A 56570-nucleotide genomic window follows, 5' to 3' on the forward strand; every position below is an offset into this window, starting at 1 on the left:
GTGGCGGGCGCCGGCGGCCTGCAGGGCGTTGGCGAAGAGCTTGGAACGGTAGGCCGAGCCGTTGTCGGTCATCACCCGCTCGACGCGGACGCCGCAACGGCCGAGCCAGGCCAGGGCGCGTTCGAGGAAGCCGGTGGTGTCGAGTTGGCCTTCCGAAGACAGGATCTCGGTGTAGGCCAGGCGCGAAGCGTCATCGACGCAGACGTGCAGGAAGTCCCAGCCAGCGCGGCGCGAGCGGCCGAGCTGGCGGTCGCCGGTGACGCGGTGGCCGGCGACGTCGAAGCGGCCGAGCTTCTTGATATCCAGATGGATCATCGCGCCCGGTCGGCTGTGCTCGTAGCGGATCACCGGCGGCTTCGGATCGAGCGCGGCCAGCTTGCCCAGCCCCTGCCGGCGCAGGATAGCCCCCACCGTCGAGCGGGCCATGCCCAGCGTCCGGGCGATCGCCGGACCGGTCATCCGCTGACGCCGCAGTTGCTCGATCTCAGCCACACGAGCCGCAGCCACCTTGCGCGGACATCGTCGCGGCGCCGAGCTGCGGTCGTGATGCCTTCGCTCGCCGCCGCGACGATGCCGGGCGATCCATTTGCGCGCTGTCCGCAGCGACACCCCTGCCGCCTCCGCCGCCGCCTTCGCCGTCCAGCCTTGCGACACGCGCCGCGCCAGCAGCGCTCGACCCCCAGGCGTCAGACGGGCATTCTGGTGGACGTTCATCCGGGACCTTCCGGGTTAGGAGTTGGAGCTTTGCAACCCCAGCCTCTCAGCCCTGTCCCGGGTGAACAACCTTCATAGCTTCGACAGCTAGGCCATGTCCGACCGACCGATCCTGATCGTACCCGGCCTGTTCGATTCGCCAGCCGACCACTGGCAAAGCCTCTGGCTCGAAAGCATGCCCGACGCCCGGCGCGTCGAGCAGGAGAACTGGGAGCAGCCGACTCTGGCCGAATGGACAGCCGGCCTGGTCGAGGCGCTGCGATCGGCGCCGGACGCGGTCTTGGTCGGCCATAGTCTCGGCTGCGCCCTGATCGCCCATGTGGCGAAGATCCGCGGCGCGCGGGGCATCGCCGGCGCCATGTTGGTGGCCCCCGCGGAGGTCAATCGCGAAGGGCCGGTCGGGCGGCTGCTCGAGCCCTTTGGGCCCATGCCGATGGAGCCGCTGCCATTTCCGAGCACGGTTGTGGCCAGCCGCAACGACCCGTTCGTCAGCTTCCCGGAGGCGGCGCGATGCGCCGTGAGCTGGGGCTCGCGCTTTGTCGACCTGGGCGACGCTGGCCACATCAATGTCGAGTCCGGTTTCGGACCTTGGCCGGAGGGTCGCGTGATCCTGGATGAGTTGCTGGCGCGGATCGAAATGCGGGCATGAGCGTCCTCAACGACGTCATCGCAGCGACGGGCCTGACGCCGACGACCCTGGCTGTGGCGGCGACGATCATCCTCCTGGCGGCCTTCATGCGCGGCGTGACGGGCTTTGGCTTCGCGATCGCTGCGGTGCCCCTGATGTCGCTGGTGATGGAGCCGAGGCTGGCCATCGGCGTCTCCATCCTTCTGCCCCTGCCTTCAGGCCTGATGGACTTGGGTAAGGCCTGGCCGGCGTCGCACCGGCGCGTGATGCCGCGCCTGATCGGTGGGGCGGTGATCGGCACCCCGATCGGTATGCTCCTGCTGGGCGTCATCGCGCCCGATCTGCAGCGGGTGATCGTCGCGGCTGCGGCCTTCTACGCCCTGGCGGCGGTCTATCTCTTCAAGGATCCGGACAAGCTCGGCCTGCTCGGTCGCCCGACGGCTGCGGGCCTCGGCGCTGGTCTGCTCAATGGCCTGGCGGGCATGCCCGGGCCGCCAGTGGTGGCCTACATCCTGACACAGCCGCTCCCCGCGGCCATGGCCCGCGCCTCAATGATCGTCTTCTTCCTGGCGACCGGCGTTGTCGGCGGCCTGTCCGGCGTGGCGACCGGGGTCATCACGCCGGGATCAGCTCTCGCCTCTCTGCTCTGCCTGCCGCTCTTCATCCTCGGCAACGGCGCGGGCCGCCGCCTGTTCGAGGCCTCGCAAGCCGGCGTCTACCGAAAGGCGGGTCTGGTTCTTCTGGTGATCGGCGCCACGTCGGCGGGCTGGAAGGGCGTCGCCGGCTTTCTATAGAGCCTGGCTCGTGGGCGTAGCCCAGACCGGCCGCCACGCCAGGGCGGCGAACAACCCCGCGCCGCAGGCGAACAGCACGGCCGCGCCCCAGAGCGCCGGCTGATAGCTCAATCGGTCGTAGATCGCGCCCACCAGAGGCGCGCCGACGCCGTTGCCGATGCTGAACATGGCGAAGAGCCAGCCATAGATCCGCCCGTAGGCGCGAAGACCGAAATGCCGGACGGTGAAGAACGACAGGAAGTCGATCTCCGCGCCGGCGCCCAGGCCCAGAAGGATCACCGCCGCCAGCAGTCCAAGCCGATCCGCGCCGCAGACGGCCAGGATCACGGCTGCGCCGACCGGGGCGAGCAGCGACACACCCGCCACCAGCGGCGGCGAGAAGCGGTCCAGCATCGCTCCGATGACGCCGCGGCTGATGAAGATCGCCGCCCCCATGACCCCCGCCAACCCCGCGGCCTCCACGCGCGGCAGGCCGCGATCGGTGAGCAGGGGCACAAGGTGGACGATCACGCCGCTTTGGGCGGTGATCAGCAGCAAGATGGCGCCGCCGATCATCCAGAAGGTGGGCGTGCGCAGGGCCTCGGGCAGGGTCATGCCAGCGCGGGCCGTTGGATTGTCCGCGCTGGTCCGCGTGGCGCCGCGGCCGAGCAACAGGGCGACCACGGGAAAGGCCGCCAACACAGCGAAGCCGGCGACCGCCATGTAGCCGGCGCGCCAGCCGTGGTCGACGATCACCATCTGCACGGCGGGCGCCCCGACCACGCCGGCCGTGGCGCTGCCCAGCAGGGTCAGGCCAAGCGCCAGACCCCGTCCGCGGGAGAACTGCAAATTCACCGCGCGTGTCCAACTGATCGGCGACGTGGCGCAGCCCAATAGCGCGATGCCCATGCAGGCGGCGTAGAAGGTCCAGAGCGCCGGGCCCACCTGCGCGGTCAGGGCGTAGGCCAGGCCCAGGCCCAGCAGCGACGGGGCCGCGATCCGGCGAACGCCATAGCGGTCGATCAACCAGCCTGCCAGCGGCGCGGAGATCACCGTGCCTAGCGTAATGAAGCTCATCCCCAGCGTGATCTGTCCGCGGCTCCAGCCGAACGCCTCGGAGAGCGGCTTAACGAAAAGGCCGAAGGTATAGAACGCCAGGCCGGTCAGGCCGGAGCAGGCGCCAACCGCGGCGGCGAGCACCGTCGGCCATCCAGCCTTGAATTCACCCGCCGTCGAGTCGGCCATAGTTCATCTCCGTACGGTTTGCAGACCTCGCGGCGCGGAAGCCTCAAGAACATCTATAATGGTATAAGTCTATACCAACTTCGTCGCAGCGAAGTCGGAAGCCTTTCGTGCGTCGTCGCGATCCCACGCGTCATGACCGTGGCGTCCTTCAGGTGCAGGTTTGGGCGAACAGATCACGCGTTGCTTCACACAGTCCGGTCACAAATCTGGCGACGCTTGCCTTCAGTCCACCAAAAATTAGGCAAACTGCGGCCTTCGCACCTGCGAAGGCGCAGCCGTGGTTAAAGTGCCGCTTGGTATATCTTTATAGCTATTCTCCAGCGGACAACACCTGGGGGATTTCTATGCGACAGTCACCATCGGCAGGTAAGCGTAATCTTTTCAAAAGCTTGATGATCAGCGGCTGCAGTGCGTCAGTTCTCGCTATGGCGGGGGCCGCATCGGCTCAAGCGGTGGCGGCGGACGGCGCAGCGGACGGCGTTGAGGAATTGGTCGTTACAGCGCGGAGCCGAGGCGAACGTCTTGCCGACATCCCGCTGACCATCAACGTCATCGGCGCTGATGCGATTCAGAAGGCGAACCTGAAGGGCGTCATGGACCTTTCCCGGGTCGCGCCAAGCTTCAACTACATCGCCAACCTGCGCGGCCAGGCCTTCATCAGCATGCGCGGCCTGAACCCCAACACCTACAACACCCAGAAGCAGGGCGTGTCGTTCTTCATTGACGGCGTCTACATCGCCGGTGAAGCGACCTCCTTCAACCTGCAGGATCTCGACCACGTTGAAGTGCTTAAGGGTCCGCAATCGACCCACTTCGGACGATCGACCTACGCCGGCGCGATCAACTACATCACGCGCATCCCGGAATCGCCGACGATCTCGGGCCGCGTCACGGGTGAAGTTCAAACCCGTAGCAGTTACGACGTTAACGGCGTGATCAACGTCCCGATCGTCGAGGACAAGCTCTACGCCAGCTTCTCGGCCCGCAAGTTCCACCGCGGCGGCGTGTTCGAAGAGCGCAACTTCGGCGGCAAGCTCGGCGAGCAAGACTCGATCAACCTGGCCGCCGCCTTTGTCGTCCATCCGCTGGATGGCACGACCATCCGCTCGCGCTTCATGTACGACGAGGATGACGACGGTCACCAAATCTCCTGGACGGCCTATCGCCAGGATATGGCCGACTTCGACGTCACCTATCCGACCGGTGTGAAGTATCCGACCTTCACCATTCCCGACAGCTTCTACCGCGAGGACAAGTTCGGCAACTCGCTGGGCATCATTCCAAACCACGGCGGCGACCGCGACCGCCGCCGCTTCATGACCTACTTGATCATCGACCAGGAACTGGGCGGCGGCTACACAGCCAACTATTCCGGCGAGTACTTCAGCGAATACAACCGCTGGTGGGCTGACGTGACCAACCGTTGGCTCGCCGATCCGTTGCTTTCCAACGCGAAGCTGGTACTGAATCCGACGCAGAACCAGACGCGGACGGTCGCGCATCAGTTCCGTGTTTCGTCGCCATCGGACCAGAGGCTGAAGTGGACCCTGGGCGCCTTCCACTTCAAGGACTCCTACGGGAGCTTCGCCCAGTATGGCCGGGTGGTTTTCGCGCCGTTCACCCTGGTGCAAGGTGTTCCCCGGCGTACGGCTGGCGCGTCGCGCACGCTCAACAAAGCCCTCTACGGCAGCGTCAACTATGAGCTGATTGATAACCTCAATCTGACGATCGAAGCGCGATACCAGTCCGAAAAGCTGTTCACCAACGACTGCAATCTGACGGCTTGCCAAAACTATACGGCGGCGTTCTCGCGCACTGAGAAAGATTTCCTGCCGCGCTTCACCCTCGACTACAAGCTCACGCCGAATCTGCTCGCTTACGCCCTCTATTCAGAAGGCACCAAGAGCGGCGTGATCAACACCCAGTCGGGCGCCACGACCGCCGACGGGGCGCTCGCCTACCAGACAAAAAACTATCAGCGCCCGGAATATGTCGAAAACTACGAAGTCGGCCTGAAGGGTACGCTGTTCGACAGGCGCGTGAGCTTCGAAGCCGCGGTCTATAAGATGAAGGTGACCAACCAGCAGGTGTCGACCTTCGGCCTCGGCCCCAGCGGCCAGATCGAATCCTTCACCGGCAACGGCGGGGCCTCGGACATTAAGGGCGCCGAATTCTCCGGCACCTTCTACGTCACGCCGCAGTGGGACGTCTTCTACGGTGTCGGCTATGCGCACCACGAATACGTCGGCACGGGTGCGACCAACGCCACCCTGATCAGTCTCTTCGGCATCACCAGCCCGAATGCGACCCTGCAGGGCCTGACCTCGCAGCAGACGCCGCGCTGGACCATGAGCGGTTCATCGGAATACCGCATCCCCATCGGCGCCAACCAACTCGCCTTCCGCGGCGACTGGACCTACACGGGCGAGCGCTTCGTCGACATCCCGAACCTGATCAAGATGAAGCCTTACCATCGCCTGCAGGCGTCGATGACCTACAGCCTCGTCGACCAGGAGATCGATGTGACGGCTTTCGTCATGAACCTCCTCGACGAGCATACGATCTTTGACGCGGGTCTCGGCTACGGCAACCTCGCCGAACAGCCGCCCAGCCCGCGGCTCGGCCAATCGCCGTCGATCCTGATCAACATGCCCTATCCTCGGACGTTCGGCCTGCGGGTCGTGAAAAAGTTCTGATCTGGCCCACGCTAGGGAAAGGGCCCCGCAGCCTTGGCTGCGGGGCCCTTTCTTTATGGGCGTGAAGAGCCTGCCGCGAATCCCTGTCGCGCCGACGTCGCCGTCGACCTTCCTCGGACCAGGCGTCTGGTAGGATCGGAAGGGTTAGGCCCCCGGGGGCCTGGCTAAACCAGGGCGGCCAGGGTCGGCTCCGGCGCCTTGGCGGCCTTCGCCGCGCCCGGCTTCTTCGCCCGCGTACGGATGTGATAACGGTATCGATCGGGGTGGTAGAAGGCGAAGAGGATCTGCACAGGCCGGCCGCCGGCCGAACGCATCACACGCTCGATCGACAGCAGGGGCGCGCCGACGTCGGTTTCGAGCGCCAGGGCGACCACCGGTTCAGCTGCGGTCGCCGAGATCCATTGCTCGACATCCTGCACCCGCATGCCGGCCTGCTCCAGCAGGACCATCATGGGGATCTTGCCGAGATCCTGCGCATTGTAGAGCGCGGCGACGTCGAGGGGCACAAAGGTGCGCAGGTAGGAGAAGGGCGAACCCGCCAGGCGACGACGACGGGTGACCCGCTGAACCTCCGCATCGACCGGAATCTCCAGCGCCTGCGCCACTTCGGGCGGCGCGCGGACTGTGGTCACCTCCAGCAACTCGACGTCGGTCTCCAGACCCATGACGTAGAGGCTCTCGATCAGATTATCGAAGTTGGCGTTGACGACAGGCAGGGCGACTCCGCCCGCGACAATGGTGCCGCGGCCGCGGTGGCGCGTCACCAGGCCATCATCGCCCAGCTCTTTGAGCGCCCGCTTGACGGTGATGCGCGAGACGCCGAACAGGCGTGAGAGTTCCTGCTCGCCTGGCAGAACGGAATGAGCGCCGATGTCGCCGCGCTTAATGCGGTCGCGCAGGATCAGATAAATCTGATGATAGAGGGGCGTCGGCAGATTTTCGTCCAAAACGGACGGCTGCATCTGCCCGATCCAAGTGTTTCCATCCATGGGTCATAGAATGCGTGAGACTCAATGCAGCGTCACGCGAAAACAGCGCTCCGCGAAGAAGAAAGCAATGTTCCTCAGCTTCTAAGCAGAGCCGATCTATGGCTGGCGCCAGAAGAAATAATGGGCCCCGCGAACGGGGCCCATTTGTAACACTATAAGCGGCCAAGCTGACGCGTCGTCAGGATCTACCTTGGCAGAACATTTCACCGTTTAGCGGCGTCTGATCATTTGGTCGCGCCGATGACCTGGCCGCCCGGCCAGTTGGCCCACGCCTTCGGCGGACGGCCCTGGCCGCCCTGGGGCGGGAAGCCGGCGACGTAGGAGGTCGGCAGGCCGTGGAAGAAGCCTTCCGGCTTAAACCCGGCGCGTTCGTAATAGGCGTAGACGTCAACGTCGCGCAGCGTGCTCTCGAAGGGTTCGGCGTTATAGAACGCCATCCAGTCGCGGATCACCTGATCCTCGATCGGCACGGTGTCGTTATAGCCGCCTTGCTCGATGTGGAAGACGATGCCGCCCGGCTTCAGGACGCGGTGGTTCTCCTTGAAGATCGCCTGCATCGACGGGAACGAGATCTCGTGCAGGACGCCGAGCGACCAGGTCATGTCGATGCTCTCATCCTCGATATGCTTGCGCAGATCGGTGCCGTCGGCCTGGATGAAGCGGATGTTGTCCACGCCCAGCGACTTGGCGCGGGCGAGGCCGTAACGCAGCATCGGCGCGCCGACGTCGACGCAGATCACTTCAGCGTCCGGATAGGCCATGGCGATCGGCAGGGCGTTGTGGCCGCTGGTGGCGCCGACATCCAAGATGCGCTTCGGTTTGAAGTCGGGGCGGAAGGCTTTCAGCCATTCGACCACGCCTTCGCCGCCGGTGGACAGCCACTTGTTGCCGCCGCCGCCGACCGTGACGAAGAAGCCGACGTCATAGTTCGCGCCGTTGGCCACGTCGCCCGGGAACGATTCGGTGTAGTAGCTGCCCGGCATGCAGTGGTGATCGATCTCGGTCAGGTAGCGCGGAAACTTCAACTCGGGATCGAGCAGCAGGCGCGGATCATTATCGGTCAGCGCGGCGGCCCGGGCGGCGAGTTCCTCAGCCTGGCTGATGGTGACCCAACGGCCGGCTTGCTGGCGCGACTCCATGTTGTTGCGCCACAGGGCCGAGTAGTACTTGTAGAGTGGGTCCTGCAGCATGGCCTTGCGGGCCTCGTGCCGGTTCTTCGGCTTGCGGCCGTGCTCTTGGACGAACTTGGGCACGACGCGGGCGGCGTAGGAATCCTTGATCGTCGGGCGGAGCACGCCGAGGTACTTATTGACGTTCGCCAGGAAGTTGAAGCGCTCGACGTCGTCGTGGCGCAGGTCCGGGGTCATGCCATGGCGACCCTGGGTGCGATAGTCGCGCAGGCCGCTGTAGACCGGCGCCGGCGTGGGGGGCAGTTGATTTCCGTCCATGAGTGTCTCCTTGCTTGGTGGAGCGCGGGCGGTTTCCCGACCGCGCGGGATTATTTAGTCGCGCCGAAGACGGGCAGGCCTTGCCTGTTGCTCCACGACGAGGGTGGGCGGCCTTCGCCGCCTTCCGGCGCACGGCCATCGTCGAAACAGTCGGGCATGCCGTGGAAAAGGCCGTTGCTGCTGAAGCCGGCCTTCTCGAGGTAGGCGTAGACGTCGACGTCCTTGAGCGTGCTCTCGAAGGGTTCGGCGTTGTAGAAGGCCATCCAGTCGCGGATGGCGGCGTCCTCGATGGCGACCTCTGCGTTGTAGCCGCCCTTGTCGAGGTGGATGACCACGCCGCCCTCCTTCAGGACGCGGTGGTTCTCCTTGAAGATCGCCCGCATCGCCGGAAATGAGATTTCGTGCAGGAGCAGCGCCGAGAACACGAGGTCGATGCTTTCGTCGTCCACGATCTGCGACAGGTCGGTGACGTCAGCCTGGATGAAGCGGATATTGTCGACGCCAAGCGATTTGGCGCGGCCCAGGCCATAGCGCAGCATCGGCGCGCCGAGGTCCACGCAAAGCACTTCGGCGTCGGGGAAGGCCTGGGCCAGGGGCAGGGTGTTGTGGCCCACGGTCCCACCAAGATCGAGGATCCGCCTGGGCTGGAAGTCGGGGCGGAACGTTTTCAGCCAGCCGACGAAGGCGACGCCATAGCTCGACAGCCAGGGGTTGCCCGTGCCGCCGATGGTGACGAAGAAGCCGACGTCATAGTTGGCCGCATTGGCCACGTCGCCAGGGAAGTACTCTGTGTAGTAACTGCCCGGCATGCAGTGGTGGTCGATCTCGGTGATGTACCGCGGGATCGCGAGGGTCGGATCGAGCTGAAGGCGCGGGTCGTTGTCGGTGAATTCGGCCGCCTTGGCGGCCAGCGCCTCGGCCTGGCTGAGCGTGATCCAGCGGCCGGCTTGCTGGCGCTGTTCCATGTTCGCGCGCTTCAACGCCGACCAGGATTGGTAAAGGGGGTCCTGCAGCAGCGCCTTGCGCGCCTCGTGCCGGTTCTTCGGCTTGCGGCCAGCCGCCTGGATGAACCTGGCTTCGGCGCGGGCGCCGTAGGCCGTCTTCATCATCGGCGTCAGGGCGCCGAGGTAGCGGTTCACCTGCGCCAGGTAGTTGAAGCGTTCGCAGTCGTCGTGCCGAAGCTCCGGCGTCATGCCGTGGCGGCCTTGGGTGCGGAAGTCGCGCGGGCCAGCGTAGGCTACTGGCGTACGATCGGAAATCTGAGAACCGTCCATGATGAGTTCTGGCCCGAAGGAAGCGCGCCGCCCGGGAAGCCCGGGCGGCGCGAGGATCACTTGGTTCCGCCGAAGATGCGCAGACCTTGCTTGTTGCCCCACGACGACGGCGGACGGCCTTCGCCGCCTTCCGGCGCGTAGCCGCCGCAGAAGCAGTCAGGCATGCCGTAGAAGAAGCCGTCGGACTTGAAGCCCGCCTTCTCGTAGTAGGCGTAGATATCGACGTCCTTCAGCGTGCTCTCGAAGGGCTCGGCGTTGTAGAAGGCGCCCCAGTCACGGATGGCCTGGTCCTCGATCGCGACTTCCGAGTTGTAGCCGCCCTGTTCAAGGTGGATCACCATTCCGCCCTTCTTCAGGACGCGATGGTTCTCCTTGAAGATCGCCTGCATCGACGGGAACGAGATCTCGTGCAGGAACATCGCCGAGAACACGAGGTCGATGCTCTCGTCCTCGATGATCTTCGACAGATCTGTGACGTCGGCCTGGATGAAGCGCACGTTGTCAACGCCCATCGACTTGGCGCGGGCCAGGCCGTAGCGCAACATGGGGACGCCAAGATCGACGCAGATGACTTCGCAGTCAGGGAAGGCTTGCGCGAAGGGCAAGGTGTTGTGGCCCATGGTGGCGCCGACATCGAGGATCCGCTTGGGCTTGAAGTCCGGGCGGAACGCCTTCAGCCAGTCGACCATGCCGTCGCCGCAGCTCGAGAGCCACGGGCTGCCCGTGCCGCCGATCGTGACGAAGAAGCCGACGTCATAGTTGATCGCGTTGGTCACATCGCCAGGGAAGTATTCGGTGTGATAGCTGCCCGGCATGCAATGGTGATCGATCTCGGTCAGGTAGCGCGGCGTCGGCAGGCTGCGGTTGAGCTCAAGCCGCGGATCGTTGTCGACGGCTTCAGCCACCTTTGCGGCGATATCCTCGGCCTGGCTCAGCGCGATCCAGCGTCCGGCCTGTTGGCGCAGTTCCATGTTCGAGCGCTTCAGGGCCGACCAGGACTGGTAGATCGGGTCCTGTAGAAGGGCCTTGCGGGCCTCGTGGCGGTTCTTTGGCTTGCGACCCGCTTCCTGGACGAACTTCGCTTCGGCGCGAGCTGCGTAAGCGGTCTTCATCACCGGCGTGAGGCCGCCCAGATAGCGGTTGACCTGGGCCAGGTAGTTGAACCGCTCGACGTCGTCGTGGTGCAGTTCCGGCGTCACGCCGTGGCGGCCCTGGGTGCGATAGTCGCGAGGGCCCGTGTAGGTCAGCGGTGCGCCGCCGATGGGGGATGAACCATCCATGGTGTACTCCAAATCGCAAAAGAAAAGCGCCGCCCAAGAGGCTCGGGCGGCGCGTTGGCAGTCCTAGGTCCGGGCGCCGATGGGTCTTGACGCTCTGGGCATGGTCGTCAGGCCTTCTCGGTCTCAAGCTCGAGGTGGTATTCCTCGGAGGTGAGTTCGCCGCTCTTGGCGGCTTCGACGGCTTCGGCTTCCTGCTGGACGATGCGCAGGATGCGGACGACGTATTCCTGGTTCCAGAGGCCGCGCTCTTCGTGGTCGGCGGTGGAGGGTACGAAGTTGTCGATGTCTTCCTTGGTCATCACGCCCTTGGCGGCCAGCAGGCGCTCGACGGTGTCGAGGCGCTGACGGGTCACAGCCAGTTCCTGGCTGACGGCCATGGTGATGGCCAGGACGCGTTCGACTTCGGGGGTGAAGAAGTAAGGCCGCTTGCCGGCCGGCTTGGCCGAAGATTTTGCGAGGGCGTCGGCAATGCTCATTTCGTCGCTCCAATGGCCTGCAGGCCAAGCTTGTTGGTCCAGGATTTCGGCGAGGGGCCGTCTCCGCCTTCCGGCATGTGGCCGGCGCAGAAGCAGTCGGGGAAGCCGTGGAAGAAGCCTTCCGGCTTGAAGCCCGCCTTTTCGTAGAACGAATAGACGTCGACGTCCTTCAAGGTGCTCATGAACGGCTCGGCGTTGTAGAAGGCGTCCCAGTCGCGGACCACCTGGTCTTGAATGCTGACTTCGTCGCTAAAGCCGGGCTGTTCGAGGTGGATCACCATGCCGCCCTTCTTCAGGACGCGGTTGTTCTCCGTGAAGATCGCCTGCATCGACGGGAACGAGATCTCGTGCAGGAACATCGCCGACATGACGAGATCGACGCTCTCGTCTTCGATGTACTTGCTAAGGTCCGTGGCGTCGGCCTGGATGAAGCGGATGTTGTCCACGCCCATCGACTTGGCGCGGGCGGCGCCGTAGCGCAGCACCGGAGCGCCCACGTCGATGCAGATCACTTCGGCGTCGGGGTAGGCCTGGGCCAGGGGCAAGGTGTTGTGGCCCATGGTGGCGCCGACATCGAGGATGCGCTTGGGCTTGAAGTCCGGGCGGTGGGCCTTCAGCCAGTCGGCGAGGCCTTCGCCGCAGCTCGACAGCCAGGGGCTGCCGCCGCCGCCGATGGTGACGAAGAAGCCGACGTCATAGTTGGCCGCATTGGTCACGTCGCCGGCGAAATATTCCGTGTGATAGCTGCCCGGCATGCAGTGGTGATCGACCTCGGCGATGTAGCGCGGGATCTTCAGGGTGGGATCGAGCGTCAGGTTGCCGCTGTCGCCGATGAAGTCAGCGGCCTTGGCGGCCAGGGCTTCGGCCTGGCTGATCGCGATCCAGCGGCCGGCCTGCTGGCGCTGCTCCATGTTGGTGCGGCGGAGCGCCGAGTAATACTGGTAGATCGGATCATCCAGCATCGCCTTGCGGGCTTCGTGCCGGTTCTTCGGCTTGCGGCCGGTTTCCTGGACGAATTTCGGCTCGACGCGGGCCACATAGGCCGACTTCATCACCGGCACGAGGCTGCCGACGAAGCGGCTGATATTGGCCATGTAGTTGAAGCGCTCGACGTCGTCGTGCAGCAGTTCCGGCGTCATGCCGTGGCGGCCTTGGGTGCGGTAATCGCGGGGGCCCGTATATTGAATCGGGGTTCCCTTGGTGAGGTCGGCGGAGCCGTCCATAGCTATCCTCCTGTTACTGGCAGAGACTGAAGCGCGGCCCGGCGGATCCGGTTGACGCTGATTGTTGTGCTCATTTGATCGCGCCGACCATCATCACGCCGCCCAAGGCGGATTCCTCGGGCGTACTGCGGCCGTCGAGGGCTGTGTGACCAAAGGAGGCCGATGAGGCGCGGAAGAAGCCGTCTTCGCTGAAGCCTGACTGCAAGAAGAAGTCATGCTGGTCGAGCTCGCGCAGAAGGGCGTGGAACGGTTCGTTGTTGTAGTGGGTGTCCCAGTCGCGGATCGCTTGCTCGCAGACGCTGACCTGGTCGCTATTCTTGACGATGTCGGAGTGAACCACGACACCGCCCTTCTTCACGAGGCGGTAGCACTCGTTGAAGATGGCCTTCATGGCCGGGAACGAGATCTCGTGCAGCAAAATGTACGAGGTCACCAGGTCGAAGCTCTCGTCTCCGAACTCCTTGGTGAGATCCGCCACGTCGCCCTGGACGAAGGTGACATTGTCCACGCCCAGCGACTTGGCGCGAGCCAGGCCGTAGCGCAGCATCGGGGCGCCGGCGTCGACGGCGACGATTTCCGCATCCGGATACATCTTGGCCAGCGAGACCGCGTTGTGGCCAAGGCTCGCGCCCAGGTCGAGAATGCGCTTGGGCTTCAGGTCGGGGAATTTGGCCTGCAGGGTCTCGGCGATGGCCGTGCCCACGGTGTCCAGCCATTCCTGGCCTTCAGCGCCGCCGTTGGTGACGAAGAAGCCGCAGTCGTAGTTGGCGGCGTTTACGACGTCGCCCGGGAAGTTTTCTTCGTAGTAGCTGCCTGGCATGCAGTGGTGGTGCACGTCGACCAGGTATTTGGGGATCTTCAGGTCTGGATTCAGTTGCAGACGCGGGTCGCCATCTGTGAGGGCGGCGGCCTTGGCGGCGAGCGCTTCGGCCTGGCGCAGCGCGACCCAACGGCCGGCTTGCTGGCGCTGTTCCATGTTCGCGCGACGGAAGGCCGAGTAATATTGGAACATCGGCTCGGTCAGCAGCAACTTGCGCGCTTCCGTTCGGTCCTTCGGCTTGCGGCCTTTCTCGGCAACGAATTTCGGCTCGACGCGGGCGTTATAGGCGTCTTCGATCCGGGGCTGGATGCGCTCGCGGATGTAGCGGTTGACGTGGGCGAGGTAGTTGAAGCGCTCGCAGTCGTCATGATCCGTTTCCGGGAAAACGGCGTGGCGACCTTGGGTGCGGTAATCGCGCGGGCCCGCATACTTAACGGATGTTCCCTCGGGGAAATCAGCGGATCCGTCCATTGTCGCTTCCTGTTTGAGTGAAAAGGAAAACGCCGCCCGGGATGACCGGGCGGCGCTTTGGCGAGGGTCTTACTTAACGGCGCCGTACATCATCTGGCCGCCCGACTTGGATTCCTCAGGCGTGAAGCGGCCGTCGGTCGGCTTCGAACCCGGGGTGGTCGGCTGGGCGTGGAAGAAGCCTTCCTCGCTGAAGCCCGACTTCAGGTAGTAGTCGTGCTGGTCGATCTCGCGCAGCGAGCTCCAGAAGGGCTCGTTGTTGTAGTAGGCGTCCCAGTCGCGGATCGCCTGTTCGCAGATCGAGACCTGGTCGCTGTTCTTGGCGATGTCGGTGTGAGCCACGACGCCGCCCTTCTTCAGCAGGCGGTAGGACTCGTTGAAGATCTGCGTCATGGCCGGGTAGGAGATCTCGTGCAGCAGGATGCACGAGGTCACCATGTCGAAGCTCTCGTCTTCGAATTGGCTCAGGTCCCGCACGTCGCCTTGGACGAAGGTGACATTGTCCACGCCCAGCGACTTGGCGCGAGCCAGGCCGTAGCGGAGCATCGGGGCGCCGGCGTCAACCGCGACAATTTCCGCGTCGGGGAAGGCCTTGGCGAGCGAGACGGCGTTGTGGCCAAGGGTCGAACCCATGTCCAGGATCCGCTTCGGCTTCGCATCGGGGAACTTGGCCTTCAGGGTCTCGCCGATGGCGGTGCCCATGGTGTCCAGCCACTCCTGGCCGTCAGCGCCGCCGATGGTGACGAAGAACCCGCAGTCGTAGTTGGCCGCGTTTACGACGTCGCCCGGGAAGTTTTCTTCATAGTAGCTGCCCGGCATGCAGTGGTGGTGCACGTCGACCAGGTACTTGGGGATTTCCAGTTCCGGGTTCAGTTGCAGGCGCGAGTCACCGTCGGTCAGAGCGGCGGCCTTGGCGGCCAGTTCTTCGGCCTGGCGAAGCGCGACCCAACGGCCGGCTTGCTGGCGCTGTTCCATGTTCGCGCGACGGAAGGCCGAGTAATATTGGAACATCGGCTCGGACTGCAGGAGCTTGCGGGCTTCCTTGCGGTCCTTCGGCTTGCGGCCATTTTCGGCCACGAACTTCGGCTCGACGCGCGCGTCATAGGCGTCTTCGATCCGGGGCTGAATGCGCTCGCGGATATAGCGGTTGACGTGGGCGAGGTAGTTGAAACGCTCGCATTCGTCATGGTCCGTTTCCGGGAACATGGCGTGGCGGCCCTGGGTGCGATAGTCGCGGGGACCGGTGTAGTCGATCGGCTTGGAGTTCTTGAGATCCGTAGAGCCGTCCATTTTCAGTACCTCCTGTTCGGGCGTTTGTGTGGGGGGTGCGCGCTACTTGCGCGAACCGAAGAGATTAAGGCCGGGCAGAGCCGCAAGCTTGGGGGGAAGGCGGCCTTCGCCCATCTGGGCCTTGCCGGGGCCGTAGCCGAGCGGAGAGGCGTGGAAGAATTCGTCTTCCTTGAAGCCGGCGTCGGCGAAGAAGTCGAATACGTCGATGTCCTTCAAGGTGCTCATGAAGGGCTCGTTGTTGTAGAAGGCGTCCCAGTCGCGCATGGCCTTTTCGAAGAGTGATTGCTCATCTGAATAGCCGCCGACATCGGCGTGGTAGACGAGGGCGCCGGGGGCTGCGAGGCGGTAGGTTTCTTTGAAGATCGCCCGCATCGCCGGATACGAAATCTCGTGCAGCAGCAGGCAGCTTTGGATGATGTCGAAGCTCTCGTCCTCGAACATCGACAGGTCCGCGCCGTCCGCCTGGACGCAGCGGATGTTATTGATGCCCATCGAGCGGGCGCGGGCCAGGTGGTAACGCAGCACCGGGGCGCCGACGTCGACAGCGACCACTTCGGCGTCCGGGAAGGCCATGGCCATCGGGGCCAGGTTGTGGCCCACGGTCGAGCCGATATCGAGGATGCGCTTGGGCTTGAAGTCCGGACGATAGGCCTTGAGCCAGGCCACCATGCCTTCGCCAGGACCGCTCATGGTCGGCGCGCCGCCGAAGCTGGAGAAGAAGCCGACATCATAGTTGGCGCCGTTGACGACGTCGTCTTCCATGTACTCGGTGTAGTAGCTGCCCGGCATGCAGTGGTGATCGACCTCGGTCACATAGCGCGGGGTGGTCAGGGCCGGGTTCAACTGCAGCGCATCATCGTCGGCGTAGGCCGCGGCGCGTTCGCGCAGCTCTTCGGCTTGGCTGAGCGCGACCCAACGGCCGGCTTGCTGGCGCTGCTCCATCGAGGCGCGGCGCAGGGACGAATAGAATTGGAACATCGGCTCGGTGAGCATCGCCTTGCGCGCTTCGTGCCGATTCTTGGGCTTGCGGCCCTTTTCCTTTTCGAAGGCCGGCTCGACGCGGTTTTCGTAGGCGTTGCGGCAGGCGGCCATCACCGGGCCGCGGACGTGACGGTTGAGATGGTAGAGGAAGTTGAAACGTTCCGCGTCATCGTGCGACGTGCGCGGCATGATGCCGTGTTTCAGCACCTGGCGGTAATCCTGCATCGGCTCGCCGGCCATCGGCGCCGAGGTCTTCACAGCGATCGAAACGTCTCCATCCATCGTATTCTTCCCATCGTCCCGGTTGGCTTTCAGGGCCGCGCCCTGCTGGGTTGAAACCTTCGCCCGGATCGGCGCGTCGTCAAGGCGAATAATATAAACTTATAACCTTTGGTGTCTGGGCTGACCCGCGCTTGCCTATTTGCGCGGCGTCAGCCCAGAGTCTGATCAGGCGCTCTGGCGAGCGGCCGGATCAGGCCGCGTCGCTGAGGTAATTGGCCGCGAGGCCCTGCGTGCCGAGGGATTGGCCCAGCAGTCGGCCGAAGGTCATCGCCGGAGTGACGCTCATGCCGCCGCAGAAGGAGTTGCCGGTCAGCGAACCGCCGCCGATGACTTCGCCCGCCGCGTATAGGTTCTGGATCGGCGTGCCGGTCCGATCCGTGACACGGAGTTGGTCGTCGATACCCAGGCCGGCGTAGGTCTTCACCGAAGTGCCGTAGTTGCGCACCGCGTAGAAGGGGCCTTGCGCGATCGGCAGGGGCATGTGCTCGCGGCCGAAGGAATCTTCGCCCTTGGCCTGGCCGTCATTGAAAGCCGCGATGGTGGCTTCGAACGTCCCGACATCGACGCCCATCATGGTGGCGAGTTCAGCGATGGTGTCGGCCTTCAGGTAGTCTTCGAGGGTGTCGAAGCGCTTCAGGAAGGTCGGCTTGTCCTCGGCCATCGTCATCGCCGGCGAGGCGTCGTAGATCGCCTGATCGAAGACGACATAGAAGCCGAGTCCAGGCGCGGCGAGGAGCGAGCGCTCGCGTTCGTCGACCGAGGGCGTGTCTTCGCGGACGTAACGCTCACCGCGGTAATTGACGTAGATTTCCCATGGCATCCGGTGTTGCGGCGTCATGATGATGCCGCCGATCCCGAAGAAGCCGGGACGGTTCGGATCCTTGTTGCCGCCGAAGCTCGGCAGGAACATGTCGCCGCCGCGCAGATAGCCGCCGGCGCCGAGCCCGATCATCACGCCGTCGCCTTGGCTGTAGTTGGCGCCCAGCGGATAGAGCGGACGGCCGGCGTGCAGTTGGGAGAACAGTTTGCCGTTGGCCGTGTAGCCGCCGCTGGCCAGCACGAAGTGATCGGCTTCGATCTCTTCGACAACGCCGTCAGGTCCTTGGACGACCGCGGCGAGGATGGCGCCGCCGGCGCCCTGCTTCAGGCCGAGCAGCTTGGTGCTGAGCTTCAGGTCGATCTGGCCGGCGTCGACCTTCTCTTGGAACCAGGGGCCAATGACGCCCAGGATCGTGCGGCCGCCGTCGGGACCCCAGTAGGTGCGGGCCGTCGAGTAGGGCTCGTGGCCGTACATGATGACGGGCATGCCCGGCTCCATTTCGAAGCCAAGGTCCAGCAGCCAGTGGATGGTGTCAGCGGCGTTCGACACGGCAAGGCCGACCACAGTCGGCTCGGCGGTGCCGCGGCTGATCCGCATGATGTCGTCGAAGTGCGCCTGAGGCGTGTCCTCGATGCCCTTCTCGGCCTGCAGGCGCGTCCCGGCCGCGCTCATCTGGCCGCTGGACAGGTGCAAGGTGCCGCCGATGCGGTTGTCCGCCTCGACGACGCAAACCTTCAGGCCGCGCTCGGCGGCGAAACCAGCCGCGGGCATGCCGGACGTGCCGGCCCCGACGACAAAAACGTCATAACGCGCCATAGTTCTATCTCCCCCGCGTGCGGTTCAGGATTTTTCGGTTTCGAGTTCGAGGTGGTATTCCTCGGAGGTGAGTTCGCCGCTCTTGGCGGCTTCGACGGCTTCGGCTTCCTGCTGGACGATGCGCAGGATGCGGACGACGTATTCCTGGTTCCAGAGGCCGCGCTCTTCGTGGTCGGCGGTGGAGGGTACGAAGTTGTCGATGTCTTCCTTGGTCATCACGCCCTTGGCGGCCAGCAGGCGCTCGACAGTGTCGAGGCGCTGACGGGTCACAGCCAGTTCCTGGCTGACGGCCATGGTGATAGCAAGGACGCGTTCGACATCGGGGGTGAAGAAGTAAGGCCGCTTGCCGGCCGGCTTGGCCGAGGACTTGGCCAGGGCGTCTGCGATGCTCATTATAGTGCTCCCAATCTGCGTGTGCGCGGATTGAGCGGCCGGTGTTCGCTGGCTGTCAATGCAAAATGGTATATGAGTATACCAATATGCAGCGCCGCCGGTCTTTTTGGCGCCATCGGCGCCTAAGCGGCGGGCATGCGGGCGGGGCCTGCCGAAGCTGAAAAGATATAAGTTTATATCTTCATCCCGTCAGCCTATGGCGCTATTGCAGCCTCAAGAAAGGTGACCGCCTCATGGCTTCAGAACGTCCGATCAACGCAGGAGCGACCCTCGCGCAGAAGGTGATCGCACGCGCCGCTGGCTTGGCGCATGTTCTGCCTGGCGATCTGGCGACGGTGTCTGTCGACCTGGCGTTCGCCCATGACTCTTCCGGACCGCGGCGTTGGGCGCCGGCGCTGGCGGAACTGGGCGCGAAGCCCTGGGACGTGGACAAGATCGCGATCGTCTCGGACCACTACGTCCCGGCTGTCGACGCCGAATCCGCCGCCATTCTCCAGCTCACGCGCAATTTCGCGGCGGAGCAGGGCATTACCCGCTTCTTCGACATGGTCGGCATCTGCCACCTGGTGCTGCCTGAGCACGGCCTGATCCGGCCGGGCGCCTTTGTCGCCGGCGGCGACAGCCACACCCCCACCGCCGGCGCCTTCGGGGCCGTCGCCATGGGGTTCGGCGCCACCGACATGCTGGCCGTCGTCGTCACCGGCAAGACCTGGGTCGTCGTGCCTGAAACCGTGCAGGTGAACATTTCGGGCGCCTTCGCCGACGGCGTGGCGGCCAAGGACGTCATGCTGGCGCTCTGCCGCCTGCTGGGGCTGGAGAACGGCGGCAAGGTCGTCGAGTTCTGCGGCGAGACGGTGCGCGCCATGCCGATGGGCGAGCGCATGGTCCTGTGCAACATGGCCGCCGAGCTGGGCTTCGACACCGGCGTCATCGCGCCCGACCAGACCACCTTCGACTATCTCGCCGCGCGGGGCGCGCCGGTCGCCGACGCCGCCGCCGCCCTGTCGCTGGCCACCGACGCCGATGCGGTGGTGGCCGCGGTTCACCATCTCGACGCCTCGGCGCTGCAGCCGCAGATCGCCGCGCCCCATTCGCCGGGCAACAGCGGCGACGTCGCCGACTACAGCGGCGTCAAGGTCGACCAGGCCTACATCGGCGCCTGTGTCGGCGCGAAGATCGAGGACTTGCGGATGGCCGCCGAGGTGCTGCGCGGCCGCCGGGTCGCGCCGGGCGTGCGCCTGCTGATCGCGCCGGCCTCTCAGGCGACCCTGACGCAAGCGACCAAGGAGGGGGTGATGACCCATCTCCTGGAGGCGGGCGCGACCATGATGGCCTCGGGCTGCGGCGCCTGCGCCGGCATGGGCGCAGGCATCCTGGCGCCCGGCGAGACCTGCATCTCGTCCACCAACCGCAATTTCAAGGGCCGCATGGGCGCTGACGAGGCCTTCGTCTACCTGGGCTCGCCCTATTCGGTCGCGGCCGCCGCCGTGGCCGGTCATATCGTCGATCCCCGCTCCATGCTGGCGGAAAGGATCGCAGCATGATCCCCAACGCCGGCCGGGCCTTCGTCTTCGGCGACAATATCGACACCGACGTGCTCGCGCCTGGCCGGCTGATGAAGCTGCCCGCCGCGGAACTCGCCAAGCACTGCCTTGAGGCGGTCGACCCGACCTTCGCCAGCACCGTGGCGCAGGGCGACATCGTCGTCGGCGGCGCCAACTTCGGCCTGGGCTCCTCGCGCGAGCAGGCGGCGATCTCGCTCAGGCTCCTGGGCGTGCAGGCCGTGGTCGCCCAGTCCTTCGCGCGGATCTTCTTCCGCAACGCCATCAACGCCGGCCTCACGCCGATCACGCTGCGTGAGCCGGCCGACATCAAGCCGGGCGATCGCCTGGCCATCGATCCGGCCGCCGGCCGGGTGGAAAATCTCACGCAGGGCCGCACCTACGAGGCGCAAGCCCTGCCCCAGCATTTGCTCGACATTATAGAGGGAGGGGGTCTCATGCAGTACCTCAAGCGGCGCGGACAGCACGAGGCCGCCGAGTGACCGCGCCGATCACCATGACCCCGCAGTCCGTCCCGGTTCCGTTGAAGGCCCGGCTTTCCCATGACACCGCGCTGCTCGCGGTCGGCGCCTTTGACGCCCTGTCGGCGCTGCTGATCGAACAGGCCGGCATGGAGGCGGCCTACGTCTCCGGCGCCTCTCTCGCCTACACCCAGCTGGGCCGGCCGGACATCGGCCTGCTCAGCCTGGAGCAGGTGGCCGATGTGGTCACCCGCATGCGCGACCGTGTCTCGATCCCGCTGATCGTCGACGCCGACACCGGCTTCGGCAATGCGCTGAACGCCGCGCGCACCGTGCGCGTGCTCGAGCGCGCCGGCGCCAATGTCGTCCAGATCGAAGACCAGGACTTCCCCAAGCGCTGCGGCCACCTCGACGGCAAGGGCCTGATCCCGGCCGATGAGATGGTGGGCAAGCTCAAGGCCGCCCTCGACGCGCGCAAGAGCGAAGACACCCTGATCATGGCGCGCACCGACGCCATCGGCGTCGAAGGCGTCGATCGCGCGCTGGAGCGGGCGCACATGTATGTCGAGGCCGGCGTCGACGCCCTGTTCGTCGAGGCCCCCGGCGACGAGGACGGCATGCGCCGCGTCGTCCAGGAGCTGGGCCACAAGGCCCCGCTGCTGGCCAATATGGTCGAGGGCGGCAAGACGCCCTTGATGTCCGTCGACCAGCTGTCGGACATCGGCTTCAAGATCGTGATCCTGCCCGGCGCCATGGTGCGCATGCTGATCCCGGCGATCGAGGACTTCCTGGCCTCGATCCGCGCCAACGGCGGCACGCGCGCCTTCAGCGGCCGGATGACCGACCTGAAGGGCGTCAACGCCCGCGTCGGCCTTTCCGAAATGCTGGCCCTGGGCGAGCTTTACCAATCGATGCCGAGCGCGGCGGAGTAGGCGATGGTCTCCGATCCGAACGTCTATGATTACTGGCCCTACGCCGACCGCCCCAAGGTGGTCTGGCCGGGCGGCAAAAAGCTGGCGTTCTGGATCGCGCCGAACATCGAGTTCTACGAGTTCGCCCCGCCGGTGAACGCGCAGCGTCCGGGCTGGCCCAAGCCGTCCCCGGACGTGGTGGGCTATTCCCAGCGTGACTGGGGCAACCGGGTCGGCCACTGGCGGCTGATGGAGCTGTTCGACAAGTACGGCCTCAGGGGCTCCATCTCGCTGTCGACCGCGCTGATCGACCACCACCCGGAGATCATCGAGGCCTGCGTCCAGCGCAACTGGGAGTTCTTCTCTCACGGCATCTACAACACCCGCTACTCCTTCGGCATGGACGAGGCGCAGGAGCGGGCAATGATCACCGACTCCATCAATTCGATCCAGGCCGCCACCGGCCAGCGGATCCGCGGCTACCTCGCGCCGGCGCTGACCCACACCGAGCGTACGCTGGACATCATCGCCGACCTCGACTTCTGGTACACCTGCGACCTCTTCCAGGACGACCAGCCCCAGCCGTTGAAGACGACGACCGGCAAGCTGATGTCGATGCCCTACTCGCTGGAAGTGAACGACGTCATCACCTACGGCCAGCTGGCCATGACGCCGGACCGCTACGCCGACGTGCTGATCCGCCACTTCGACCAGCTGCTGGAGGAGGGCGCCGACAGCGGCACGGTCATGTGCATCCCGCTGCACGCCTACCTCGTCAGCCAGAGCCACCGGATCACCCCCTTCGAGCGCGCCCTGAAGCACATCATGAGCCATACCGACGACGTCTGGTTCACCACGGCCGCCGAGATCGCCGGCTACTACCGTGAAACCTACTGGGACCAGTCCCTGGCCGACATCCGCCGGCGCGGGCTGGAAAAGCCCGGCGTCGGTTTCCAGGCGGAGGTTTCCCATGCCCCTGGATGACAGCTACCTGACCTACGAACACCGCGGCTATGGCATGGACCAGGGGCTCTATCCCTGGCGGCCGTCCAGCCAGCGCACGCCGATTACTTGGCCTGCGGGTAAAACTGTCGCCGTCACCCCCGTCGTGCCGCTCGAGTTCCACATGCTGGATCCCAAGGGCAAGCCCTTCAAGCACCCGGGCGCCATGCAGACGCCCTATCCGGACCTGCGCCACTATACGACCCGCGACTATGGCCTGCGGGTCGGCGCCTGGCGCATCCTGAAGGCCCTGAACAGCGCCGGCCTGAAGGCGACCTTCCCGGTCAACGCCGTCCTGCTGGAGCGCGTGCGGCCGCTGGTCGACGCCATCCTCGACGGCGGCCACGAGATCGCGGCCTATGGGGTCGACACCGACCACATCCATTGGGGCGGCCTGGAGATCGAGACCGAACGGGCCTGGATCGCGGAGACCCGCGCGGCCTTCGACAAGGCGGGCTTGAAGCCTGTCACCTGGATGAGCCCGGCGCGCCAGCAGTCCTACAACACCCTGGCGCTGATCGCCGAAGCCGGCTTCACCGCCTGCCTCGACTGGGAGCACGACAGCGTGCCGGTCGCCATGAAGACCGCGGCGGGCGTAGTCAGCGCCGTGCCGCTGTCGAACGAACTCGACGACCGCAGCCTGCTGATCGACCGCCGCCAGACCGAGGACCAGTGGGTCACGCAAGTGCGCGACGCGGTCGCCTATCTGGCGGCCGAGGCGCCTGTGGCCGGCGGCCAGTCGCTGGCCTTCACCCTCACGCCTTACGTTACCGGGCAGCCGTTCCGCATTCATGCGCTGCGCGAGCTCCTGGCCGTGATCGCCGCCGAGCCTGCGGTCTGGAGCGCGACGGCCGCCGAGGTCGCCGCCGCCGCGGCGGCCTAAAGCGCAAACGCCCGCGCACCCCCACGGTGGGTGGGGGTTCGCGGTCGTATCGGGCTGGGTTGATATGGCTGAAACCGGGCTGGAGCGCGCGTGTCGACGAGGGCGGATCAGGATGGACCGGCCCGGCTCGGGCCCGGCGCGCTATCGTTCGTTTTCGGACCAGGCGCGCGACCCCCCGGCCAGAGCCGCAGGTTCTCGCGTAGCTTCAATCCCTTGCGGATATGACTGACCGTCTCGATGGCAGGGCGCGTCATGAACTCCCAGCTCAAGGCCTGTTCGTTCAGATAGATATCGAGCGCCGTTTCTAAGATCTCGGCGTCCTCGCCCTCGGACTCCTGCTCGATCGAGCGCCGCACCGCAGCGCGCACCTGCGCCTTACGCAGGTCCAGCTTCTGATCGACTTTGCGTTCCAGCGCCGCCAGCGAAGGCTGGGCGCCCTGGGCCTGAATCTGGGCCTCAGCCCGCGCCGCCTCGCGCTCATGCCGCTCCAGCCGCTCATGAAGCTGGATCGACAACCGCACCGACCGCCCGGCGCGATCGTGCGCGGCCGCATAGGCGATCCGTTCGTCGTGGTTCGTGGCCTTGCGCACCCCGATCATCATCTCACGCGAGATCTCCATCCCGGCCTCAGCCAGCTCGACGAGCATGGCTTTGAAGGGGGCGTTTGGGGAGGGCGGGGCGGCAGGCGGCATGAGAACAAAGATAGAACATATTCGCACAAGTGGCAACCCTTGTGTGTGCTTCGTCCGCTCTTCCACTTCTTGTCCAGGCTAGGAAGCTGTCCGGAAAAATCCCATTCTCCCGCAGATGATGACGGGAGACCTAGATTCGGATCAGCTCGGCAACTATGCCGAGTCCGCTTTCCATCAGCTTGTGAGCCGCGTCGGCTTAACGGCAAACAAAGCTGATCGTGATCGTGGGGGTTGGGATTACCTCGTCGAGGTGATGCCTCCGGCTGTCCCAAGCATGGCTCACGACAGTCGACCGACGCTCATTTCGTGCTTGGTCCAGGTCAAAGGCGGTTGGCAGTCGAAGAGACCGCGAGTGAGACTGAGCCTCTCCGCAGCGGAGAAATTGGCGAAGCGAGCCGGTCCCACATTCATCGCCGGCCTGACATTTGACCGCTCAAATCCTGATCGGTTTGACCTGTACGTCATCGAGTTGCGCGGTCCGGAATTGGCATCCGTGCTTGCCGCGCTGCGGAAGGCCCAAGCAGAAGGGCAGCCACCAAATCGCAGATTGATCGAGTTCCAACTGAGGCCCGAGCACCGGCTGGCGGAACCCACAGGCTCCGCCCTACACACAAGGTTGCTAGAAGCGGTGTCAGAAGGAGAGGCCGCATATGTGGCGGCAAAGTCCGTTGAGCAGGAGACACTCGGCTATGACGAGGACCGTATCCGGGCCACCCTTCTGGTGCACGACCTAACCTTACCCGACACGATTGAAGTCCTGCTAAGTGGGAAGCCATTCAAAGGCTCAATAATTGATGTCTACGAACGGCGCTTCGGCATAGATCTACCGTCCGATCTCCTCCCCGCGGCGTCCGGCATTATGGAGGTCACGCCCGCAGCAAGTTCGACTTGCACTCTTCGAACGAAAGCTACGAAGCAGCAGTCTAGCCTTCTCTTCCGCGGCTACTTTTTCCATGCATCTTTTCCGGGACCCACCGATCTTGTCTGGCGGTCAAAGTTCGATTTTGGGTTGTTTGAGATCACCCGGACCAAGCAGGGATTAAATTTCCGTGCCCGGCATTCACCTGCCGGTGAGACCGATAAGACGCCCCACGAGTGGGTTGCGTACCACCGCCTCATAGCCGCCGCTCAAGCTGGAGTGGTTGACATCGAACTGCGCGTGTCCGGCTCCGATGACGTAGTGAGGTGGGGAATAGGGAACCGCTCAGGCCCCGACCAAGACCTCGAGCTGCGGCGGGATTTGTTTCAGGCAGCCCTAAACTTGACCGAAGCGCTGGGTTTCGCAGGCGATCCCATCCAGTCAGCGTGGGTTTACAGCGCTCAAAAAGAAATCCTCACTGCGTCGGGCTTTTGTACCGCGTCCGGTCTTCCAGTGAGGCTGTCGCTTGAGAGCGAACGGGAACCAGATGACTCATTCCCACGGGCGCGACTACTGGCGGGCTTTGTGGACTTTGGTGGTCGGCGTGTAGCCTTCGCAGCGCCTGTAGTCCTGACCGAAGCTGAGGACCGGCCTAAGACTTGGTCGGTAGATGTCGAACAGCGTGGCTCGCTGGAGTTGGTAGGTGCGGAACCATCAGATTTCGTTCGGTTCGTGGATGAAATGAAGACCCTCTATGGCCGGGACGGCGTGATTCTTCACGAGATGAACGAGGCTTTCAGCAGGGAAGCTTTTGGTGAATGTGAGTCCTTCTAAGTTCACGACTTAGGCAGCCGGCGGTGACTGACACCGAACCTTTACTTAATGTGCCGACTTCCGGGGCTTATCATGCCTCGGACCATCTCGTCGGCAAGGTGCATAGACCACCGTTCGCCCAAGCGCGGAAGAGTTGGCCCGCCCATAGAATCCAGACCTCGGAGAACGCGTCATTGGCCGCTTTCGTCGATGGTCCAAGCCACTTTAACGCTCTTTCGTTCTACGACCCTATAACCGGACAAGTTTAGGCGGATCACCAGGCCCCAGTCGGTGCCATAATCGCCGTGAGCCTTTGACATCGCCGCCTTAGCTAAGGCCTCGGAGATCAGACTAATACGTCTTTCAGAATTTTCTTGCGGATCGTCTTTTCGCACTGTCGCACCCGCGTCTAAAGCTTGTAGCGCGGCCTTATACTTTGCGCTGCGCTTTCGCTCTGGGTCGTCAGCCTCCGTTACTTCAAATCGGTGCAGCCTCCCGTTAAGCTCCATCTCGAAGTCTGGACGCTTGTCTGGCAACGTCCGCACGGACGTCGCGCCGCGTTTCTTAGCAAATTCAGCTGTGACGAACGCATCCCTGAAGAAGCCCCAGCCCGCGTCGACCAGAAGCCGAGGTACTATCTGGTCGTGAAGCTCAGCCAAACGCCGGGGACGTTTTGAAGCCTCTTTGACCTTCACCAGTGTCTTGACGATCTGGTTGATCTCCAGTCCATCCGCCAGTTCGATTCCGCGGATGATTCCACCCGATACTTTGCACGCTGCGTCGGGATTGTAGAAGGCGTAGAGGGGAATGGTCCTGATCTCCTCGCGGGCCGCCGAGCGAATGAGCGTTGAAGATTGGCTGCCCTGGCCATGTGGATGGTCCAGCTCACGGTACGAACCTTACATCCACTGCGTTGGGTGGGATGAGAGGCGTTTTGCATGGATACGGTATTGGATCGCATCGCCGCTCGATGGCTCGACAATCAGAAGGTCGAAGTCGCCAACCGTCTTGACCTCGGGCGGCACCAAGACCGTGACGTTCGTGCCCGCCACCTTCAGCAGGAAGCGATGATGATGTCGGTGACTCTGTCTTCTCGAAAGCGCCGGCCTATCTTGTTCTCCAAATCTAGGAAGTCGGAGACCATGAAGGGAATGCGCGCCGCAAGGCGCAAGGCGAGCTAAAGAAAGGTGCAAATGTCATTGTTGAGCCCCGGTCTAGCTTAGCCTGCAGAGCGCCTAAGCTCAACGTTGACGACTGCATGCGGCTCTAGTCAGAAGGTCGGCAACACACCGCTGCCAGTGGCGGACGGAAGAAGCTGTTTGAAGGGTCCGCTCTCTGGCCCAGTGCTGACGTCCGTAACTGGCGCACGGCTGGAATACCTTCTCATTCGCGCGGTGCTCCTCGGCTCATGAGAATAGTGCCCGCTACGGCGATGTGTCGGGTGGATGGGCGCTCGCCATGACCGCCTCGCGGATGGCGGCGTTATCAAACACCGCTGTTTCTAGTCCCTTGGCACCGAAGAAGTCGGCTCCCTCAAGATTGTCGGCGCCGCGGAAGTCCGCATTGACCAGCCTGCAGCCCCGAAAACCCGCGCCCTGAAGGTCAGCGTTGTGGAAGGGCCCTTCCGAGACGGGAATGGAAAATGGTTCTCCATTATCATCCTCCTCCCATTCAAAGTGATCAGCGGGCGGGGCCTGTGTCCAACGGAGCTCTGCGCCGTTGAAGGTCGCGCCGCGCAGGTTTGTCTCCCGAAAGGCGCAATCCAAGAAGTTGGCGTAGCGCGACAGTGGCTTGGTCTCGCTGTCGAGAATTTCCAGTGGCTCGAAGGGAGAGAATTCTACGCGCGAGCAGTCCAAGTGGCTTAGGTCGACCCGCTGCATGCGGATGCCGGAAACATTGTGTGGGTTCCCCCAGTCTCCGTCGTAAAAGGTGGAACCGGCGAGGCTGCGTATACCGTGTTCTGCAAAGTCGAAGTCGGACAGGCGCAGGCCCGCGAACGCGACCTTCGAAACGCTAAGCGCCGCCAGCCGGCGGAGAGCTCCCGCAATGCGCAGCCGCGCCTCTTCGGCGTCCCAGCGCTTGTAGTCATCGATCGTCTCAAGCTGTCGTTCGATAGACTCTGTTCGCGCCCGGCGCTGCGCGAAGGCTTCGTACACCACCAAAATCACGAACACGTCGAGCGTCATGCCACCTAGTTCAGGCCAAAGCTGCCCGGGATCCTCGCCATCAGCAACGCCCCAGATGAGCGTGATTGCGCCGCAGGTGATGAGCAGGAGCAATGCGACTGCAAAGCTCGATCTGAAGAACCGCGTCAGACTGACTTGCCAAGCGGGTGGGGACGCTCGTCGCTGGCGAGGCGAAACCAGGAGGGCGTCGCGACAGCCCACCCCTGCGAGAACGCGGCTCAACGCCAATCGCGCTCGGATAGCCCAGGCGCGTGGTCGCGGTTCGGGTCTGGGGGAAGAAGAATTCAGCTTGACCATCACCTCAGTCTATTCGCGTCCGCACGAGGCTGTCTCGCGCGCGCAGGGCATCCGCGCTCGAAGCGCTACGGCCGTCCTGCGCCAACGACCGACTAGGGCAGCGTATCTCAGGTTACCGGGAAACCACTCGCAACGAGCAGGAGGGCCTAGGCCAAGCTGTTGCCATTGGCGCTAAGCCGGAGAGTAGACTTCCAGCAATTTGCCAAAACAGCTGTGCCAAGCCACCAGGACGTCGCGCTAGCGAGGGCCTGCAGCGACCAATTGATGGGCGCGCAGTTGGTGGTAGGGAACGGGGAGACGACGCTGGCTCGGATCAGAGATTGAGGGCGACCATAGTCCCCGCTAGCTCTGGACCGTGAACTTCCAGACGCTCCGCCTCTCCGCGCGACCCCTGAGCGCCGACGATCTGGATGATCTGGTCGCGCTGCACCTTGATGCGGAGGTGTCGCGGTTCCTGGGCGGGGTGCGGTCGGCGGCGGTGACGGCTGAGTATCTGGCGACGAATCTGCAGCACTGGGACGACCATGGCTTTGGCCTGTGGGTGCTGCGCGATCATGCCGGGCGCTTCGCGGGCCGGGCGGGGGTGCGGTGGACGGCGCTGGAGGGCGTGGCGGAGGTGGAGATCGCCTACGCGTTCCATCGGGCGTTCTGGGGGCGGGGCTTGGCGACTGAGGTGGCGCAGGCTCTGGTGGGCCTTTGGCGGGACGGCGGGTTCTCGGCGTCGCTGGTGGGGATCGCGTCGGCGGAGAATGGGGCGTCGCGCGGGGTGCTGACGAAGGCCGGGCTCGTCTATGAGCGGGACGCCGGCTTTCATGGCGAGCCGGTGGTGGTCTACCGGCTCGGCCGACCTTAGAGGCTGCCCCGCCAAGCTGGGCCGTTCCCGTCAGTGGTTCAAACGCGGGCTGACGCGTCCCGCTAGGGGAGGGAGTCGGGGAGGCTGAAGAAGGCCCACCACAGCAACAGGGCGGCGACGACCAGCACGACGACGTTCAGGAGGCAGCCTAGTCGCCCGGCGAAGGGTGCGGCGCGCCTGTCGCGGGGCAATCCAAAGCCCGCGGTGATGCCCCAGCCCAACAAGAGCAGCCCAAGGGCTCCACCGAACAGCGGGAGCAACATCTGTCGTCCTAACCCATCAGGTTGAGACTACCGAAACGGTCCAACGGCGTAAAAGAGCCCGGCGGGGTTCGCGAGCTCGCGCCTTGCCTCGCGCCTCAGGGCAGAAAAGGCCGCCTTATGGTGACGTTGGCCCTGCGGCAGGGTGACCCTCCCGCACAATATCGATGAACCGCCGCAGGCGCGCCGGCAGGTGGCGGCGGCCGGGGTAGTAGAGGCGCAGGCCGGGGTAGGGGGGCGTCCAGTCGCTGAGGACCGTGACGAGGGCGCCGCTGGCCAGGGCGGCTTCGACGCTGGAGGCGGAGACGTAGGCGAGGCCGGCGCCGGCCAGGGCGGCGGCGATCATGAGTTCCGAGCTGTTCAGGGTGAGCGCGCCGGGGACGTCGATCTGGGTCTGGCGGCCGTCGCGCTCGAATTCCCAGCGGTAGAGGGCGCCGGAGGTGCGGCGGATGCGGATGCACTGGTGGGCGGCGAGGTCGTCCGGGGTCTGGGGCGTGCCGAATTCGGCCAGGTAGGCGGGGGCGGCGACCACGATGTGGCGCAGGTCGTGGGTGATCGGCACGGCGATCATGTCGGGCGGGACGGCGTCGGCCAGGCGCACGCCGGCGTCGAAGCCTTCGGTGACGATGTCGATGGCGTGGGCGTCTATGACGAGGTCGACGGCGACGTCGGGGTAGAGGCGCCGATAGGCCAGGACATAGCGCGACAGCAGGTGTTGGGCGCCCATGGGGGTGGCGTTGAGGCGCAGCGTCCCGGTGGGGGTCTCGGCATGGCGGCCGGCGGCGGCCATGGCCTCGCGGATCGCCGCGGTGGCGGGGGCGACCTGGGCGACGAACTCCTGGCCGGCCTGGGACAGGGCGACGCTGCGGGTGGTGCGGTTGAAGAGGCGCACGCCGAGGCGGGCCTCCATGGCCGCCACCGCGTGGCTGACCGCGGAGGTGGAGACGCCCAGGGCGGAGGCCGCGGCGGTGAAGCCGCCGAGGCGGGCGACAGCCAGGACCATCTCGAGCTCCAGCAGATCGCGTCCGGGCATTATCCGGGTTTCCTCATCAGTTCATGGCGATTTTCCCGGATTATCGCAGCTCCGCGGCGGCGGTACACCGGCGATATGGAAAAGCAGCCTGTTTCGAACATCATCTTTGGGACCATGACGATCGGCCGCGAGGGCTATGGCGCGCGGGTCGGCGACCTGGCGCTGGCGGGGGAGATGCTCGACGTCTTCGCCGGGTTCGGCCATCGCGACCTGGACACTTCCGAGAATTATGGAGGGGGGAGTTGCGAGGCGATGCTGGGCGAGCTCGCCGTCACCGAGCGGTTCACCATCGCGACGCGGTTTCACGCGGGGCCTGGCGCGAGCCACACCGCGCCGGAGATCCGGCGGCGCCTTGGGGTCTCGCTGGCGCGGCTCAACACCCAGCGGACGGACGTGTTCTACCTCTCGCTGATCGATCCGGATGTCCCGCTGGAGGAGACCTTGGGCGCGGTGGACGCGCTGCATCGCGAGGGGGTCATCGGCGAGCTGGGCCTGAGCAACATCAGCGCCTGGCGGGTGGCCGAGATCGTCGAGACCACGCGGCGGAAGGGCTGGCTCGCGCCCACGGTCTATCAGGGGATCTACAATGCGGTGACGCGGCCGGTGGAGCCGGAGCTGCTGCCCTGCCTTCGGCGGTATGGGCTGCGGTTTCACGTCTTCAATCCGCTCGCCGGGGGGGCGCTGGCGACCGGGGTGGGACAGGAGGCGGCGGTCGCGCCGGGGTCGCGGTTCGACGCCGGCCTGCCGCAGGGGCAGGCCTATCGGCGGCGGTATTGGAACGACGCCTATGGGTCGGCGATCGCGGGGCTGCAGGCGACCTGCGGCGCGCTGGGCCTGAACCCCGCCGCCGTCGCGTTGCGCTGGATGGTCCACCACTCGGCCCTCGACGGGCGGTTTGGCGATGGGGTGATCGTCGGCGCCTCGAAGCCGGAGCATCTGCGGGCCAATTTGGCGGCGCTGAAGGCGGGGCCGCTGCCGCAGGCGGCGCTGGAGGCGATCGAGACGGCGAACGCGGCGGCCGCGCCTCAGTCGCCGCCGTACTTCTTCGCGATGCCGCGGTAGGCGGCCGGCGGGGGCGGGCCGCCCTGCTCAGCGATCTGGCCGCCGTGAAGGCGGCCTACGAAGCGCGAGCCTTCCCAGATCTCCATGCCGGCCTGTCCGGCGGTGCGGAAACCCCAGAGCAGGGCCGTGCGATCGTCGAAGAACATCGCTTCCAGGGGCGCCGCGGCGGGGTCGCGCGGCAGGGTGTAGAATCGATAGGCAGGCACGCCTGCTTCATAGGCGAAACCCGCGGCCGCTGAACAGCGGCGACCTGGGCTCGGCCGCCGCTTGCGGGTGGCCTTCCGCGCTCGCCCGCGCTAGCAGACCGGCCATGATCCGCCTCGACAACATCTCCAAGCAGAATGGCCACCAGATCCTGTTCATCGAGGCCTCGATGGGCGTGCAGAAGGGCGAGAAGGTCGGCCTGGTGGGGCCGAACGGGGCGGGGAAGACGACGCTGTTCCGGATGATCACCGGGCAGGAGGCGCCGGACGACGGGCTGGTGGTGATCGATCCGGGCATGACCATCGGCTACTTCAGCCAGGACGTCGGCGAGATGTCCGGGCAGAGCGCGGTCGCCGCGGTGATGGATGGGGTGGGGCCGGTGAGCGCGCTCGCCGCGGAGATGACGCGGCTGGAGGCGGCGATGGTCGATCCGGACCAGGCGGCTGAGCTCGAGGCCATCATGGACCGCTATGGCGAGGTGCAGGAGCGGTTCCAGGCGCTGGACGGCTATGCGCTGGATGCGCGGGCGCGCGAGGTGCTGGCGGGCCTGAGCTTCAGCCAGGAGCGGATGGAGGGCGATGTCGGCCTGCTGTCCGGCGGCTGGAAGATGCGCGTGGCGCTGGCGCGGATCCTCCTGATGCGGCCGGACGGGATGCTGCTGGACGAGCCCAGCAACCACCTGGACCTGGAGAGCCTGATCTGGCTGGAGGCGTTCCTGAAGGACTATGACGGCGCGCTGCTGATGACCTCGCACGACCGGGCGTTCATGAACCGGATCATCGGCAAGGTGGTGGAGATCGATGGCGGCCAGCTGATCACCTACTCCGGCGATCTCGACTTCTACGACCAGCAGCGGGCGCTGGGCGAGCAGCAGCGGCAGGCGCAGTACGAGCGCCAGCAGGCGATGCTGGCCAAGGAGATCAAGTTCATCGAGCGGTTCAAGGCGCGCGCCAGCCACGCCGCCCAGGTGCAGAGCCGGGTGAAGAAGCTCGACAAGATCGAGCGCGTCGAGGCGCCGCGGCGGCGCCAGTCGGTGGAGTTCGAATTCCGCAGCCCGCCGCGGTCGGGCGACGACGTGATCAGCCTGAAGAACGTGCACAAGGGCTATGGCGACCAGCCGATCTATGCGGGGCTGGACCTCCTGGTGCGGCGCAAGGAGCGCTGGTGCGTGCTGGGGGCCAATGGGGCGGGCAAGTCGACGCTGCTGAAGCTGGTGGCGGGAGCCACAGCGCCGGACCAGGGGGCGGTGAGCCTGGGGGCCAGCGTGAAGATGGGCTATTTCGCCCAGCACTCCATGGACCTGCTGGACGGCGAGGAGACGATCTTCGAGTCGCTGGACGGGGCGTTCCCGCAAGCCGGCCAAGGGGCGTTGCGGACGCTGGCGGGGTGTTTCGGCTTCTCCGGGGACGACGTGGAGAAGCCCTGCCGGGTGCTGTCGGGCGGGGAGAAGGCCAGGCTGGTGATGGCCAAGATGCTGTTCGACCCGCCGAACCTGCTGGTGCTCGACGAGCCGACCAACCACCTGGACATGGCGACCAAGCAGATGCTGGTCACGGCGCTGGCGGACTTCGAGGGCACGATGCTGTTCGTCAGCCACGACCGGCACTTCCTGGGGGCGCTGTCGAACCGGGTGCTGGAGCTGACGCCGGAGGGCGTGCACCAGTACGGCGGGGGCTATACGGACTATGTCAGCCGCACCGGCCAGGAAGCGCCGGGGCTGCACCCCGGCGGGTAGCGGCCGGGGCGCATGACCTGGGCCCTATGTCAGCCGCTGACTGACGCTGGCCGGCAAGCACGGCTATAGTCAGCCGACCGACGGTGCGCGGTGATGATGGGGGCGCCAAATTGATGCGGGGTTCGCCCGATGACGGCCGCGAGGAGACCGCGTTTCTCGCCGGCGGCGGCGAGATGGGCGCGCGTATCCGCGCCTTCGATTGGGCGAAGACGAGCCTGGGCGCGCCCGAGGGCTGGCCGCAAAGCCTGAAGACCACCGTCCGCCTGCTGCTGTCCTCCGGCCATCCGATGTTCATCTGGTGGGGACCTGAGCTGCTGCAGTTCTACAACGACGCCTATGCGCGCTCGATCGGGCCTGAGCGGCACCCCGGCGCCCTGGGCGGGCCGGGGCGGCCCTGCTGGGCGGAGATCTGGGATATCATCGGGCCGCAGATCGAGCAGGTGATGGCCGGCCGCGGCGCCACCTGGCACGAGAACCACCTGGTGCCGATCACGCGCCACGGCCGGCGCGAAGACGTCTGGTGGACCTATAGCTACTCCCCCATCGACGAGCCCGAGGCGGCGAGCGGCGTCGGCGGGGTGCTGGTGATCTGCGCGGAGACGACCGAGCGGGTGCAGGCCGAGCGGGCGGCCGCGCGCGAGCTGGAGAACCTCGGCCGGCTGTTCGATCAGGCGCCGACGTTCATGGCGCTGCTGCACGGGCCGGAGCATCGCTTCCAGCTCGCCAATCCCAGCTATCTGCGGCTGGTCGGCGGGCGGCCGGTGGCGGGCAAGACGGTGTTGGAGGCCCTGCCGGAGACCGCCGAGCAGGGGTTCGTCGGCCTGCTGGACGAGGTGTTCCGGACCGGCCAGCCGTTCATCGCCAATGGCGTGCGCTACCTGATGCCGTTGGAGGCGGGCGATCGTCCGGTCGAGCGGTTCCTGGACTTCATCTACCAGCCGATCATCGGGCCGGACGGCTTGGTGGCGGGGATTTTCGTCGAGGGCGCCGATGTCACCGACCGCGCCCTGGCCGAGGCCGCGCTGCGGGAAAGCGAGGACCGCTTCCGCGCCCAGGCCGACCACCTGCGGCTGATGGTCGATGAGCTGAACCACCGGGTGAAGAACACCTTGGCGACGGTGCAGTCGGTGACCGACCAGACGCTGCGCCGGGCGCAGATCGCGGCGTCTGTGCGCCAGGCGCTGACCTCGCGGCTGATCGCGCTCAGCCGGGCCCACGACGTGCTGACCAATGAGAACTGGTCCGGGGCCGACCTGCACGAGATCGTCGCCCAGGCCGCCGCGCCCTATCAGCCGGAGGGCGCAGAACGACGGCTGAGCTGGCGGGGACCGGACGTCAGGCTATCGCCGCGCGCCGCGATCGCCCTGGCGATGACCCTGCACGAACTGACCACCAACGCCGTCAAGTACGGCGCGCTGTCGACGCCGACGGGGCGGGTGACCCTCGACTGGGTGTCGCCGGAGGATGGGGGGCTGAGGCTCACCTGGCGGGAGCAGGGGGGGCCGCCGGTCACGCCGCCGGTCCGCACCGGCTTTGGCACCCGCCTGATCCAGCGCGGCCTGCCCGGCGAGCTGGGCGGCGCCGTCAGCGTCGACTACGCGCCGACGGGCGTTGTCTGCGTCATTGAAGCCGGCTCGGTCGAACTGATCGATCGCCGGACCGGCGCCGCGCCCGAGGCGGCTTAACCCGGACGGCGGCGCGTTACGCGTCGTCGTCCATCTCTTCGATGAGATCGTTGAAGGCCTCGATCACCAGATCGACCTGATCGGCCGAGGCGGCGAATTCGGCGACCTGGCCGTCCTCGTCGGTCAAGCGCAGGACGTAGTCGTTCGCGCGGATCTCAATGGCGAAATTGGTCAGTTGTTTCATGGCGGTCTCCGGAATCGCTCGTCGCGATCCTAACGAAAAAGACCCGCCCGGTCGTGCAACCGGGCGGGCCCTCTCTCGTCGGCGGAAAAAGGGGGTTAAACCGCCGGCTTGGCTTTCAACCAGTCGATGACTTCCTGGACGGCGACGACGTCGGCGTACTTCAACTGGAGGTCGGTCAGGTTGGCGTAGTGGTAGCTCTCGTGCTTGTCGGCGCAGGTCTCTTCCGGGACGATGGTGCGGAAGCCGCGCGACAGGCTGTCGACGCCTGAGGCGCGGACGCAGCCGGAGGTGGAGCCGCCGGTCAAGACGACGGTGTCGACCTTGTGCCAGGTGAGATAGCTGGGCAGGGAGGTCTCGAAGAAGACCGACGGCATGCGCTTGGTGAAGACCAGGTCGACCGCGAAATCGATCTCGACGCGCGGGTCGAAGGCGTGGCGTTCGCTCTCGTACTTGATGTTCTGCAAGGAGTCGGCGGTGTTGGTGCGCGTGCCCCAGACGCCGGCGTCGCCCCCATCGTCCTTGTAGGCCACGTGGGACCAGATCACCGGCATGCCGCGCGAGCGGGCGAGGGCGGAGATCTCGTTGGTGTAGTCGATCTGCTTGGGGTCGGTGACGTAGGCGCTGGCCGGGAACAGGTCAGGCCGCGTGTAGGCCTGCTGGAAGTCGATGTTCACGATGGCCAGCTTCTCGCCGAAGCCAAAGCGCGCGCGCGCCGGGTTGGCCTTGACCGCTTCATAGATCTCGCGGGCCGTGCGGCCGTCCCGGACCATGGTCGGCTCGAAGGAGAGGGTGGATTTGGGAGAGGAGGGGTCCATGTCCATTGTTCTTGTCCTTTCTGTTGTTTCTTAGGCCGGCGCGCCCCGAGGCGGGCGAAGCGGCGTGACGTTGGCGGCCTCAATCCGGGCGGCGGCGGCGACCGCGGCCTCATGGGCCACGGCGGCTTCCTGGGAGGCGGCGTTCATGGCGTTGATGTGGGCGATGAACGGTTTGCGGGCGTAGAGCAGCAGACCGACGATGATCGGCGTGCAGCCGACGGCGACGATGGTGAGCGAGTAGCGTAGCGCCATCGGGTCGTGGAAGAGGTAGTCGGTAAGCAGCGGCACCAGGACCGGCACGACCCCGATGCCGATGAAGTTGGCGCTGAGCAGGTAGATGGCCACGGCCTGGGAGCGCATGGCGGCAGGCGCAGCCAGGCTGACGCAGGGGTGGGGCACGCCGAAGGCCGCGGCGATGATCAGGCCGCGGACCGCTGAGATGCCGAGCGCCAGGATCGGGCTCTCGGTCAGGAAGCCCACCACGTTCATCGGCAGGCAGATGAGGACGCAGATGACGCAGACCAGGATGTTGGCGTCCTCGCGGCCGCGCTTGCGCAGAATGTCAGTGAGCCAGCCGCCGCCGATGGCGCCGATGCTGCCGGTGAAAAGGTGGAAGATGCCGGTGGCCGCGCCGACCTGGGCGGGCGTCAGGCCATAGGTGCGCATGAAGAAGGTGGGCGTCCAGGAGCCGATGCCGGACAGCGCCGAGAGCATGGCGAAGCCCAGGATCATGCAAAGGACGGCGCGCTTGTGGGCGAAGATGTAACCGACAGCCTCGCGGGTCGTGGCGGACTTCTTCTCGTGGGCGGCGATGCGGCGGAGCGGCTCGCGCATGGTCGTGGCGATGACCACGGCGAGGATCAGGCCCGGGATGGAGATGATCAGGAAGGCCATCTGCCAGGGCTCCAACGCGCCCAGCAGCGGCAGGGTCACGACGCCGACGCCGGTAAGCCAGAGCAGGAGGAAGCCGCCGAAGAGGTGGGAGAAGGTGGAGCCCAACATGCCGCCGGCCGTGAACATCGAGACCGCCCGGCCGATCTTCTCGCGCGGGACGAGGTCGTTGATGATGGAGACGCCCGCGGGCACGAGGGCGGCTTCGCCCAGGCCAACGCCCATGCGCGCGGCGCCGAGGGCGAACATGTTCCGGGCCATGCCGAAGGCGCCGGTGCAGGCCGACCAGAAGACGAGGCCCGCCAGGATGATGTGCTTGCGGCTCCTGGCGTCGGCCATGCGCGCGATCGGCAGGGATACGGTCGAGTAGAAGACGACGAAGGCGGGCCCGATCATCAGGCCGATCTGGGTGTCGGTGACGTGCAGGCTCTCTTTGATCGGGTCGATGACCAGGGAGACGAAGCCGCGGTCGAAGAAGGACACGCCGTTGGCGACGGCGAGCAGGATGACGACGTACCAGGCGCCCTTGACGCCGCTGAACGCCTCGCCCTTGCCCGGCTCTGAAACGGACGGACTCTTCTCGGTCACGGCTGGATCTCCCCCTTAGGTTTGCGGCGCGAGCGGCGCGCCGTTGGTCGTCGGCAGCGGTATGACGTTGGCGGCTTCGGCCCGCGCGGCGGCCACGGCCTCGGCGGACATGCCGTTCACGTGGGCCACGAAGGGGCGGCGGGCGAGCAGCAGCAGGATGATGATGATCGGGGTGGCGATCACCGACACGACCAGCAGCGAGTAACGCAGCGCCATCGGGTCGTGGAACACGAAGTCGGTCAACAGCGGCACCAAGAGCGGCACGAAGCCGATGCCGATGCCGTTGGCGCAGAGCAGGTAGATGGCCACCGCCTGGGAACGCATGGCGGCCGGCGCCGCCAGGCTGACGCAAGGATGGGCGACGCCAAACGCCATGGAGAGGACCAGGGTGCGCAGCGCCGCGAGCGCCAGGGCGACGCCAGCGCTGTCGGTGATGAAGCCGTAGACGTTCATCGGCAGCATCACCAGGACGGCGACCATGGCCACCAGGATGTTGGCGTCCTCACGGCCCCGCTTGCGCAGGTAGTCGGTGAGCGACCCCCCGAAGATGGCGCCCAGCGTCCCGCCGAACAGGGAGAAGAGTCCGATTGAGGCGCCGACCTGGGCGGGAGACAGGCCATAGGTGCGCATGAAGAAGGTGGGCGTCCAGGTGCCGACCCCGGAGAGTGCCGACAGCATGGCGAACCCCAGGATGGTGCACATGACCGCGCGCTTGCGGCCGACGATGTAGGCGCCGGCCTCGCCGATCGACAGCGCCTGCTTCTGGTGGGCGGCGATCCGGCGGACCGGCTCGCGCATGGTGAAGACGATCACCAGGCCCAGGATGACGCCCGGGATGGAGATGATCATGAAGGCCTGTTGCCACGGCTCGACGCTGCCCAGGAAGGGCAAGGTGATGGCGCCGCTTGCCGTCAGCACGGCCATCAGCAGGCCGCCCAGCAGGGTGGCGAGACCGCCGCCCAGGATGCCGCCGGCGGTGAACATGGAGACGGCGCGGCCGATCTTATCGCGGGGCACCAGGTCGTTGATGATCGAGACGCCGGCCGGGACCAGGGCGGCTTCGCCGAGGCCCACGCCCATGCGCGCGGCGCCCAGGACGAAGATGTTCTTGGCCATGCCGAAGGCCGCGGTGCAGGCCGACCAGAAGAACATGCCGGCGAGGATGATGTGCTTGCGGTTCTTGCTGTCGGCCAGACGGGCGATCGGCAGGGAGACGGTCGAATAGAAGATGATGAAGGCCGGACCGATCATCAGGCCGATCTGGGTGTCGCTGATCTGCAGCGTCTCCTTGATCGGGTCGATGACGAGGGCGACGAACCCGCGGTCGAAGAAGGAGACACCGTTGGAGATGGCGAGCAGGATGACGACGTACCAGGCGCCCTTGACGCCCTTGAAGGGCTCGGCTGCGGGGGGGCTCTTGTCATTCACAGCAGTTTCTCCATCAGGATTTCTGCGGAAGCGGCGTCAGCGTCATGCCGCCTTGCAGGGACGCGGGCGGCGAGATTGCGGCGGCGTAGGCGACAAGGGCGGCGTCATTGGCGGCCGCCATGGCCGTGACGTGGGCGACGAAGGGCTTGCGTGCGTACAGCAGGAGGCCCGCCATCAGCGGCGTGGCCGCCACCGAGACGATGAGCAGCGAGTAACGCAGCGCTAGCGGATCGTGGAAGACGTAGTCGTTCAGCAACGGGACGATGACCGGGATCATGCCGATGCCGATGGCGTTGGCGCAGAGCAGGTAGATGGCGACGGCCTGGGAGCGCATGTTGGCCGGCGCCGCCAGGCTGACGCAGGGGTGGGCGACGCCGTAGGCGAGGGACAGGACCATCCCGCGCAACGCCGCCAGGACCAGGGCGGTGACCGGATCATCGGTGATCCAGCCGAAGATGTTGCAGGGCAGGACCAGAAGGATCGTGCCCGCGCCGATCAGGATGTTGGCGTCCTCGCGGCCGCGCTTGCGCAGATAGTCGGTGATCGCCCCGCCGGCGACGGCGCCCAGGACGCCGGAGAGAAGGCCGAACAGACCGATGGCCGCGCCCACCTGGGCCGGCGACAGCCCATAGGTGCGCATGAAGAAGGTGGGCGTCCAGGTGGCGACGCCGGCCTGGGCCGAGAGCATGGCGAAGCCCAGGATGGTGCAGAGGACCGCGCGCTTGTGGGCGAAGATGTAGCCGACCGCCTCGCGCATGGAGAGCGAGGCCTTCTGGTGGGCGGCGATGCGGCGCATCGGCTCGCCCATGGTGAAGAGAATGACCAGGCCCAGGATGACGCCTGGGATCGAGATGATCAGGAAGGCCTGCTGCCAGGGTTCGACCCGGCCGATGAGGGGCAGGTGGATATCGCCGACGCCGACCAGCCAGGCGTAGATGAAGCCGCCGGCGAGGCCCGAGAGCGCGCCGCCCAGCATGCCGCCGGCGGTGAACATCGAGACGGCGCGGCCGATCTTCTCACGCGGGACCATGTCATTGATGATCGAGATGCCGGCGGGGACAAGGGCGGCCTCGCCCAGGCCCACGCCCATGCGGGCCGCGCCGAGGACGAAGATGTTGCGGGCCATGCCGAACGCGGCCGTGCAGGCCGACCAGAAGAACATGCCCGACAGGATGATGTGCTTGCGATTCTTGCTGTCGGCGAGCCGGGCGATCGGCAGGGAGACCGACGAGTAGAAGATGATGAAAGCCGGGCCGATCATCAGGCCGATCTGCGTGTCGGTGACATGCAGGCTGTCCTTGATCGGATCGATCACCAGGGACACGAACCCGCGATCGAAGAACGAGACCGCGTTGGACAGCGCCAGCAGGATGACCACGTACCAGGCGCCCTTGACGCCCTTGAACGCGCCGCCGAGCGGCGTGTCGGATGCGGCTTGGACCTTGTCCGTCATTGCAGTTCCTCGACCAGGATGTCTTCCGGCGCGGTGTCAGCGGCGGAGCGCCCGCCCGGCCTGGCCAGGCGGGGGGAGCGTGTGAAAGCGTAGAGCGCCGCGGCGCTGCCAATGCTGCAAGTCAGCATGGTGACCGCCATTTCGCCCATGGCGCCTGCCCCGAAGGCGCCGATGAAAGCCGCGCTCGCGCCGCCGAAGGCGAAGCTGGCCGCGCCGAGCACCGCCGAGGCCGAGCCGGCGCGCGTGTGATCAAGGGCCAGCGCCAGGGCCGAGGCGTTGCTTTGGATCAGGCCCAGCGGCGCCATGGTCAGCAGCAGCGGCGGATAAATGGCCCACAGCGTGCCGGCGAAGGTCGTGGCCAGCACCAGCCACAGGGCCGCGGCGATCGTCGCGCCGGTGGCGTATTTCAGAACCTGCTTCGAAGAGAAATGGCGCAGCAGGATGTGATTGAGTTGGTTCGAGGCGATCACCGAGAAGGCGATCGCGCCGAAGAACAGGCCGAACCTTTCCGGTGGGATCCCGAAGCGCTCGATCAGCAGGTTGGGCGCAGAGGAGACATAGGCGAAGGCGCTGCCGACGCTGAGGGCGCAAGCCAGGGCGTAGCCGGCGAACACGCGATTGCCGAGCAGCGAGCGATAGGCGTCAAGCGGGCTTTCCGAGACCGCCTGCAGACGGGTGACCTCGGAGCGGCTTTCCTTGAGGAAGATCGCCGTCGCCAAGCCGATGACCAGGCCGAAGGCGGCGAGGACAACGAAGATTCCGCGCCAGCCCGTGACGCTGAGCAGCAGTCCGCCCAGGAGCGGCGCGGCGATCGGGGCGACGCCCATCACCAGGGCGAGCGAGGAGAAGATGCGGGCGCTGTCGTCGGCGTCGAAGCGATCAGCGACGACGGCGCGGGCGACGACAATGGCGGCGCAACCGCCCAGAGCCTGGGCGAAACGGCCCGCCAGCAGGATGTTCATGGTGGGCGCCACGGCGCACAGGACGGAGGCGGCGACGAAGATCACAACGCCGATGGCCACCGGCGGCCGGCGACCCCAGCGGTCGGACGCCGGGCCGTAGATCAGCTGGCCGACAGCCAGGCCGATGAGGAAGACGCTGAGAGTCGCCTGGGCGGCGGCCGGCCCCGCCTTCAGGTCGTGGACCAGGGTCGGTACGCTCGGCAGATACATATCGATCGACATGGGCGCGAAGGCGGTCATGGCTCCGAGGAGCAGGACCAGGCCGACGGTACGACGCCCCTTGGGCACAACGTTCACACTTAACTCCGGCTGTGAGTTCGGAACCTCTCACCGGGTCGGCGAGGCAGGTACGGCGCTCGCAGTAAATGATCTAAGATTATATCATTGTGATGCATCGCCGGGCGCCCGAGGACGCCCGGCGTCTGCAAATTAGGCCGTCTCTAATTCGGGGAAGTCGGTGGCCGAACCCATGGCTTGCCAGGTCTTCCAATTGGCCAGTCGCGCCTCGGTGATGGCGATGGCGTTCTTGGTCGCGGCGTCGCCGAAGACGATGCGCAGGGGCGGTTCCTCCATGTCGCAGATCTGAAGGAGCGCCTGGGCGGCGCGCTCGGGATCGCCAGCCTGGCCGGACATGGTGCGCATCCGTTCGCGCTGCGGCGTCAGGAACTCATAGGGCTCCATGCGCTCCGAGCGGATCATGCTCTGGTCGCCGGCCCAGTCGGTGCGGAAGGCGCCGGGCTGGATGATGGTCATCTTGACGCCGAAAGGCGCGAGTTCGCCGGCCATACCTTCACTCAGGCCTTCCAGCGCCCACTTGCTGGCGCAGTACATGCCCAGGCTCGGGAAGCCGCCGACGCCGGCGACGGACGAGATCTGCACGATGTGGCCGGACTTGCGTTCGCGCATCGACGGCAGGATCGCCTGCATCAGCCAGATCACGCCGAAGAAGTTGACTTCCATCTGGTGGCGGACCTCGGCCTCGGTGTTTTCTTCAAGGGCGCCGTCCAGGCCATAGCCGGCGTTGTTGACCAGGACGTCGATCTTGCCGAAGGCGGCCAGGGCGGCCTCGGCGGTGGGGACGATGGTGTCCTTGGCGGTGACGTCCAGCGGCAGAACCACCAGGCGGTCCTTGCCATACTGGGCGAGCGACGACAGCGAGGCGACATTGCGCGCCGTGGCGATCACCTCGTCGCCTGCCTCCAGAGCCGCCTTGGCGAAGCTGTAGCCCAGGCCCCGTGACGCCCCCGTGATCATCCAAGTCTTCTGTGCGCGCGGCATAACCGTCTCCAATTGATTTATAGTTATACCATTAGTAGGGAGACTGAACTTGTCAAAGGGTGCTTCGGCGGCCCGCCGCCCAATCCCTTCGGCGCCTGCTTTTCGTGTCATCACCGGTCGCCCGCGCGGCGCCGCCAATAAGGAATCTCGCATGCAGTACGCTCGCCTCGGCGAATCCGGCTTGATCGTGTCGCGTATCGCGCTGGGCACGATGACTTTCATCCTGAAGGAGGAGAACGCGCGCATTCCAGGGCTCGCCAAGGTGGGCCAGGACATGGCCGACGACATGGTCGCCCGCTCGCTGGACGCGGGCGTCAACTTCTTCAACTCCGCCGATGTCTATTCTTCAGGCGAATCGGAAGTGATGCTGGGCAAGGCTCTGGGCGTACGCCGCAAGGACGCGGTGATCGCCACGAAGCTCGCCAATCGCATGGAGCCCAACCTGATCAGCGTCGGCCTGTCGCGCCGCTGGATCGTGCGCGCCGCCGAGGAATCGCTGAAGCGCCTGGGCACCGACTACATCGACGTCTACCTCTTCCATAAGATCGACCCCTACACGCCGATGGAAGAGACCCTGGCGGCGGTCGAGCAGCTCGTGAAGGACGGCAAGGTCCGTTACGTCGGCTTTTCGAACTGGCCTGCGTGGATGACGGCCAAGGCGGTCGAGATTCAGAAGCAGCGGCAATATACGCCCTTCACCGCCGGCGAGGTCTACTATTCGCTGGTCGGCCGGGACGTCGAAAACGACACCGTGCCTCAGGCGCTGGACGCCGGCATCGGCCTGACGCCTTGGAGCCCCCTGGCGGGCGGTCTTCTGTCGGGCAAGTACGCCGCCGGCGAGAGCGGCCGTCTCAACACCTTTGAGATCGCCCCCGTCGACCCGCAAGTGGCGGACGCCACGATCATCGCGCTGAAGCAGGTGGCGGAGGCTCGCGGCGCCACGCCGGCCCAGGTGGCGATCGCGTGGCTCCTGACCAAGCCCGCGGTGTCGAGCGTGATCATCGGCGCAAACAAGCCGCAGCAGCTCGATGACAACATCGCCGCCGCCGATGTGCAGCTCACGGCGGAGGACATCGCGCGCCTAGAGGCGGCGTCGCCGGCGGCCAAGCCGTTCCCGATCTGGATGATGGCTCGCGGCCGCGACCCGAAGATCGTCGAAGCGCTGGGGTACTAGGCTTAGATATCCATCGACCCTGGGTTCGCCCCAGGGTCGATGGTCTGTATAAATCGCGCGCCAAAACCGGGCTTGTTCAACGTCGCCGCCTCGACGTCTTCTGATCCATCAGGTGTTCATGGGTCGCCGGGACAAGCCCGGCGATGACGGACTAGAAGTTTTGCTCAGCCGACGTCGTTGGATCCACCGTCGACGGCCATGATCTGCGCGGTCATGAAGGAGGCGTCTTCGGAGGCCAGGAACAGGACGGCGCGGGCGATTTCGGCGCCGTCGGCGATGCGGCCCATGGGCTGGTTCTTGGTCACCATGGCTTCGACGCCCGGCACGCGGGCCATCCAGCGGGCCATCATCTCGGAGTGGGTGGCGCCGGGACTGATGGCGTTGACGCGGATGTTCTGGCTGGCGAACTCCTTGGCCGCGGACTTGGTCAGGGCGTCGAGGCCCGCCTTGCTGGCGGCGTAGGCCGAACCGCCGGGCGAACCCCGCGAGGCGCCGCCGGTGGTGTTGATGATCGCGCCGCCGCCGCTCGCGAGGATGGCGGGGATTTCGTACTTCATCGACAGGAAGCATCCCGTCAGATTCACCGCGATGATCTGGTTGAAGATCTCCTCGTCCTCGACGGGAATCGGGTGGCCGGAGCGGCCGAGGCCGGCGTTGTTGAAGGCGATGTCGAGGCGGCCGAACTTCGCCATAGTTTCATCGACCATCCGCTTGCAGTCGGGGGACCTGGCGACGTCGGTTTCCACATAGAGCGCCTGGACGCCGTAGGATTCGATCCCCTTGCAGACGTCCAGGCTCTGGTCGCGGCGGCGGGCGGCGACCACGACGTTCGCGCCCTCCTTGGCGAACTCCATGGCCGTGTCCTTGCCGATCCCGCTGGAGGCGCCCGTGATGAGGACGACCTTGCCTTCAAACCGCTTCCTCTTGCTCATCGCGCGTCCCCCGAACTCATGATCGTGATTGGTCAGATCTGCGGCTTCAGCCGCCGTCGTAGGCGCCGCCATCGACGGCCATCAGCTGGCCGGTCATGAAGGACGCGTCGTCGGAGGCCAGGAACAGCACGGCGCGGGCGATCTCGATCCCGTCGGCGATGCGGCCCATCGGCTGGCCCTGGGTTACGCGCTCGGCGACCCCGGGCACGCGGGCCATCCAGCGCGACATCATCTCGGAGTGGGTGGCGCCCGGGCAGATGGCGTTCACGCGGATGTTCTGGCCCGCGTACTCCTTGGCGGCGCACTTGGTGAGGACCTGCAGGCCGCCCTTGCTGGCGCCATAGACGCTGGAGCCCGCGCCGCCCTTGAGCCCGCCCGTCGACGAGGTGTTGATGATCGCGCCGCCGCCGCTCGCGAGGATCGCCGGGATCTCATACTTCATGGAGAGGAAGCAGCCGGTGAGGTTGACGGCGATCAACTGGTCCCAGACGTCTTCGTCTTCGTCCGCCACGGGCACGCCTGAACGGCCAAGCCCGGCGTTGTTGAAGGCGATGTCGAGCCGTCCGAACCGCTTCATGGTCTCCTCGACCATCCGCCGGCAGTCAGCGGATTTGGAAACGTCGGTCTCCACGTAGAGCGCCTCGGCGCCCAGCGCCTCCAGCTCGGCCACGACCTCCATGCTCTGATCGCGGCGCCGCGCGCAGACGACGACTGAGGCGCCTTCCTTGGCGAACTCGATCGCCGTGTCGCGGCCGATGCCGCTAGAGGCGCCCGTAATCAGCGCGACCTTGCCGTCAAACCGCTTTTTTTCGCTCATCGAACGCTCCCCGCTGAGGATGTGTGTGGGCCTGGGCCTAAAACACATATTGATATAAGAATAGGACTATAGACCTTAGCCAGCGACGGGTGGCGAGGGGTTCTATGCAGGCGACATCTCAAATAGCGGGCGGCGCCCGATTTGGCGTCGATCGCGCCCAGTGGCGCGCGCTGGGCAAGCTGGCGATCCCGCTGATGCTCGCCGCCTTCCTTCAGAACACCTACCAACTGGTCGACGCGCTTTGGCTGGGCCGGTTGGGCACCGACGCCATGGCGTCCGTGGCCGTCAGCATTCCGGTCTCGGCGGTGCTGATCGCCCTGGGCGGCGGTCTGGCCGTCGCGGCCTCCACCCTGGTGTCGCAGTTCGCCGGCAAGGGTCAGCCCGAACAGATTCGCAAGGTCGCCGTGCAGGGCCTGCTGATGTCCTTCTGCGCATCGGTGCTGATCGGCTTGATCGGAATGATCGCCGCACCGTTCGCCATCCGCCTGCTGGGTGCGACGCCGGAGATCGCGCCTGCGGCCACCGGCTTCCTGCAGGTGACCATGGCGGGCATCGTCTTCACCTTCAATGTGGCCGTCGCCCAGGCGGTCCTGCGTGGGCGCAGCCTGGTGCGGGACGCCTTGTCCATCGTCGCGGCCACCGTCGCGATCAACGCTGTCGTTGCGCCGGTGCTGATCTTCGGCCTGCTTGGCGCGCCCGCCATGGGGGTGATGGGCGCCGCCTGGTCCACCCTGCTGGCGCAGGGGATCGCGGCGGCGGCGAGCACGGCCTTGCTGTTTCACGACCGCCGCGGCGTCGGCCTGCGGATTTCCGACTTCGTCTTCGACAAGGCGCTGTCGGCCAGGTTCCTGAAGATCGGCGGCCCCGCCTCGATCGAGCAGAGCGTCAGCCAGATGAACTTCGTCATGATGACGGTGCTCGTCGCGCACTTCGGCGCCATGGCGCTGGCGACCTATGGCATCGGCATCCGGTTGCTGATCTTCGCGGCGGTGCCCTCGATGGGCATCTCGCTGTCGACCGCGGTGCTGGTCGGCTCGGCGATCGGCGCCGGCGACCGCGAGGCGGCGGCCACGGCGGCCCGCATGGGCGCGCGGATCGGCTTCATCGCCGGCGCGCTCGAAGGCCTGCTGATCTTCCTGGCGGCGCCGGCGATCGGCGCGGCCTTTGCGCCGGGTCAGCCGATGCTGCAGGCGGAGGTGACCACCTATCTGCACATCGCGGCCTTCAGCTACGCGGCCATGGCCTATAACGGCGGGATGGCCGGGGCCTATCGCGGCGCCGGTTCGACCCGGATCGCCATGTGGCTGATCATGGCGCAGTCGTGGATGTTCCAACTGCCGACGGCCTACCTGCTGTCGCGGCACACGCCCTTGCTGGCGCACGGCATCTGGTACTCGACGCCCATCGCCAACAACATGACCATGCTCATCACCACCCTGATCTTCCTGCGGGGAAACTGGAGCCGGCCCAAGGCCTAGAAGCGTTCGCGGTAGGCCTGCGGATTGATGTTCAGCAGTCTGGTGAAGCTGCGGCGCATGGTTTCGTCGGACCCGAAGCCGCAGGCGCGGGCGGCCTGGGCGACGCTGGCGCGTTCCTCCAGCATGCGCTTGGCGGCCTCGACGCGCATCCGCTCGACGGCGCGGGCGGGGGTTTCGCCGGTCATCTCGCGATAATGGCGTGAGAAGCTGCGCGGGCTCATGCCGGCGCGGTCGGCGAGCACGGGGAGGGACAGGTCCTGGCGCAGCGCGCCGGCGATCCAGGCGTGCAGGGCGTCGAAGCGGCCGCCTTCCTGCAACGCCAGCGCCGCGCTGAATTGCGACTGGCCGCCCGGGCGCTTCAGGAAGACCACCAATTGCCGGGCTACGGCCAGCGCCGTGGCGCGCCCGAGGTCTTCTTCGACCAGGGCCAAGGCCAGGTCGATGCCGGCGGTGACCCCGGCCGAGGTCCAGATCCTGCCGTCGCGGATGAAGATCGGCTCCGGATCGAGGCGGACCTGGGGGTAGCGGCGCGCGAAGTCGGCGCAATGGTCCCAGTGGGTGACGGCGCGCCGACCGTCGAGCAGGCCCGCGGCGGCCAGCAGGAAGGCGCCGCTGCACACCGACGCGACCCGCCGCGCATCCGCCGCCGCCTCTTGCACGAAGGCGACGATATCCGGCGCCTCGCAGGCGGCGTCGACGCCGCGCCCGCCGGCGCAGATCAGAGTGTCCAGGGGGAGTTCGACGCCGGCGAAGGGGGTCGCCGCGAGGGCCAGGCCGGCGGTCGTGAGGATCGACGCCTCCCGGGCGATCACCACCGGCGCATAGGGCGTCTCGCCCCCGGCGGCGACGTAGCGCTCGTTGGCGGTGGCGAAGACCTGCAGCGGCCCTGCGACGTCAAGCAACTGGGCGCGATCGAAGGTGAGGATCGCGACGCGGCGCGGCGGGTTTGGCATAAAACGAGGGGCCTTTGGCGATTTCGCCAACACTTTCCGCCCTAGAGTGGATCGTCAATAGGGCTTCTGACCAAAGGAAAGAGCGATGGGCGTGCGGTTTGGAATTCTGGCCTTCCCCAATGTGCAGCAACTGGACCTGACGGGCCCCTATGAGGTGTTCGCCTCTGCGCCGGACGCCGAGGTCCATCTCGTCTGGAAGAGCCTTGAGCCGCTGAAGGCCTCGACCGGGCTGTCCTTGACGCCGACGGCGACCTTCGCCGACTGCCCGCAGCTGGACGTCCTGTGCGTGCCGGGGGGCGCAGGGGTCAACGCGCCGATGGAAGACGCCGAGACCTTGGACTTCATCCGAAAGCAGGCCGCCGGCGTGCGTTACCTGACCTCGGTCTGCACCGGGTCGCTGGTGCTGGGCGCCGCCGGGCTGCTGAAGGGCAAGAAGGCCACCTCGCACTGGAACGCGGCGGACCTGCTCGCCCAGTTCGGCGCGGAGCCGACCCAGGGGCGGGTCGTGCGCGACGGCGACCTGTTCACCGCCGGCGGCGTCACCAGCGGCATCGACTTCGGCCTGGTGATCGTCGCGGAACTGTTCGGCGAGGCGACAGCCCAGCGCATCCAGCTGATGATCGAATACGCCCCGCAGCCGCCGTTCAATTCGGGGACGCCGGAGACAGCGCCAGCGGCGGTGTTGGCCGACGCCAAGGCGCGCGCCGCGGGCTCACGCCAGGCGCGCGAGGCGATCATCGCCAGGGTGATGGCCCAGGCCTGACCGGCTCGACCTGCGCAGATCGCCCTGCTAGGCCAGGGCGATCCTCCGCAGAGACTTCGTCCGCATGCGAAAAATAGACCCCGCCCGGCATGAAGAGCGTCGGCGGCAGATCATGGAGGCCGCAGGCCGCTGCCTGGCGCGAGACGGCTTTCGCGGCGCGACCATGGCGCGCATCTGCGCCGAGGCGGGCATGAGCCCCGGCAACGTCTACCACTACTTCGAGAGCAAGGAGGCGATCGTCGCGGCCCGGGCGCAGACGGTCCTGGCGCGGTGGGCGGAGGCTTTCGCCGAACTGATCGCCGGCGGCGATCCCCTTTCCCTGCTGCCGTCCAAGGTGCTGGCGCTTTCCGCCCGCTCAGAAGCGGGGCTCAACCAGAGCCTGAACCAGGTGAACTACGAGACGCTGGCGGAGGCGGCGCGAAACCCGGCGATGGCCGAGATCGTCAAGCGCCACAGCGACGGCGTGCGCAGCCTGTTTCGTGAGTTCCTGCAGAACGCTCAGGCGCGCGGCCAGGTCGATGCGGGGCTGGACGCCGATGCGGCGGCCTCGGCCTTGCTCGGCATGAGCCAGTCGGCCCGAGAATGGAAGGCGCGCGATCCGGAGTTTGACCTCGCCTCGTACCTGGCCCTGCTGGACGACCTGGCGCGACGCATGCTCGCGCCGTCGCGCTGAGCTGGCCGCTGAGGGCCAAACCTTGACAACGGCCGGCTTCCGGAGAAGTTAGAACAATCATTCTAAGAAAAGGCGCCACGGCCCACTGAAGCCTGGAAGCGCCTGGTGATTGGAGGATTCGTTCAAATGCTGCTGACGTCCGGCAAGCCGTTCCACGACTATGTCGATGTCGAGAACGCGACGGTCGACCGGACGATCTTCTCCGACCAGGCGATCTATGACGCCGAGCTGGAGCGGATATTCGCCCGCGCCTGGAACTTCATGTGCCACGAAAGCCAGATCCCCAGGCCGGGCGACTTCCTTCTGAATTTCATCGGCGAGGAGTCGGTGATCGCGACTCGCGACAAGAAAGGCGAATTGCAGGTCCTGCTGAACAGCTGTCGGCACCGGGGCAACGCGGTGTGCCGGGCCGAACAGGGCAATGCGCGGTCGTTCCTGTGCACCTATCACGGCTGGACCTATGGCCTCGATGGCAAGCTCATCGGGGTGCCTGGCTACAAGGATTTCTACCACGAGCAACTGGACAAGAGCCAATGGGGCCTCGTCAGCGCCGCCAAGGTGGCGAGCTACAAGGGCTGGGTGTTCGCCACCATGGATCCGGAGGCGCCGGACCTAGAGGAATATCTTGGACCGGTGGGTCGCATCGGCATCGACCTGTGCGCGTCGCGCGGGGACATGATCGCGGTCGAAGGCGTCCAGAAGAACATCATCGGCTGCAACTGGAAATTGGCGGTCGATAACCTCTTTGATTACTACCACGTGGCCATCACCCACGCCTCGGCCTTCATGACCGAGTTCATGCCGGGCCGGAACGCCGCGCGCCGCGCCGCGGGCCAGAATCCGATGAACCATCGGGTCCTGCTGGGCGACTATGGCCACGCCATCGGCGGGCCGAAGGTGCCGCAGGAGGAATGGGACGCCATCGGCCTCGAGGACACGGGCCCGATCAACGAGGAATGGCGCAAGGGGCCCGTCGCGCAGGAGGCCCTGGGCGAGGCGGCGTCCGCGCTGCGGGGCCAGCCGAACATCTGGCCGAATCTTTGGCTGACCGGCGGCGGCAGCCAGTTCAGCCTGCGCCTGCCCAAGGGACCGCACGCCACCGAGATCTGGTGGTTCACCTTTGTCGACAAGAACCAGCCGCCGGAGATGCAGGCGCTGCGCGCCAAGCTGAGCACGCGTGCGTTCGGACCCGCGGGCATGCTGGAGCAGGAAGACGGCGAGAACTGGGATCAATCGACGCGGGCGACCCGCGGGCCGATCGCGCGGCGCTATCCGCTGAATTACCAGATGAACCTGCGCCGCGGAGAACCGACGATCACCGAGCAGGGCGTCCCCTACATCGACGCGGCGATCAACGAGCACGGGCAACTCTGGACCTATCTCGCCTGGGCCGAGTGGATGGATGCGGAAAGCTGGGCCGACCTGAAGGCCAACCGCACGCCGACGCCGCGCGCGCCGTTCTGACGCCGGACCTGGGCCGCGTCGGGCGGCCAAGGAATTCTCTATCGCAGAGATCATATCAATCGATTGGACGCCCGGGCGGGAATGTCATTTCCTGACATTGTCAAAGCGTGAGCGCGCGCGAGGAGGATGTCATGAGCGAACCGAAATGCCCCATGGACGGCGGCCGGGTGGTCGGCGCGGCCAAGCTGTTCAGCATGACCAACCGACTGTGGTGGCCGCATCAGCTGGACCTGGGCGTGCTGCATCAGAATTCGCCGCGGGCTGATCCCATGGCGGCGGACTTCGACTATGCGGCTGAGTTCAAGACCCTGGACCTGGCGGCGGTGAAGGCCGACATCTTCGCGTTGATGACGCAGTCGCAGGCCTGGTGGCCGGCGGACTACGGTCACTATGGCCCGCTGTTCATCCGCATGGCCTGGCACAGCGCCGGCACCTACCGCGTGGGCGACGGCCGCGGCGGGGCGGGGGCCGGGACGCAACGGTTCGCGCCGCTGAACAGCTGGCCGGATAACGCCAACCTGGACAAGGCGCGCATGCTGCTGTGGCCGATCAAGCAGAAGTACGGTCGCAAGCTGTCGTGGGCCGACCTGCTGGTGCTGACCGGCAACTGCGCCCTGGAATCCATGGGCTTCCAGACGGTAGGATTTGGCGGCGGGCGGGCCGATGTGTGGGAGCCGCAGACCGACATTTTCTGGGGTCCAGAACGTGAGTGGCTGGGCGATGAGCGCTATAGCGGCGACCGCGACCTGTCCCACCCCCTGGCCGCGGTGCAGATGGGCCTGATCTATGTCAATCCGGAAGGGCCGAACGGGACGCCCGATCCCCTGGCGGCGGCGCGCGACATCCGCGAGACCTTCGCCCGGATGGCGATGAACGACGAGGAGACCGTGGCCCTGATCGCCGGCGGCCACACCTTCGGCAAGGCGCACGGCGCGGGCGATCCGAACCAATATATCGGGCCGGAGCCGGAGGGAGCGGGTCTTGAGGAGCAGGGCAAGGGCTGGCGCAACAGCCTGGGCGACGGCGTGGGCGTCCACACCATCACCAGCGGCCTGGAAGGCGCCTGGACCGAAGCGCCGACCCGCTGGGACAACGGCTTCTTTGATGTGCTCTTCCGCTACGACTGGGAGCTGACCAAGAGCCCGGCCGGCGCCCAGCAGTGGACGCCGAAGAACCCGGAAGCCCAGGGTACAGTGCCCGACGCCCACGACCCGGCGGTGCGTCATGCGCCGATGATGCTGACGACGGATCTGGCGCTGCGGATCGACCCTGAATACGAAAGGATCTCGCGGCGCTTCCATGAGAACCCGGACCAATTCGCCAAGGCCTTCGCCGAGGCGTGGTACAAGCTGACTCACCGCGACATGGGGCCTCACGTCCTGTTGCTGGGCCCGGAAGCTCCGGCGGAGCCGCGGCTGTGGCAGGACCCGATCCCGGCGCTGGATCATCCGGTGATCGACGCCGCCGACATCGCCGCGCTGAAGGGCCAGATCCTGAACTGCGGCCTGTCGATCAGCCGCCTCGTCGCCACGGCCTGGGCCTCGGCCTCGACCTTCCGCGGCTCGGACAAGCGCGGCGGCGCCAATGGCGCGCGCATCCGGTTGGCGCCGGCCAAGGACTGGGCGGTCAATGAACCCGCCGAACTGGCCATCGCGTTGTCGCGGCTGGAGGCGATCCAGCAGGCGTTCAACGCCGACGCGACCGGCGGCAAGAGGGTGTCGCTGGCGGACCTGATCGTCCTGGGCGGATCGGCGGCGGTGGAGGCTGCGGCCCGCGCCGCCGGCCACGACATCGAGGTTCCGTTCACGCCGGGTCGGATGGACGCCAGCCAGGATGAAACGGATATCCAGGCCTACGATGTCCTGGAGCCGAAGGTGGATGGCTTCCGCAACTTCATCAGCGGCGACCAGACCCTGTCGCCGGAGGAAATTCTGGTCGACCGCGCGCATCTTCTGACGCTCAGCGCGCCGGAGATGACGGTGCTGATCGGCGGCCTGCGGGTGTTGGGGGCCAACTTCGGCGCCTCGCCGCACGGTGTCTTCACCGACCGGCCGGAAGTCCTGAGCAACGACTTCTTCGTCAACCTGCTGAACGCCAGCCTCACGCGACGCTGGGCGGCGCTGGCCGGACAGGATGGCGTGTTCGCGGCGCCGGGCCCGGCGGGCGAGCCGACGATGACCGCGACGCGTGTGGACCTCGTGTTCGGCTCAAACTCGCAGCTTCGGGCGCTCTCGGAAGCCTATGGGACGAATGACGCGCAAGCGCCGTTTGTCCGGGCCTTCGTCGCGGCCTGGACGAAGGTGATGAACCTGGATCGCTTCGATCTGGCCTAACGCCCCCGCGGGCCCTAGAGCTCAGGAAGCCGCCTTCTATTGAGGCAGGCCGCAGGCGCGTTCGCGCCTGCGGTCTTTGATCGCATCGAGACTTCCGGCCAAAGCCCTAGCTTGCGGCGGTAAACTGGGGAGCGCGACTATGGGCGATGCGATCATCACCACCGAGCGGACGGGCTACGTGGTTGCGTTGCCGACAGGCGATCGCGCGCCGCTGATCGTCAAGGGCCGGCCGGTGAAGACCTTCCGCGAGGGTTGGCGCGACGACGGCGTCTCGCAGCTTGGCCCTGAGACTTTCGCCCTGCACCTGGCCCATGACGAGACGCAGAGCCATGTCGCGTGGATTCTCGACCGGTCCGGCCGGCACATTGGCGCCATCAACCGCGATTTTCGCGAAGGGGCCGCCGAGCTTCATGCGCGGCCGACCTCAGGGGAGGCTACGCCCTTCGTCGCCCTCGGGACGATCTGGGCCGACCTGACGGGCCAGGGCGCGCGGCCGCTCACGCGCGACGGGGCGATGTTCACGCCGGGCCGGCTGGAGCGCCGCTTTGTGGTCGAACCCCTGGGCCGCAGCTTCTTCCTCATCACCATCGGCCTGAGAAAGGCCGAGGACCGCACGATCATCGTCAGCGACGAGATGGTCTTCCTGGGCGACAGCCTGGACGAGCTTGACCCCAAGATCGCCGCGATGGTCTGGGAGCAGGTGCATGCGCAGGTCCGTTCGGTGGGGCGCATCGCCGGCGCAGCGCCGTCGCGCTCCGCCCGGATGGCGCAGGCCGCCGCCGAGATTGTCGAGTTCGACCAGGCGGTCGCGGACGATCTCGCCCGGCTCGATGCGGACCCTGCCAACCTCGCGGCGAAGGCCAAGGTCCTGGACGCGACCGGGTTCGACGGCGCGCGGTTCCAGGCGGCCAATCCACATCTGGGAATCTCCGAGGCGGCGTTGAGCGCGCATCACGCCTTTCTGGCGGCCCGCGAAATCGTGCCGGTGGCGGCCGACAATGGCCGCAAGGCTGCGGGGTTCGCGCGGCTGAAGCCCCTGGTCCGCGCTTTCGCCGATACGCCGGCGCTCAAGAAGCGGGTCCTGGCCCGCGCCGGGCGCGCGCAGATGGCGGCCATGCTGGCGGCGGGCTCGCCGGCGGCGCGGCCGTTGGTCAACGGCCAGGTGGAACAGGCGCCCGACAACTATCTGAAGGCGGTGATCGCTGGCGCCGGCGCGATCGGCGGCAAGCCAGTGCTGATCATCGGCGACAGCCACAGCTATCTCTATTCGGCCCGCGACCTGGCCGGCGCCGACGCCTGGCCGGCGGATCTGTGGATGTTCTGCCCCGGCGGGACGGCGGCGGGCCTGGCCAACCGGCAGTCGCGGCTGCGCTATGGCGCCCGCATCCAGCGGATGGTGGCCAGGCTGCGCGAGATCGAGGGCGGGGCGGACCTGCCGATCCTGTTCAAGTTTGGCCAGGTGGACCTGGAGTTCACCTACCAGCACAAGCGCATCCAGGCGGACCTGCGGCAGTTCGATCGGCGCCACTTCGATGCTTTTGTCGCCAGCGTCGTCGAGCGCTACCTGGCCTATCTATCCGGCCTGTTTCCCGAGGATGAGCGGGCGCAGATCAACGTCTGCTCGGTCTTCCCGCCGGTGTTGTCGGATGAGGCCTGGGCGACAGGCTATCTGAACGCCAACCGCACGATCGAGCACGACCTGACCGCGGAGCAGGCCGCCTCGTTGATGGCCGATGTCCAGAAGCTGGACATTCCGACGCTCGCCGAGCGCGCGGTGCTTCATCGGGACTTCAACGCTGCCTTGCGGACGGCGGCGACGGCCGCGGGCTTCCCGTTCGTCAACGACTTTGAGCTGTACATGAGCGGGACGGGCAAGCAGGTCGACGACTACTTCGCTGGCGCAAAGCAAGGCCGCGACTGGCACGTCGACCGTCTACGTGCGCGCAATGCGGCGGCGAGCGTGCTGAAAGTGGTGCTCTCCGCGGACCGCTAGCGCAACTGCGCGGTGATCAGGCGCGTGGCGTCCATCCGGCGACCGCCGGGATCGATCATCTCGAGATGGACGTGGTCGGTGATTCCCCCGGGATAGCGCGCCTGCAAGGTCTGGGCGTGGCCGATCGGGGCGCCGAGGCGAACGAGCTGGCCGACCTGCACCGCTGGCTCGACGTAGAAGACACGGGCGGCGATCTTCAAGGCGGGGTTGTCGATCTCGACATAGAAAAGGCCGCTGTCCCCGGCGTAAGGGAAGCCGATCTTGGTGACAAAGCCGGAGATGGGCGCGCGCACAGCCTGACCGGCGACGGCGACATAGTCGACCCCGGCATGCTCGCGTTGGCCGCCGTCGCGCGAAGCCCCGAAGGCCCCGCTGCCATAGGCGTCTGCGCCGCGAGGCGCAGCGCCGGTGGGATTGACCAAATCGGCTGCGCCATCGCCGTCGATGTCCCTGCCGAGCCAGACGACGTGGCGGGGCCGCGCCGTCTCGACGCGCGGGGCCTGCAGGACCTGCAGCAGGGGCTGGGCCACGTGGCGCTCGACCGCGCCATGATTGATCACGCCGATGGCGAAGGCAGGGGCGGCGATCAAGGTGAGAAGGGCGGCGCCGAGCAGCCGCTCGCCCGCCAGTCGGCGGGTGGCCGCGGCGCGCAGGCCGCGTAGCTTTTCAAGGGTCATGACGGCCAAGTGGGGCCTGCCTGCCTGGATCGGGATGCGTCACGTCGCCGCTTTTCATCAGGCGTCGGGAACAAAATTTCGACAAAAGAAAACGGGCGCGCCGAGGAGGGCGCGCCCGTCGGGTCGATTGTCGAGTGGTTCCTAGAAGAGGACGCCGGTCTCGATCAGCGCGCGAGTCTGGCTCTTCTTCGTGCCGGCGGCGCCGAAGCCCGAACCGGCCGCAAAGTCGCTGGCGCGGATGTAGGCGACTTCGCCACGAACATAGGCGCGGCCGAGCTGCACCGTCGGGGTGACGGTGAAGGTCCAGGCCTTGGAGCCCGGGCCGTACAGCAGGTTGGTCGAGCTGTTCTTGCTCTTGATGTACTCGCCGCGGGCGGCGAGGTGGAAGCTGTCGGTGAAGCTGTACTTGCCCAGCAGCGCGAAGCCGGTGGTCGAGCCCGATTCCGTCACGCCATATTCCGGCATGGCGGGGACGCGGGAGTATTGGAAGTAGGGCATCAGCATCAGCGGGCCGGACGTGTGGGTGTAGATCACGTTCACCACGTCCTGGTTGTTCTGCAGGAGCGGCGTCGCGCCGCTGACGCGGCCGGTGTTGTCGGT

The 56570-nt window shown here is 66.2% G+C and carries 51 protein-coding genes and 1 pseudogene (2 of these 52 running past the window's edge); 21 read left to right on the plus strand and 31 right to left on the minus strand.

Going from position 1 to position 56570, the window contains the following annotated elements:
- On the minus strand, window positions 1-714 hold the 5' portion of the coding sequence (locus BN1313_RS05475) for an IS481 family transposase (protein ID WP_091734875.1). The gene continues 225 nt to the left of window position 1, outside the view; 714 of the gene's 939 nt are visible here — the first part of the coding sequence; it begins with the start codon at window positions 712-714; its stop codon lies off the left edge, out of view.
- Window positions 715-808: 94 nt separating this feature from the next.
- Here BN1313_RS05475 and BN1313_RS05480 point away from each other — a divergent pair, with 94 nt between their 5' ends.
- Together BN1313_RS05480 and BN1313_RS05485 are read left to right on the plus strand one after the other, a co-directional pair.
- Window positions 809-1363, plus strand: a complete 555-nt coding sequence (locus BN1313_RS05480; protein WP_091737518.1) for an RBBP9/YdeN family alpha/beta hydrolase — start codon at window positions 809-811, stop codon at window positions 1361-1363.
- Window positions 1360-2136, plus strand: coding sequence for a sulfite exporter TauE/SafE family protein (locus BN1313_RS05485; RefSeq protein WP_091737521.1), 777 nt, complete (start codon window positions 1360-1362; stop codon window positions 2134-2136). Before BN1313_RS05480 ends, BN1313_RS05485 begins: the two co-directional genes overlap by 4 nt.
- Here the strand turns inward: BN1313_RS05485 and BN1313_RS05490 are convergent.
- Window positions 2131-3360, minus strand: coding sequence for an MFS transporter (locus tag BN1313_RS05490; RefSeq protein ID WP_091737524.1), 1230 nt, complete (start codon window positions 3358-3360; stop codon window positions 2131-2133). The two genes, BN1313_RS05485 and BN1313_RS05490, sit on opposite strands and share 6 nt — an antisense overlap.
- A 425-nt stretch (window positions 3361-3785) precedes the next feature.
- Between BN1313_RS05490 and BN1313_RS05495 the strand changes: the two genes are divergently transcribed.
- On the plus strand, window positions 3786-6056 hold the full coding sequence (locus BN1313_RS05495) for a TonB-dependent receptor (RefSeq protein ID WP_176695908.1): 2271 nt from the start codon (window positions 3786-3788) through the stop codon (window positions 6054-6056).
- Window positions 6057-6220: 164 nt separating this feature from the next.
- On the opposite strand, the gene BN1313_RS05500 is transcribed toward BN1313_RS05495, so the two are convergent.
- The 11 genes from BN1313_RS05500 to BN1313_RS05550 all read right to left on the minus strand — a co-directional run bounded on the left by BN1313_RS05500 (window position 6221) and on the right by BN1313_RS05550 (window position 18616).
- Window positions 6221-7018 carry a GntR family transcriptional regulator gene (locus tag BN1313_RS05500; protein ID WP_176695909.1) on the minus strand — a complete coding sequence of 266 codons (798 nt, stop codon included), beginning with the start codon at window positions 7016-7018 and terminating at the stop codon, window positions 6221-6223.
- A gap of 251 nt (window positions 7019-7269) precedes the next feature.
- Window positions 7270-8493 carry a class I SAM-dependent methyltransferase gene (locus BN1313_RS05505; protein WP_091737533.1) on the minus strand — a complete coding sequence of 408 codons (1224 nt, stop codon included), beginning with the start codon at window positions 8491-8493 and terminating at the stop codon, window positions 7270-7272.
- 50 nt (window positions 8494-8543) lie between these two features.
- Window positions 8544-9767, minus strand: coding sequence for a class I SAM-dependent methyltransferase (locus BN1313_RS05510; RefSeq protein WP_141653074.1), 1224 nt, complete (start codon window positions 9765-9767; stop codon window positions 8544-8546).
- Between the two features lie 56 nt (window positions 9768-9823).
- Window positions 9824-11047: a class I SAM-dependent methyltransferase gene (locus BN1313_RS05515; protein ID WP_091737539.1), complete on the minus strand. Its 1224-nt coding sequence runs from the start codon at window positions 11045-11047 to the stop codon at window positions 9824-9826.
- A 107-nt stretch (window positions 11048-11154) separates the two neighbouring features.
- Complete coding sequence (locus tag BN1313_RS05520; protein ID WP_091737542.1) at window positions 11155-11523, minus strand: hypothetical protein; 369 nt, start codon at window positions 11521-11523, stop codon at window positions 11155-11157.
- A complete protein-coding gene (locus BN1313_RS05525; protein WP_091737545.1) occupies window positions 11520-12746 on the minus strand; it encodes a class I SAM-dependent methyltransferase in 1227 nt (408 codons plus the stop codon). Before BN1313_RS05525 ends, BN1313_RS05520 begins: the two co-directional genes overlap by 4 nt.
- A gap of 70 nt (window positions 12747-12816) precedes the next feature.
- Complete coding sequence (locus tag BN1313_RS05530) at window positions 12817-14037, minus strand: class I SAM-dependent methyltransferase (protein WP_091737547.1); 1221 nt, start codon at window positions 14035-14037, stop codon at window positions 12817-12819.
- Window positions 14038-14106: 69 nt separating this feature from the next.
- On the minus strand, window positions 14107-15324 hold the full coding sequence (locus BN1313_RS05535; protein ID WP_091737549.1) for a class I SAM-dependent methyltransferase: 1218 nt from the start codon (window positions 15322-15324) through the stop codon (window positions 14107-14109).
- Between the two features lie 42 nt (window positions 15325-15366).
- Window positions 15367-16587, minus strand: a complete 1221-nt coding sequence (locus BN1313_RS05540; RefSeq protein ID WP_091737552.1) for a class I SAM-dependent methyltransferase — start codon at window positions 16585-16587, stop codon at window positions 15367-15369.
- Window positions 16588-16777: 190 nt separating this feature from the next.
- The gene (locus BN1313_RS05545) at window positions 16778-18223 is read right to left on the minus strand and encodes an FAD-dependent oxidoreductase (protein ID WP_091737555.1); all 1446 of its coding nucleotides are present in this window, start codon (window positions 18221-18223) and stop codon (window positions 16778-16780) included.
- A gap of 24 nt (window positions 18224-18247) precedes the next feature.
- Window positions 18248-18616, minus strand: coding sequence for a hypothetical protein (locus BN1313_RS05550; protein ID WP_091737558.1), 369 nt, complete (start codon window positions 18614-18616; stop codon window positions 18248-18250).
- A 233-nt stretch (window positions 18617-18849) separates the two neighbouring features.
- On the opposite strand from BN1313_RS05550, the gene BN1313_RS05555 reads away from it, so the two are divergent.
- The 5 genes from BN1313_RS05555 to BN1313_RS05575 are packed head-to-tail and all read left to right on the plus strand — an operon-like array spanning window position 18850 to window position 23435.
- Entirely contained in the window at window positions 18850-20160 is a 1311-nt protein-coding gene (locus tag BN1313_RS05555) for an aconitase/3-isopropylmalate dehydratase large subunit family protein (RefSeq protein ID WP_091737561.1), read from the plus strand.
- Window positions 20157-20660 carry a LeuD/DmdB family oxidoreductase small subunit gene (locus BN1313_RS05560; RefSeq protein ID WP_091737565.1) on the plus strand — a complete coding sequence of 168 codons (504 nt, stop codon included), beginning with the start codon at window positions 20157-20159 and terminating at the stop codon, window positions 20658-20660. The genes BN1313_RS05555 and BN1313_RS05560 overlap by 4 nt, the downstream gene beginning before the upstream one ends.
- Window positions 20657-21571 (plus strand): isocitrate lyase/PEP mutase family protein, encoded by a 915-nt coding sequence (locus tag BN1313_RS05565; protein ID WP_245620105.1) that lies wholly within the window; start codon window positions 20657-20659, stop codon window positions 21569-21571. Before BN1313_RS05560 ends, BN1313_RS05565 begins: the two co-directional genes overlap by 4 nt.
- 3 nt (window positions 21572-21574) lie before the next feature.
- Window positions 21575-22534: a polysaccharide deacetylase family protein gene (locus BN1313_RS05570; protein ID WP_091737568.1), complete on the plus strand. Its 960-nt coding sequence runs from the start codon at window positions 21575-21577 to the stop codon at window positions 22532-22534.
- Entirely contained in the window at window positions 22521-23435 is a 915-nt protein-coding gene (locus tag BN1313_RS05575; protein WP_091737571.1) for a polysaccharide deacetylase family protein, read from the plus strand. The genes BN1313_RS05570 and BN1313_RS05575 overlap by 14 nt, the downstream gene beginning before the upstream one ends.
- A gap of 107 nt (window positions 23436-23542) precedes the next feature.
- Here BN1313_RS05575 and BN1313_RS05580 read toward each other — a convergent pair whose 3' ends face one another.
- Entirely contained in the window at window positions 23543-24082 is a 540-nt protein-coding gene (locus BN1313_RS05580; protein WP_091737574.1) for a hypothetical protein, read from the minus strand.
- Between the two features lie 397 nt (window positions 24083-24479).
- Between BN1313_RS05580 and BN1313_RS05585 the strand changes: the two genes are divergently transcribed.
- The gene (locus BN1313_RS05585) at window positions 24480-25820 is read left to right on the plus strand and encodes a hypothetical protein (protein ID WP_141653075.1); all 1341 of its coding nucleotides are present in this window, start codon (window positions 24480-24482) and stop codon (window positions 25818-25820) included.
- 170 nt (window positions 25821-25990) lie between these two features.
- Here BN1313_RS05585 and BN1313_RS17045 read toward each other — a convergent pair.
- A pseudogene (locus tag BN1313_RS17045) lies at window positions 25991-26851 on the minus strand (DUF6615 family protein).
- On the opposite strand from BN1313_RS17045, the gene BN1313_RS17070 reads away from it, so the two are divergent.
- Window positions 26738-26980: a hypothetical protein gene (locus BN1313_RS17070; RefSeq protein WP_091737582.1), complete on the plus strand. Its 243-nt coding sequence runs from the start codon at window positions 26738-26740 to the stop codon at window positions 26978-26980. The pseudogene BN1313_RS17045 and the gene BN1313_RS17070 overlap by 114 nt on opposite strands.
- A 243-nt stretch (window positions 26981-27223) precedes the next feature.
- Here BN1313_RS17070 and BN1313_RS16705 read toward each other — a convergent pair whose 3' ends face one another.
- Window positions 27224-28078, minus strand: coding sequence for a pentapeptide repeat-containing protein (locus BN1313_RS16705; protein ID WP_218054315.1), 855 nt, complete (start codon window positions 28076-28078; stop codon window positions 27224-27226).
- A 559-nt stretch (window positions 28079-28637) separates the two neighbouring features.
- Between BN1313_RS16705 and BN1313_RS05605 the strand changes: the two genes are divergently transcribed.
- Complete coding sequence (locus BN1313_RS05605) at window positions 28638-29135, plus strand: GNAT family N-acetyltransferase (protein ID WP_091737585.1); 498 nt, start codon at window positions 28638-28640, stop codon at window positions 29133-29135.
- A 62-nt stretch (window positions 29136-29197) separates the two neighbouring features.
- Here the strand turns inward: BN1313_RS05605 and BN1313_RS05610 are convergent, their stop codons facing one another.
- Together BN1313_RS05610 and BN1313_RS05615 are read right to left on the minus strand one after the other, a co-directional pair.
- Complete coding sequence (locus BN1313_RS05610; RefSeq protein ID WP_091737589.1) at window positions 29198-29398, minus strand: hypothetical protein; 201 nt, start codon at window positions 29396-29398, stop codon at window positions 29198-29200.
- Between the two features lie 115 nt (window positions 29399-29513).
- A complete protein-coding gene (locus tag BN1313_RS05615; protein WP_091737592.1) occupies window positions 29514-30428 on the minus strand; it encodes a LysR family transcriptional regulator in 915 nt (304 codons plus the stop codon).
- Window positions 30429-30503: 75 nt separating this feature from the next.
- Here BN1313_RS05615 and BN1313_RS05620 point away from each other — a divergent pair, with 75 nt between their 5' ends.
- On the plus strand, window positions 30504-31490 hold the full coding sequence (locus BN1313_RS05620) for an aldo/keto reductase family protein (RefSeq protein WP_091737595.1): 987 nt from the start codon (window positions 30504-30506) through the stop codon (window positions 31488-31490).
- Here BN1313_RS05620 and BN1313_RS05625 read toward each other — a convergent pair.
- Window positions 31454-31696 carry a hypothetical protein gene (locus tag BN1313_RS05625; protein ID WP_091737598.1) on the minus strand — a complete coding sequence of 81 codons (243 nt, stop codon included), beginning with the start codon at window positions 31694-31696 and terminating at the stop codon, window positions 31454-31456. The two genes, BN1313_RS05620 and BN1313_RS05625, sit on opposite strands and share 37 nt — an antisense overlap.
- A gap of 104 nt (window positions 31697-31800) precedes the next feature.
- Between BN1313_RS05625 and BN1313_RS05630 the strand changes: the two genes are divergently transcribed.
- The gene (locus tag BN1313_RS05630; RefSeq protein WP_091737600.1) at window positions 31801-33429 is read left to right on the plus strand and encodes an ABC-F family ATP-binding cassette domain-containing protein; all 1629 of its coding nucleotides are present in this window, start codon (window positions 31801-31803) and stop codon (window positions 33427-33429) included.
- Window positions 33430-33542: 113 nt separating this feature from the next.
- Entirely contained in the window at window positions 33543-35114 is a 1572-nt protein-coding gene (locus BN1313_RS05635) for a sensor histidine kinase (protein WP_091737603.1), read from the plus strand.
- 16 nt (window positions 35115-35130) lie between these two features.
- Here the strand turns inward: BN1313_RS05635 and BN1313_RS16495 are convergent, their stop codons facing one another.
- From BN1313_RS16495 to BN1313_RS05665, 7 genes are all read right to left on the minus strand, one after another.
- Entirely contained in the window at window positions 35131-35298 is a 168-nt protein-coding gene (locus tag BN1313_RS16495; RefSeq protein ID WP_176695910.1) for a hypothetical protein, read from the minus strand.
- A 95-nt stretch (window positions 35299-35393) separates the two neighbouring features.
- Window positions 35394-36113, minus strand: a complete 720-nt coding sequence (locus BN1313_RS05640; RefSeq protein ID WP_245620106.1) for an isochorismatase family protein — start codon at window positions 36111-36113, stop codon at window positions 35394-35396.
- A 30-nt stretch (window positions 36114-36143) separates the two neighbouring features.
- On the minus strand, window positions 36144-37592 hold the full coding sequence (locus tag BN1313_RS05645) for an MFS transporter (RefSeq protein ID WP_091737606.1): 1449 nt from the start codon (window positions 37590-37592) through the stop codon (window positions 36144-36146).
- Window positions 37593-37607: 15 nt separating this feature from the next.
- Window positions 37608-39020 carry an MFS transporter gene (locus BN1313_RS05650; protein WP_091737609.1) on the minus strand — a complete coding sequence of 471 codons (1413 nt, stop codon included), beginning with the start codon at window positions 39018-39020 and terminating at the stop codon, window positions 37608-37610.
- Between the two features lie 13 nt (window positions 39021-39033).
- The gene (locus BN1313_RS05655) at window positions 39034-40473 is read right to left on the minus strand and encodes an MFS transporter (RefSeq protein WP_091737612.1); all 1440 of its coding nucleotides are present in this window, start codon (window positions 40471-40473) and stop codon (window positions 39034-39036) included.
- Entirely contained in the window at window positions 40470-41732 is a 1263-nt protein-coding gene (locus tag BN1313_RS05660) for a multidrug effflux MFS transporter (RefSeq protein WP_245620107.1), read from the minus strand. The genes BN1313_RS05655 and BN1313_RS05660 overlap by 4 nt, the downstream gene beginning before the upstream one ends.
- Window positions 41733-41864: 132 nt before the next feature.
- On the minus strand, window positions 41865-42713 hold the full coding sequence (locus BN1313_RS05665; protein WP_091737615.1) for an oxidoreductase: 849 nt from the start codon (window positions 42711-42713) through the stop codon (window positions 41865-41867).
- 151 nt (window positions 42714-42864) lie between these two features.
- Between BN1313_RS05665 and BN1313_RS05670 the strand changes: the two genes are divergently transcribed.
- Window positions 42865-43887 (plus strand): aldo/keto reductase, encoded by a 1023-nt coding sequence (locus BN1313_RS05670; RefSeq protein ID WP_091737618.1) that lies wholly within the window; start codon window positions 42865-42867, stop codon window positions 43885-43887.
- A 164-nt stretch (window positions 43888-44051) separates the two neighbouring features.
- Here BN1313_RS05670 and BN1313_RS05675 read toward each other — a convergent pair whose 3' ends face one another.
- Together BN1313_RS05675 and BN1313_RS05680 are read right to left on the minus strand one after the other, a co-directional pair.
- Window positions 44052-44819, minus strand: a complete 768-nt coding sequence (locus BN1313_RS05675; RefSeq protein ID WP_176695911.1) for an SDR family NAD(P)-dependent oxidoreductase — start codon at window positions 44817-44819, stop codon at window positions 44052-44054.
- A 46-nt stretch (window positions 44820-44865) separates the two neighbouring features.
- Window positions 44866-45636: an SDR family NAD(P)-dependent oxidoreductase gene (locus BN1313_RS05680; protein ID WP_091737624.1), complete on the minus strand. Its 771-nt coding sequence runs from the start codon at window positions 45634-45636 to the stop codon at window positions 44866-44868.
- 104 nt (window positions 45637-45740) lie between these two features.
- Between BN1313_RS05680 and BN1313_RS05685 the strand changes: the two genes are divergently transcribed.
- Complete coding sequence (locus BN1313_RS05685; protein ID WP_091737627.1) at window positions 45741-47114, plus strand: MATE family efflux transporter; 1374 nt, start codon at window positions 45741-45743, stop codon at window positions 47112-47114.
- Here the strand turns inward: BN1313_RS05685 and BN1313_RS05690 are convergent.
- Window positions 47111-48067: a GlxA family transcriptional regulator gene (locus BN1313_RS05690; protein WP_091737630.1), complete on the minus strand. Its 957-nt coding sequence runs from the start codon at window positions 48065-48067 to the stop codon at window positions 47111-47113. The two genes, BN1313_RS05685 and BN1313_RS05690, sit on opposite strands and share 4 nt — an antisense overlap.
- 85 nt (window positions 48068-48152) lie before the next feature.
- Here BN1313_RS05690 and BN1313_RS05695 point away from each other — a divergent pair, with 85 nt between their 5' ends.
- The 5 genes from BN1313_RS05695 (at window position 48153) to BN1313_RS05715 (ending at window position 55293) form a co-directional block, all read left to right on the plus strand.
- On the plus strand, window positions 48153-48830 hold the full coding sequence (locus BN1313_RS05695) for a DJ-1/PfpI family protein (protein WP_091737633.1): 678 nt from the start codon (window positions 48153-48155) through the stop codon (window positions 48828-48830).
- Between the two features lie 64 nt (window positions 48831-48894).
- Window positions 48895-49503 (plus strand): TetR/AcrR family transcriptional regulator, encoded by a 609-nt coding sequence (locus BN1313_RS05700; protein ID WP_091737636.1) that lies wholly within the window; start codon window positions 48895-48897, stop codon window positions 49501-49503.
- 126 nt (window positions 49504-49629) lie between these two features.
- Window positions 49630-50967 carry an aromatic ring-hydroxylating oxygenase subunit alpha gene (locus BN1313_RS05705; protein WP_091737639.1) on the plus strand — a complete coding sequence of 446 codons (1338 nt, stop codon included), beginning with the start codon at window positions 49630-49632 and terminating at the stop codon, window positions 50965-50967.
- Between the two features lie 131 nt (window positions 50968-51098).
- A complete protein-coding gene (katG, locus tag BN1313_RS05710) occupies window positions 51099-53300 on the plus strand; it encodes a catalase/peroxidase HPI (protein WP_091737642.1) in 2202 nt (733 codons plus the stop codon).
- A gap of 139 nt (window positions 53301-53439) precedes the next feature.
- Window positions 53440-55293, plus strand: coding sequence for a hypothetical protein (locus BN1313_RS05715; protein ID WP_091737645.1), 1854 nt, complete (start codon window positions 53440-53442; stop codon window positions 55291-55293).
- Here the strand turns inward: BN1313_RS05715 and BN1313_RS05720 are convergent.
- Together BN1313_RS05720 and BN1313_RS05725 are read right to left on the minus strand one after the other, a co-directional pair.
- A complete protein-coding gene (locus BN1313_RS05720; RefSeq protein ID WP_091742399.1) occupies window positions 55290-55970 on the minus strand; it encodes a M23 family metallopeptidase in 681 nt (226 codons plus the stop codon). The genes BN1313_RS05715 and BN1313_RS05720 overlap by 4 nt on opposite strands.
- A gap of 141 nt (window positions 55971-56111) precedes the next feature.
- Window positions 56112-56570, minus strand: the final stretch of a protein-coding gene (locus BN1313_RS05725) for an outer membrane beta-barrel protein (RefSeq protein WP_176695913.1). Its footprint extends 660 nt past the window's final position; only the last 459 of its 1119 coding nucleotides appear in the window; its start codon lies beyond the right edge, outside the window — the gene reads right to left on this strand; the stop codon is at window positions 56112-56114.

Origin of the sequence: Phenylobacterium immobile (ATCC 35973) (assembly GCF_001375595.1) — a bacterium.
Taxonomy (GTDB): Bacteria; Pseudomonadota; Alphaproteobacteria; order Caulobacterales; family Caulobacteraceae; genus Phenylobacterium; species Phenylobacterium immobile.

Bases quoted from the DNA above. Each gene is read 5' to 3' on its own strand.
- BN1313_RS05500 (WP_176695909.1), bottom strand. From the start codon at position 7,018: ATGCAGCCGTCCGTTTTGGACGAAAATCTGCCGACGCCCCTCTATCAT.
- BN1313_RS05635 (WP_091737603.1), top strand. From the start codon at position 33,543: ATGCGGGGTTCGCCCGATGACGGCCGCGAGGAGACCGCGTTTCTCGCC.
- BN1313_RS05535 (WP_091737549.1), bottom strand. From the start codon at position 15,324: ATGGACGGCTCTACGGATCTCAAGAACTCCAAGCCGATCGACTACACC.
- BN1313_RS05720 (WP_091742399.1), bottom strand. From the start codon at position 55,970: ATGACCCTTGAAAAGCTACGCGGCCTGCGCGCCGCGGCCACCCGCCGA.
- BN1313_RS05480 (WP_091737518.1), top strand. From the start codon at position 809: ATGTCCGACCGACCGATCCTGATCGTACCCGGCCTGTTCGATTCGCCA.
- BN1313_RS05665 (WP_091737615.1), bottom strand. From the start codon at position 42,713: ATGCCGCGCGCACAGAAGACTTGGATGATCACGGGGGCGTCACGGGGC.
- BN1313_RS05685 (WP_091737627.1), top strand. From the start codon at position 45,741: ATGCAGGCGACATCTCAAATAGCGGGCGGCGCCCGATTTGGCGTCGAT.
- BN1313_RS16495 (WP_176695910.1), bottom strand. From the start codon at position 35,298: ATGAAACAACTGACCAATTTCGCCATTGAGATCCGCGCGAACGACTAC.
- BN1313_RS05510 (WP_141653074.1), bottom strand. From the start codon at position 9,767: ATGGACGGTTCTCAGATTTCCGATCGTACGCCAGTAGCCTACGCTGGC.
- BN1313_RS05570 (WP_091737568.1), top strand. From the start codon at position 21,575: ATGGTCTCCGATCCGAACGTCTATGATTACTGGCCCTACGCCGACCGC.
- BN1313_RS05580 (WP_091737574.1), bottom strand. From the start codon at position 24,082: ATGCTCGTCGAGCTGGCTGAGGCCGGGATGGAGATCTCGCGTGAGATG.
- katG (WP_091737642.1), top strand. From the start codon at position 51,099: ATGAGCGAACCGAAATGCCCCATGGACGGCGGCCGGGTGGTCGGCGCG.
- BN1313_RS05550 (WP_091737558.1), bottom strand. From the start codon at position 18,616: ATGAGCATCGCAGACGCCCTGGCCAAGTCCTCGGCCAAGCCGGCCGGC.
- BN1313_RS05525 (WP_091737545.1), bottom strand. From the start codon at position 12,746: ATGGACGGCTCCGCCGACCTCACCAAGGGAACCCCGATTCAATATACG.
- BN1313_RS05655 (WP_091737612.1), bottom strand. From the start codon at position 40,473: ATGACGGACAAGGTCCAAGCCGCATCCGACACGCCGCTCGGCGGCGCG.
- BN1313_RS05520 (WP_091737542.1), bottom strand. From the start codon at position 11,523: ATGAGCATTGCCGACGCCCTCGCAAAATCTTCGGCCAAGCCGGCCGGC.
- BN1313_RS05540 (WP_091737552.1), bottom strand. From the start codon at position 16,587: ATGGATGGAGACGTTTCGATCGCTGTGAAGACCTCGGCGCCGATGGCC.
- BN1313_RS05560 (WP_091737565.1), top strand. From the start codon at position 20,157: ATGATCCCCAACGCCGGCCGGGCCTTCGTCTTCGGCGACAATATCGAC.
- BN1313_RS05555 (WP_091737561.1), top strand. From the start codon at position 18,850: ATGGCTTCAGAACGTCCGATCAACGCAGGAGCGACCCTCGCGCAGAAG.
- BN1313_RS05490 (WP_091737524.1), bottom strand. From the start codon at position 3,360: ATGGCCGACTCGACGGCGGGTGAATTCAAGGCTGGATGGCCGACGGTG.
- BN1313_RS05630 (WP_091737600.1), top strand. From the start codon at position 31,801: ATGATCCGCCTCGACAACATCTCCAAGCAGAATGGCCACCAGATCCTG.
- BN1313_RS05495 (WP_176695908.1), top strand. From the start codon at position 3,786: ATGGCGGGGGCCGCATCGGCTCAAGCGGTGGCGGCGGACGGCGCAGCG.
- BN1313_RS05700 (WP_091737636.1), top strand. From the start codon at position 48,895: ATGCGAAAAATAGACCCCGCCCGGCATGAAGAGCGTCGGCGGCAGATC.
- BN1313_RS05575 (WP_091737571.1), top strand. From the start codon at position 22,521: ATGCCCCTGGATGACAGCTACCTGACCTACGAACACCGCGGCTATGGC.
- BN1313_RS05610 (WP_091737589.1), bottom strand. From the start codon at position 29,398: ATGTTGCTCCCGCTGTTCGGTGGAGCCCTTGGGCTGCTCTTGTTGGGC.
- BN1313_RS05615 (WP_091737592.1), bottom strand. From the start codon at position 30,428: ATGCCCGGACGCGATCTGCTGGAGCTCGAGATGGTCCTGGCTGTCGCC.
- BN1313_RS05695 (WP_091737633.1), top strand. From the start codon at position 48,153: ATGGGCGTGCGGTTTGGAATTCTGGCCTTCCCCAATGTGCAGCAACTG.
- BN1313_RS05715 (WP_091737645.1), top strand. From the start codon at position 53,440: ATGGGCGATGCGATCATCACCACCGAGCGGACGGGCTACGTGGTTGCG.
- BN1313_RS05680 (WP_091737624.1), bottom strand. From the start codon at position 45,636: ATGAGCGAAAAAAAGCGGTTTGACGGCAAGGTCGCGCTGATTACGGGC.
- BN1313_RS05530 (WP_091737547.1), bottom strand. From the start codon at position 14,037: ATGGACGGATCCGCTGATTTCCCCGAGGGAACATCCGTTAAGTATGCG.
- BN1313_RS05620 (WP_091737595.1), top strand. From the start codon at position 30,504: ATGGAAAAGCAGCCTGTTTCGAACATCATCTTTGGGACCATGACGATC.
- BN1313_RS05515 (WP_091737539.1), bottom strand. From the start codon at position 11,047: ATGGATGGTTCATCCCCCATCGGCGGCGCACCGCTGACCTACACGGGC.
- BN1313_RS05505 (WP_091737533.1), bottom strand. From the start codon at position 8,493: ATGGACGGAAATCAACTGCCCCCCACGCCGGCGCCGGTCTACAGCGGC.
- BN1313_RS05485 (WP_091737521.1), top strand. From the start codon at position 1,360: ATGAGCGTCCTCAACGACGTCATCGCAGCGACGGGCCTGACGCCGACG.
- BN1313_RS17070 (WP_091737582.1), top strand. From the start codon at position 26,738: ATGGATACGGTATTGGATCGCATCGCCGCTCGATGGCTCGACAATCAG.
- BN1313_RS05690 (WP_091737630.1), bottom strand. From the start codon at position 48,067: ATGCCAAACCCGCCGCGCCGCGTCGCGATCCTCACCTTCGATCGCGCC.
- BN1313_RS05705 (WP_091737639.1), top strand. From the start codon at position 49,630: ATGCTGCTGACGTCCGGCAAGCCGTTCCACGACTATGTCGATGTCGAG.
- BN1313_RS05545 (WP_091737555.1), bottom strand. From the start codon at position 18,223: ATGGCGCGTTATGACGTTTTTGTCGTCGGGGCCGGCACGTCCGGCATG.
- BN1313_RS05670 (WP_091737618.1), top strand. From the start codon at position 42,865: ATGCAGTACGCTCGCCTCGGCGAATCCGGCTTGATCGTGTCGCGTATC.
- BN1313_RS05675 (WP_176695911.1), bottom strand. From the start codon at position 44,819: ATGAGCAAGAGGAAGCGGTTTGAAGGCAAGGTCGTCCTCATCACGGGC.
- BN1313_RS05640 (WP_245620106.1), bottom strand. From the start codon at position 36,113: ATGGACCCCTCCTCTCCCAAATCCACCCTCTCCTTCGAGCCGACCATG.